Source organism: Specibacter sp. RAF43 (genome assembly GCF_052114065.1).
In the GTDB taxonomy this organism is placed as follows: Bacteria; Actinomycetota; Actinomycetes; order Actinomycetales; family Micrococcaceae; genus Specibacter.
The window spans coordinates 59,686-117,356 of sequence record NZ_JBFREA010000015.1; the positions used below are offsets into that span (position 1 = coordinate 59,686).

46 protein-coding genes and 1 pseudogene (1 of these 47 running past the window's edge) are annotated in these 57,671 nt (G+C 66.4%); 32 read left to right on the forward strand and 15 right to left on the reverse strand.

Features of this window, described 5'->3' with window-relative positions; all coding sequences use genetic code 11:
• Window positions 1-134 precede the first annotated feature (134 nt).
• Together AB4Y80_RS10070 and AB4Y80_RS10075 are read right to left on the reverse strand one after the other, a co-directional pair.
• Complete coding sequence (locus tag AB4Y80_RS10070) at window positions 135-731, reverse strand: Rv3235 family protein (protein WP_442213961.1); 597 nt, start codon at window positions 729-731, stop codon at window positions 135-137.
• Window positions 732-789: 58 nt separating this feature from the next.
• Complete coding sequence (locus AB4Y80_RS10075; protein WP_442213962.1) at window positions 790-1,557, reverse strand: LysM peptidoglycan-binding domain-containing protein; 768 nt, start codon at window positions 1,555-1,557, stop codon at window positions 790-792.
• 163 nt (window positions 1,558-1,720) lie between these two features.
• Here AB4Y80_RS10075 and AB4Y80_RS10080 point away from each other — a divergent pair, with 163 nt between their 5' ends.
• Window positions 1,721-2,281 (forward strand): hypothetical protein, encoded by a 561-nt coding sequence (locus tag AB4Y80_RS10080; protein ID WP_442213963.1) that lies wholly within the window; start codon window positions 1,721-1,723, stop codon window positions 2,279-2,281.
• A gap of 12 nt (window positions 2,282-2,293) precedes the next feature.
• On the opposite strand, the gene AB4Y80_RS10085 is transcribed toward AB4Y80_RS10080, so the two are convergent.
• Window positions 2,294-2,527 carry a helix-turn-helix domain-containing protein gene (locus AB4Y80_RS10085; RefSeq protein ID WP_442213964.1) on the reverse strand — a complete coding sequence of 78 codons (234 nt, stop codon included), beginning with the start codon at window positions 2,525-2,527 and terminating at the stop codon, window positions 2,294-2,296.
• 183 nt (window positions 2,528-2,710) lie between these two features.
• On the opposite strand from AB4Y80_RS10085, the gene AB4Y80_RS10090 reads away from it, so the two are divergent.
• From AB4Y80_RS10090 to AB4Y80_RS10105, 4 genes are all read left to right on the forward strand, one after another.
• Window positions 2,711-3,352: a hypothetical protein gene (locus tag AB4Y80_RS10090; protein WP_442213965.1), complete on the forward strand. Its 642-nt coding sequence runs from the start codon at window positions 2,711-2,713 to the stop codon at window positions 3,350-3,352.
• Window positions 3,349-4,863, forward strand: a complete 1,515-nt coding sequence (locus AB4Y80_RS10095; RefSeq protein ID WP_442213966.1) for an AAA family ATPase — start codon at window positions 3,349-3,351, stop codon at window positions 4,861-4,863. Before AB4Y80_RS10090 ends, AB4Y80_RS10095 begins: the two co-directional genes overlap by 4 nt.
• 71 nt (window positions 4,864-4,934) lie before the next feature.
• The gene (locus AB4Y80_RS10100) at window positions 4,935-9,815 is read left to right on the forward strand and encodes an NAD-glutamate dehydrogenase (RefSeq protein WP_442213967.1); all 4,881 of its coding nucleotides are present in this window, start codon (window positions 4,935-4,937) and stop codon (window positions 9,813-9,815) included.
• Between the two features lie 93 nt (window positions 9,816-9,908).
• Window positions 9,909-11,384, forward strand: a complete 1,476-nt coding sequence (locus AB4Y80_RS10105; RefSeq protein WP_442213968.1) for a sensor histidine kinase — start codon at window positions 9,909-9,911, stop codon at window positions 11,382-11,384.
• 93 nt (window positions 11,385-11,477) lie between these two features.
• Here AB4Y80_RS10105 and AB4Y80_RS10110 read toward each other — a convergent pair whose 3' ends face one another.
• Window positions 11,478-11,726 carry a WhiB family transcriptional regulator gene (locus AB4Y80_RS10110; RefSeq protein ID WP_442213969.1) on the reverse strand — a complete coding sequence of 83 codons (249 nt, stop codon included), beginning with the start codon at window positions 11,724-11,726 and terminating at the stop codon, window positions 11,478-11,480.
• A gap of 235 nt (window positions 11,727-11,961) precedes the next feature.
• On the opposite strand from AB4Y80_RS10110, the gene AB4Y80_RS10115 reads away from it, so the two are divergent.
• The gene (locus tag AB4Y80_RS10115) at window positions 11,962-12,411 is read left to right on the forward strand and encodes a hypothetical protein (protein ID WP_442213970.1); all 450 of its coding nucleotides are present in this window, start codon (window positions 11,962-11,964) and stop codon (window positions 12,409-12,411) included.
• On the opposite strand, the gene AB4Y80_RS10120 is transcribed toward AB4Y80_RS10115, so the two are convergent.
• Window positions 12,353-16,642 (reverse strand): FtsK/SpoIIIE domain-containing protein, encoded by a 4,290-nt coding sequence (locus AB4Y80_RS10120; protein ID WP_442213971.1) that lies wholly within the window; start codon window positions 16,640-16,642, stop codon window positions 12,353-12,355. The two genes, AB4Y80_RS10115 and AB4Y80_RS10120, sit on opposite strands and share 59 nt — an antisense overlap.
• Before the next feature lie 216 nt (window positions 16,643-16,858).
• On the opposite strand from AB4Y80_RS10120, the gene glf reads away from it, so the two are divergent.
• The 10 genes from glf to AB4Y80_RS10170 all read left to right on the forward strand — a co-directional run bounded on the left by glf (window position 16,859) and on the right by AB4Y80_RS10170 (window position 29,086).
• Window positions 16,859-18,082, forward strand: a complete 1,224-nt coding sequence (gene glf / locus AB4Y80_RS10125; protein ID WP_442213972.1) for a UDP-galactopyranose mutase — start codon at window positions 16,859-16,861, stop codon at window positions 18,080-18,082.
• Window positions 18,079-20,088, forward strand: a complete 2,010-nt coding sequence (locus AB4Y80_RS10130) for a glycosyltransferase (protein ID WP_442213973.1) — start codon at window positions 18,079-18,081, stop codon at window positions 20,086-20,088. Before glf ends, AB4Y80_RS10130 begins: the two co-directional genes overlap by 4 nt.
• 5 nt (window positions 20,089-20,093) lie before the next feature.
• A complete protein-coding gene (locus AB4Y80_RS10135; RefSeq protein ID WP_442213974.1) occupies window positions 20,094-20,972 on the forward strand; it encodes an ABC transporter permease in 879 nt (292 codons plus the stop codon).
• 1 nt (window position 20,973) lies between these two features.
• On the forward strand, window positions 20,974-21,702 hold the full coding sequence (locus tag AB4Y80_RS10140; protein WP_442213975.1) for an ABC transporter ATP-binding protein: 729 nt from the start codon (window positions 20,974-20,976) through the stop codon (window positions 21,700-21,702).
• Window positions 21,699-23,780: an acyltransferase family protein gene (locus tag AB4Y80_RS10145; protein ID WP_442213976.1), complete on the forward strand. Its 2,082-nt coding sequence runs from the start codon at window positions 21,699-21,701 to the stop codon at window positions 23,778-23,780. The genes AB4Y80_RS10140 and AB4Y80_RS10145 overlap by 4 nt, the downstream gene beginning before the upstream one ends.
• 121 nt (window positions 23,781-23,901) lie before the next feature.
• Complete coding sequence (locus AB4Y80_RS10150; protein ID WP_442213977.1) at window positions 23,902-25,191, forward strand: nucleotide sugar dehydrogenase; 1,290 nt, start codon at window positions 23,902-23,904, stop codon at window positions 25,189-25,191.
• Between the two features lie 46 nt (window positions 25,192-25,237).
• Entirely contained in the window at window positions 25,238-25,834 is a 597-nt protein-coding gene (locus AB4Y80_RS10155) for an acyltransferase (RefSeq protein ID WP_442213979.1), read from the forward strand.
• On the forward strand, window positions 25,831-26,922 hold the full coding sequence (locus tag AB4Y80_RS10160; protein WP_442213980.1) for a DegT/DnrJ/EryC1/StrS family aminotransferase: 1,092 nt from the start codon (window positions 25,831-25,833) through the stop codon (window positions 26,920-26,922). The genes AB4Y80_RS10155 and AB4Y80_RS10160 overlap by 4 nt, the downstream gene beginning before the upstream one ends.
• 2 nt (window positions 26,923-26,924) lie before the next feature.
• Complete coding sequence (locus tag AB4Y80_RS10165; RefSeq protein WP_442213982.1) at window positions 26,925-27,917, forward strand: Gfo/Idh/MocA family protein; 993 nt, start codon at window positions 26,925-26,927, stop codon at window positions 27,915-27,917.
• Window positions 27,917-29,086 carry a glycosyltransferase family 4 protein gene (locus tag AB4Y80_RS10170; RefSeq protein ID WP_442213984.1) on the forward strand — a complete coding sequence of 390 codons (1,170 nt, stop codon included), beginning with the start codon at window positions 27,917-27,919 and terminating at the stop codon, window positions 29,084-29,086. Before AB4Y80_RS10165 ends, AB4Y80_RS10170 begins: the two co-directional genes overlap by 1 nt.
• On the opposite strand, the gene AB4Y80_RS10175 is transcribed toward AB4Y80_RS10170, so the two are convergent.
• Both AB4Y80_RS10175 and wecB read right to left on the reverse strand, forming a co-directional pair.
• A complete protein-coding gene (locus AB4Y80_RS10175) occupies window positions 29,076-29,693 on the reverse strand; it encodes a hypothetical protein (protein ID WP_442213985.1) in 618 nt (205 codons plus the stop codon). The genes AB4Y80_RS10170 and AB4Y80_RS10175 overlap by 11 nt on opposite strands.
• A 122-nt stretch (window positions 29,694-29,815) precedes the next feature.
• A complete protein-coding gene (wecB, locus tag AB4Y80_RS10180; RefSeq protein ID WP_442213986.1) occupies window positions 29,816-30,880 on the reverse strand; it encodes a non-hydrolyzing UDP-N-acetylglucosamine 2-epimerase in 1,065 nt (354 codons plus the stop codon).
• Window positions 30,881-31,008: 128 nt separating this feature from the next.
• Here wecB and AB4Y80_RS10185 point away from each other — a divergent pair, with 128 nt between their 5' ends.
• From AB4Y80_RS10185 to AB4Y80_RS10195, 3 genes are all read left to right on the forward strand, one after another.
• Window positions 31,009-32,091: a hypothetical protein gene (locus AB4Y80_RS10185; protein ID WP_442213987.1), complete on the forward strand. Its 1,083-nt coding sequence runs from the start codon at window positions 31,009-31,011 to the stop codon at window positions 32,089-32,091.
• 39 nt (window positions 32,092-32,130) lie between these two features.
• Entirely contained in the window at window positions 32,131-33,252 is a 1,122-nt protein-coding gene (locus AB4Y80_RS10190; protein WP_442213989.1) for a glycosyltransferase, read from the forward strand.
• 160 nt (window positions 33,253-33,412) lie between these two features.
• Window positions 33,413-34,315: a glycosyltransferase gene (locus AB4Y80_RS10195; protein ID WP_442213990.1), complete on the forward strand. Its 903-nt coding sequence runs from the start codon at window positions 33,413-33,415 to the stop codon at window positions 34,313-34,315.
• Here AB4Y80_RS10195 and AB4Y80_RS10200 read toward each other — a convergent pair.
• Window positions 34,312-36,150: an ABC transporter ATP-binding protein gene (locus AB4Y80_RS10200; RefSeq protein ID WP_442213991.1), complete on the reverse strand. Its 1,839-nt coding sequence runs from the start codon at window positions 36,148-36,150 to the stop codon at window positions 34,312-34,314. The genes AB4Y80_RS10195 and AB4Y80_RS10200 overlap by 4 nt on opposite strands.
• A gap of 107 nt (window positions 36,151-36,257) precedes the next feature.
• Here AB4Y80_RS10200 and AB4Y80_RS10205 point away from each other — a divergent pair, with 107 nt between their 5' ends.
• The 8 genes from AB4Y80_RS10205 (at window position 36,258) to AB4Y80_RS10240 (ending at window position 43,649) form a co-directional block, all read left to right on the forward strand.
• On the forward strand, window positions 36,258-37,223 hold the full coding sequence (locus tag AB4Y80_RS10205) for a hypothetical protein (protein ID WP_442213993.1): 966 nt from the start codon (window positions 36,258-36,260) through the stop codon (window positions 37,221-37,223).
• Complete coding sequence (locus AB4Y80_RS10210; protein ID WP_442213994.1) at window positions 37,220-38,566, forward strand: glycosyltransferase; 1,347 nt, start codon at window positions 37,220-37,222, stop codon at window positions 38,564-38,566. The genes AB4Y80_RS10205 and AB4Y80_RS10210 overlap by 4 nt, the downstream gene beginning before the upstream one ends.
• Complete coding sequence (locus AB4Y80_RS10215; protein ID WP_442213995.1) at window positions 38,563-39,057, forward strand: hypothetical protein; 495 nt, start codon at window positions 38,563-38,565, stop codon at window positions 39,055-39,057. The genes AB4Y80_RS10210 and AB4Y80_RS10215 overlap by 4 nt, the downstream gene beginning before the upstream one ends.
• 81 nt (window positions 39,058-39,138) lie before the next feature.
• Window positions 39,139-39,777, forward strand: a complete 639-nt coding sequence (locus AB4Y80_RS10220) for a glycosyltransferase family 2 protein (RefSeq protein WP_442213996.1) — start codon at window positions 39,139-39,141, stop codon at window positions 39,775-39,777.
• Window positions 39,778-39,781: 4 nt separating this feature from the next.
• Complete coding sequence (locus AB4Y80_RS10225; RefSeq protein ID WP_442213997.1) at window positions 39,782-40,198, forward strand: DUF2304 domain-containing protein; 417 nt, start codon at window positions 39,782-39,784, stop codon at window positions 40,196-40,198.
• Window positions 40,195-41,298: an acyltransferase gene (locus tag AB4Y80_RS10230; RefSeq protein WP_442213998.1), complete on the forward strand. Its 1,104-nt coding sequence runs from the start codon at window positions 40,195-40,197 to the stop codon at window positions 41,296-41,298. Before AB4Y80_RS10225 ends, AB4Y80_RS10230 begins: the two co-directional genes overlap by 4 nt.
• Window positions 41,299-41,356: 58 nt before the next feature.
• Complete coding sequence (locus AB4Y80_RS10235) at window positions 41,357-42,487, forward strand: glycosyltransferase (protein WP_442213999.1); 1,131 nt, start codon at window positions 41,357-41,359, stop codon at window positions 42,485-42,487.
• Window positions 42,488-42,527: 40 nt separating this feature from the next.
• Window positions 42,528-43,649, forward strand: a complete 1,122-nt coding sequence (locus AB4Y80_RS10240; RefSeq protein ID WP_442214001.1) for a glycosyltransferase — start codon at window positions 42,528-42,530, stop codon at window positions 43,647-43,649.
• Between the two features lie 29 nt (window positions 43,650-43,678).
• On the opposite strand, the gene AB4Y80_RS10245 is transcribed toward AB4Y80_RS10240, so the two are convergent.
• Window positions 43,679-46,651, reverse strand: a complete 2,973-nt coding sequence (locus AB4Y80_RS10245; RefSeq protein WP_442214002.1) for a cell wall-binding repeat-containing protein — start codon at window positions 46,649-46,651, stop codon at window positions 43,679-43,681.
• Window positions 46,652-46,903: 252 nt separating this feature from the next.
• Here AB4Y80_RS10245 and galE point away from each other — a divergent pair, with 252 nt between their 5' ends.
• A complete protein-coding gene (galE, locus tag AB4Y80_RS10250; protein ID WP_442214003.1) occupies window positions 46,904-47,917 on the forward strand; it encodes a UDP-glucose 4-epimerase GalE in 1,014 nt (337 codons plus the stop codon).
• A 12-nt stretch (window positions 47,918-47,929) separates the two neighbouring features.
• Here galE and AB4Y80_RS10255 read toward each other — a convergent pair whose 3' ends face one another.
• From AB4Y80_RS10255 to AB4Y80_RS10270, 4 genes are all read right to left on the reverse strand, one after another.
• Window positions 47,930-49,897, reverse strand: coding sequence for a DUF6541 family protein (locus AB4Y80_RS10255; protein WP_442214004.1), 1,968 nt, complete (start codon window positions 49,895-49,897; stop codon window positions 47,930-47,932).
• A 94-nt stretch (window positions 49,898-49,991) separates the two neighbouring features.
• Window positions 49,992-50,255 carry a hypothetical protein gene (locus tag AB4Y80_RS10260; protein ID WP_442214005.1) on the reverse strand — a complete coding sequence of 88 codons (264 nt, stop codon included), beginning with the start codon at window positions 50,253-50,255 and terminating at the stop codon, window positions 49,992-49,994.
• Complete coding sequence (locus tag AB4Y80_RS10265; protein ID WP_442214006.1) at window positions 50,252-51,883, reverse strand: class I SAM-dependent methyltransferase; 1,632 nt, start codon at window positions 51,881-51,883, stop codon at window positions 50,252-50,254. The genes AB4Y80_RS10260 and AB4Y80_RS10265 overlap by 4 nt, the downstream gene beginning before the upstream one ends.
• Window positions 51,880-53,310 carry an SDR family NAD(P)-dependent oxidoreductase gene (locus tag AB4Y80_RS10270; RefSeq protein ID WP_442214007.1) on the reverse strand — a complete coding sequence of 477 codons (1,431 nt, stop codon included), beginning with the start codon at window positions 53,308-53,310 and terminating at the stop codon, window positions 51,880-51,882. Before AB4Y80_RS10270 ends, AB4Y80_RS10265 begins: the two co-directional genes overlap by 4 nt.
• Before the next feature lie 220 nt (window positions 53,311-53,530).
• Between AB4Y80_RS10270 and AB4Y80_RS10275 the strand changes: the two are divergent.
• From AB4Y80_RS10275 to AB4Y80_RS10290, 4 genes and pseudogenes are all read left to right on the forward strand, one after another.
• Window positions 53,531-54,517, forward strand: a pseudogene (locus tag AB4Y80_RS10275) (CpaF family protein); the annotation flags it as partial.
• Between the two features lie 78 nt (window positions 54,518-54,595).
• Complete coding sequence (locus AB4Y80_RS10280; protein ID WP_442214008.1) at window positions 54,596-54,724, forward strand: hypothetical protein; 129 nt, start codon at window positions 54,596-54,598, stop codon at window positions 54,722-54,724.
• Window positions 54,721-54,939, forward strand: coding sequence for a helix-turn-helix domain-containing protein (locus tag AB4Y80_RS10285; RefSeq protein WP_442214009.1), 219 nt, complete (start codon window positions 54,721-54,723; stop codon window positions 54,937-54,939). Before AB4Y80_RS10280 ends, AB4Y80_RS10285 begins: the two co-directional genes overlap by 4 nt.
• 438 nt (window positions 54,940-55,377) lie before the next feature.
• On the forward strand, window positions 55,378-55,617 hold the full coding sequence (locus tag AB4Y80_RS10290; RefSeq protein WP_442214011.1) for a hypothetical protein: 240 nt from the start codon (window positions 55,378-55,380) through the stop codon (window positions 55,615-55,617).
• Window positions 55,618-55,884: 267 nt separating this feature from the next.
• On the opposite strand, the gene AB4Y80_RS10295 is transcribed toward AB4Y80_RS10290, so the two are convergent.
• On the reverse strand, window positions 55,885-57,390 hold the full coding sequence (locus AB4Y80_RS10295) for a phage major capsid protein (protein WP_442214012.1): 1,506 nt from the start codon (window positions 57,388-57,390) through the stop codon (window positions 55,885-55,887).
• A gap of 263 nt (window positions 57,391-57,653) precedes the next feature.
• Window positions 57,654-57,671 carry the final stretch of a hypothetical protein gene (locus AB4Y80_RS10300; RefSeq protein ID WP_442214013.1) on the reverse strand. It continues 192 nt past the right edge of the window, so 18 of the gene's 210 nt are visible here — the last part of the coding sequence; its start codon lies off the right edge, out of view — the gene reads right to left on this strand; its stop codon occupies window positions 57,654-57,656.

Here is a 57,671-nt window from a genome sequence, read left to right on the forward strand (position 1 = left end):
CTTTTTCGACATGTATTGCGGGCCACTCTTACGCGGCGGGCCACTCTTACGCGGCGGGCCGCGGCTAGCCCTTTTTCGACATGTATTGCGGGCCACTCTTACGCGGCGGGCCACTCTTACGCGGCGGGCCGCGGCTAGCCGATTTGCAGGGCCGTGACCTTCCAGGTGCCGTGCGTCTCCTCAAGGCGCATGGCGATGGCACGGAAGCGGGCACTGTCGGCGACCACGAGCGAGGTTTCATAGACTCCCGGCGCGACCGCGCTGCCGTGGATGGAGTGCACCACGGGCTGGCGGTGCAGCGTGTGCACGTTGCCGGCGGCGTCCGCGTGGCTGAGCCGGCGCTCGGCCCGATTGCAGGCCTCGGCGTGCAGCCGGGCCCGGGTGGTCAGCGCGGAAAAACACCGCTCATCCAGCCAGCGCGCGAGCTGCTGCACCGACCGGGCCCCGCTGAGCACCTCCAGTGCGGCCAGGGCGATCCTGCGCGACATCTCCATGACCAGCGCACGTTCGCCCTTGCGTGGATCCAGCTCGTGCAGCGCTGCCGGGCCGGGGGTGGGCCGGGCGGCCGCCGGAGCGGTTTCCGGCACGCCGCGCCGCTGCGGCATCTTCACCACCGTGCCGCCGGCCTCCAGGGCGGGCTCGGGGCGAAAACCCGGCGCCGGCCGCCGCACCAGCGGCGTGGCTGGGGTGGCCTCCACGGCCACGGGACCGGAAAATGCCATGGTGCTCATGGTGGTCTCCTTCGATCTGGTTGAGAGGGCGAAAAGGGTTGCATGGGCGGCCGCGCCGCTAGCCGGGTGGTGCCTGCAGGAGCTGGCCGGGCAGGATGACGTTCGGATCCGGGCCGATGACGGCACGGTTGGTCCGGTACCAGGCCGGCCACGCCGCCGAGACCTCGACGTCGGTGGCGTACGGTCCCAGCGAGGCCGCCGCGATGGACCACAAACTGTCACCGGCATGGACCACCACGGAACCGCCGGCCGGAGACACCCCGCCGGACAGGGGCGGGCCGGCGGGGCGGCTGCGCGTGTTGGCCCGCGCCGGCCGGGCCAGCGGCCCGGGATCTACGACCGGCCGTTGAGGCGTCCACGGCGGACCGATGGTCGGGCCAGTGGACGGCGCCGGCGCCGTTGCCACCGGGCCTGCGTGCCACCGCGGATCGATGGGGGAGGTGCCGGACGGTGAACCGGCCATGGCGATGGGTGCCGTGAGCAGGTTCAGCCCCAGCACCACCACCACCAGTCGGCGCATGAACGCCGGCGACCACCCGGCCGTGGCGGCGGCCAGCGGCATCCGGCCCGCACGGAATGCCAACGCCGAGACCAACGCACAGGACAGCGCCACGGCCCACCACAGCACGACGGCGATGCCTGTCCCCGCGGCCAGGGTGCCAATGGTCTCCTCGAGCGTCAGGGGATCGCCCGGCGTGTTGCCCGCCAGACGGTGCCGCAGCAGCGAAACCCCGGCGAAGACCAGCGACCCGCCCAGAAAGAGGACGGCCGCGGCCATGCCCAGGTCCGCGCCGAGCCTCCCGCCCGCCCGTGCGTGTCCCACCATGACCACCGACCCTCTCTTGATCAGCTTTGACAACTTTGGACATCATTTGATGCTGTCAACATCATTTTGAACCCGTGAGAAAGTATTTGTCGAGGGGTATTGGAAAATTGTGGATGAGCGCCCGCGGTTGACGAACGCCGGGTGCGGCGCCTAGCGTGTGCGCATGCGATGGGAAGCACTCTTCGGGGATCTGGAGGCGCAGCTGCACGCCGCCACGCAGCAGGACCTTGAACGCGAAGTGAACGAGCTCGCGCGCATGGAGTTGGCCCAATCGACGTTCGCCGACGCCCTGCGGGGCGCCCGGGACCGGGACATCACCGCGGTCGTGGCGAACGGCGTCGTCCATCACGGCAGGGTGCGGCGGGTGGAGTCGCAATGGGCCCTGCTGCGAACCGGCAACCGGTCGGTGGTGCTGCCGCTGGCCAAGATCCTGCGGGTGCAGGGGACCGGCCCGGAACGGGTGCCGCGACCGGGCCACTCTGTCTACACCTTCGCCGCGGCGCTGCGCATTTTGGCCCGGAACCGGGCCGCGGTGGTGCTCGATTTGGATTCACCCCAGCCGTCGCGCGTTCGGGGCGTCCTGGATCAGGTGGGCGCCGACTGCGTGGTGGTGGCCCAGCTGGCCGACGGCGTGGGCCGCGGCCGGGACAATCTCCAGGGCAGCGTCCTGGTGCCGTTCACCGCCATCCTGTCCGCCACCTCGGCGGCGGACAATGAGCTCTAGCCGGAACGGTTCCTAGGCCGGAGGGCCCGAAGGCCGCGACGCGGGGTTCTCGGCGGCCAGCATGGCCCGCGCCGCCGCATGGCGTCCTTCAATGAATTCCTCAAACTTGGCCTCGTCGACGCGCCACTGGCCGCGCCCGCCGATTTGAAAGGCCGGGAGTTCACCACTGTGCACCAACCCATAGCAGGCGGCCGCGGAAATTTGGAGTTGTTCGGCCACATCGGCCAGGGTCAGGAAGCGGGGCATGCCTTCATTATCCTCCCGTTGACCCGCTTTGTTGGAGTTATCCACCGTTTGGCTGCCTCTTTTTGCGACCGGGCCGCGGGCCGCGTTTTCCACAGATTTTGGGGAAAATTGCGGCGGGGGCTTCTATCTGCCCGCGAACGGCGGTAAGACTAGGAACACTGGTGTCGGATTGGGGGCGGGTTCATGGTTTCGGACGTGGACGGGCGGGGCGCGCGCCTGGCGCAGCCCTCCTGGAAGGACCCGCGGCTGCTCGTGGGAATCCTGCTGGTCCTGGCATCCGTCGCATCGGTGGTGGCACTGGTGGGCGGGGCGGACAAGACGGTGCCCATGTACGTCGCCAGGGACACGCTGGTGGTCGGACAGCCGGTGAATGCGGGCTCCTTTGACACGGTCAGGGTGCGCCTCGGTGATGTTGACGGGAAGTATTTCAGTCCCCGGGATGCCCTCCCCGGGCATGCCGTGGCCGTGCGGATGGTGCCCAAGGGGGAACTGGTTGCCCGCTCCAGCATTGGCGCCACGGACGCCCTGGACCGCAAGCCGGCATCGGTCACCGTCGCCGAACCCCTGCCCAAGGAAGTTGTCGTGGGCTCCCGTGTGGACGTCTGGGTCGCCCTGCCGGATGAACGCAATGGCTACAAGGAACCCGAGCTCATGCTGCCCGGGGCCGAGGTTGCCGCCCTGACCTCCGCGTCGATGGCGCTGGGGGCCGGGAAGACCACGCAACTGATGGTGTTGGTCACCGACGCCCAGATGCCCAAGTTCCTCGGCGCCATCGCGAACAAGGCGAAGGTGTCCGTGGTCTGGAATCCGGGCGCGTTATCGTGAGCGCCGTGACCATTGTGGCGGTCGGGGACACTCCCGGGCGGGTCATTGACGCGTTGGCGGACATGGGCGGCGCCGTGTCCGTGGCGCGCCGCTGCCCCGAGCTGTCCGGGTTGCTGGCGGCCTGCCAAAGCGGCCTGGCCCGGGTCGCGGTCGTGGCCGACTTCGCCGAGGACCTCACCGCCACCCTCGTGGACCGGCTGGCCGCGGTCGGAGTCGGCGTGGTGGCCGTCGCCGCGGACGCGAACCAGGCGGCCCGGCTGCGGAACATCGGTGCCGTCACCGCCGCCCGCACCGCCTCCCCGGAGCTGATCTTGGAGGCGGTCCGGCAAGCGGTCAACGACCGGAAACACCCCAGCGGCGCCGGTTTCGCCTTCTCCACCGAACCCCGCGACCTTCCCGGGCCCGACGGGACGGAAGACGCCGAAACCCGCGCGGTTGGCGACGTCGCCGCCGGCGACTCTCCGCCCGGCAGGGACGAGTCCCAAGCATCCCTCGGCAACGGCTTCGACCCCTGGGCGCACGCCGCCGACCCGCACCCCGGCCCCGCACCGTCCGCCAAACGCCGGGGCAAGCGTGCGGTTCCGGGGGATGCGCGGTCCGGAATGCTGTCCAAAATCACCCGACGACACCGCGCCCGGCCCGGCCCGACCGCGGGCGCTGTCCCGGAACCACGGCTCATCGCGGTGTGGGGGCCCGTCGGCTCCCCGGGGCGGACCACCCTTGCCGTCAACCTGGCCGCCGAATACGCCCTGCTGGGCCGCCGGGTGGTGGCCATCGATGCGGACACCTACGGCGCCAGCATGGCGGCCACCCTGGGGCTGTTGGATGAATCGGCGTCGTTTGCGCAGGCATGCCGGGTGGCGGACCAGGGGATGCTTACGGTGGCCGAGTTGCGGCGGATCTGCGCGGAGGTGGTCTTTGACGGGGGCTCGTTCGCGCTCCTGACCGGCCTGACCCGCCCCGACCGGTGGCCGGAGCTGCGGGCCGCCGCCGTGGACCAGGTCCTCCAGGGGGCCCGCAGCGTGGCCGACGTCGTGGTGGTTGACTGCGGTTTTTGCCTGGAACGCGACGAGGAGCTGAGCTACGACACCGTGGCGCCGCGCCGCAACGCCGCCACCCTCAGCGCGTTGGGGCAGGCGGATGTCATCTATGCGGTCGGGACCGGCGATGCCATCGGCATCCCGCGGCTGATCCGGGCCATGGCCGAGCTGCCCGAGACATGCGCCGGCGCGGACATTGCGGTGGTGCTGAACAAGGTCAGGAAAAAAGCCGCCGGCCACGCCCCGCAGCGGGCGCTGGAGCAGGCCTGGGCGCGTTTTGGCCCCGCACAGCCGATCGCCCACCACCTGCCCTGGGACGCGGAGATCATCGACCAGGCGCTGCTGTCCGGCCGGCTGCTGCTGGAGATTGCGCCGGAGTCGGCGCTGCGCCGGGCCATCCGCGACATCTGTTGTGCACGTGACCAGCAATACTCCAAAACTCCTGTAGCAAAAGCCACAGCGGAGCGCTGAAATCCCCGATAAGCTCGTGGTTGAGGCCGCAAAGAAGCGGTCTTTTCCTTTTTGACGGAGGCGTTCCAAACATGTCGTCCAAATCACCTCATTCCGATTCCGCCGTGGCATCCCCCGAACCGGGCGTCGATGACCCGCAGTTGATCACCGACTACTATGTTCATCTTTCGGATGAAGACGCCACGGCGTACGACCCCGAGGTGCTCAGCGCCCGGGCCATGACCCACCGGGCCCTGGCCGCGGACCGGGCGCCCGGAACCATCAAGGTTGAGATCCGGGACGAGCGCGACTGCAGCGTCGTATACATCGTCACCGACGACATGCCGTTCCTGGTGGACTCCGTCACCGCCGAGCTTGTCCACCAAAACGCGGCCATCCGCCTGGTGACCCACCCCATGTTCGTGGTCTCGCGCAACCGCACCACCAACGTGCTGACCAAGATCAGCAAGGTTCCCTCGCACGCCGGAGTGGCCAGCGGGGACACCTCCACGCTGCCGAGCATCGCGCACCTGGTCGGTGACGACGATGACGCCTCACACCTGGAGTCCTGGATCGCCGTCGAAATTGACAAGGCCACCGACGCCGCCAAGGACGAACTCGTCGTCGGGCTGACCAAGATCCTGGCCAACGTGCGGGCCGCCGTCGAAGACTGGCAACCCATGCGGGAGAAGGCCCTGAGCCGGGCCGAGGTGCTCGCCACCGAACTGGCCGGAGAGTCCATCACCGACATCCGGGAGGCCGAGGACCTGCTGCACTGGATGGATGCCGGCAACTTCACGTTCCTGGGCTATCGCGAATACGACCTGGTCAAGCAGGACGGCGAAGACGTCCTGGTCAACCGTGAGGGCAGCGGCCTGGGCCTGCTGAGGGACGGCTCCAGCCACCCCCAGATCCAACACCTGACCACCACCGGGCAGCGCAAGGCCCGGGAGAAGCGGGTCCTGGTCATCACCAAGGCCAACTCCCGGTCCACCGTGCACCGCGCCGCCTACCTGGACTACATTGGCATCAAGTCCTTCGACTCCCAGGGCAACGTCAACGGCGAGCAGCGCTTCATCGGCCTCTTCGCCTCGGCCGTCTACACCGGTTCCGTGCGCAACATTCCCGTGGTGCGCGAAAAGGTCGACGCCGTGCTGCGCCACTTCGGCTTCCCGCCGGACTCCCATTCCGGCAAGGACCTCTTCGCCGTCCTGGAGACGTATCCGCGCGACGAGCTGTTCCAGATCGAGGTCGACGACCTGATCGAAACGGCCAACGGCATCCTCCGCCTGCAGGAACGACGCCGCACCCGGCTGTTCCTGCGACCGGACATCTACGGCCGCTTCATGTCGGCCCTGGTCTACATCCCGCGCGACCGCTACACCACCGCCGTGCGCCGCCGCATCGAGGAGGAGCTTACCCGGACCTTCGACGCCGTCTCGATTGACTTCGAGGCGCGGATGAGCGAATCCGCCCTGGCCCGCCTGTTCTTTCGGATCCGCCTGCCCAAGAACTTCTATGTCCCGGCCGAGCTCAAGGCCTCCGAATTGGAGCAGCGCCTCGTCATGGCCGCCCGGTCCTGGCCCGAGGGCATTGCCCAGGTGCTGCGTGATTCCAATTCCCTGGAAACCGCCGACCGCCTCGCCGCGAAGTGGTCCGAGGCCTTCCCGGCCAGCTACCGGGTCGACTTTGAGGTGGAGGACGCCCAGGAGGACATTCAACGCTTCGAGGACTTTGACGCCGAGTACAAGCGCCTGGCCGACGTCGGCGTCGGGCCCGAAAAGTGCGCCCCCGGCATGCACGTGTACCTGCCCAACGGGTCCGCGGACACGTTGGAGGAAGACGCCCGCGTCAAGCTGTACATGGCCCACCCGCAGAGTCTGAGCAAGATCCTGCCCTTCTTCCACAACCTGGGCATCGAGGTCTTGGACGAGCGCCCGTTTGAAATCGGCACCGCCGACAAGCGCGACTTTTTCCTGTACGACCTGGGGCTGAAGTACCCGGCCGGGGTGGACCCGCTGGCCACCGCCGAGCTGCTCACCGCGGCCTTTGGCGCGGCCACCACTGGGGCCAGCGAATCGGACCTGTTCGACCGGCTGGTCCTGACCGAGGGCATGGGCTGGCGCCAGATCATCGTCCTGCGCGCGTATGCCAAATACCTGCGCCAGATGGGCAACACGAACTCCTTCGGCTTCATCGCCGACACTCTCCTGCACAACGTCAACGTCACCCGGGCCCTCGTGGAACTCTTTGAGACCAGGTTTGACCCGCGCGCCGTCGACGCCACCCGCCCGGCGCGCCTGGACGAGGTCCGGGGGCGGCTTAACGAGGCCCTGGAGCGCGTGCCAACTCTCGACGCGGACCGTGTCCTGCGCACGCTGGCCAACCTGGTGGAAGCGACGCTGCGCACCAACTACTACCGCGGCCGGGACTACCTCAGCCTCAAGCTCAACCCGGCCGAAATTGCCGGCCTGCCGTTCCCGCGGCCCATGTATGAAATCTGGGTGTACTCGCCCCGGGTCGAAGGCGTGCACCTGCGCTTCGGCAAGGTGGCCCGCGGCGGCCTGCGCTGGTCGGACCGCCGCGAGGACTTCCGCACCGAGGTCCTGGGCCTGGTGAAGGCCCAGACGGTCAAGAACGCCGTCATCGTGCCCACCGGTGCCAAGGGCGGATTCTTCGCCAAGCAGCTGCCCAACCCGTCAGTGGACCGAGGCGCGTGGCTGACCGAGGGCAAGGAAAGCTACAAGATGTTCATCCGCGGCCTGCTGGATGTCACCGACAACCTGGTGGCCACCGCCGCCGGCGAGATCGTGGTGCCGCCGGAGAACGTGGTTCGCCACGACGGCGACGACACCTACCTGGTGGTGGCCGCGGATAAGGGCACCGCGTCCTTCTCCGACACGGCCAACGCCATTTCCGCCGAGTACGGCTTCTGGCTGGGCGACGCCTTCGCCTCGGGCGGCTCGGTCGGCTACGACCACAAGGCCATGGGCATCACGGCCCGCGGCGCCTGGGAGTCCGTCAAGCGCCACTTCAGCGAGTTCGACGTCGACACCCAGTCCGAGGAGTTCACGGCGGTCGGCATCGGGGACATGTCCGGTGACGTGTTCGGCAACGGACTGCTGCGGACCCGGCACGTGCACCTGGTGGCGGCCTTTGACCACCGGGACATCTTCTTGGACCCGACGCCCGACGCCGAAGCCTCCTTTGACGAGCGCCAGCGCCTCTACAACCTGCCCCGGTCCTCCTGGCAGGACTACAACAAGGACCTGATCAGCGCCGGCGGCGGCGTGTACTCGCGCACCTTGAAGTCGATCCCGATCTCGGCGCCAGTCCGGGCGGCGCTCGGGCTGCCGGACGGGACGGTCAAGCTCAGCCCGCCGGAACTGCTCCGGGCGGTATTGCTGGCCCCCACCGACCTGCTGTACAACGGCGGCATCGGCACCTACATCAAGGCCAGCAGCGAATCCAACGCCGAAGTGGGCGACAAGACCAACGACGGGATCCGCGTCGACGGCAAGGACTTGCGCGTGAAGGTCATTGGCGAAGGCGGAAACCTCGGCATGACCCAGCGCGGCCGGGTTGAGGCGGCGTTGCACGGGGTCATCCTGAACACCGACGCCATCGACAACTCGGCCGGCGTGGACTGCTCCGACCATGAGGTGAACATCAAGATCTTCGTGGACCGCATGGTGGCCGCCGGCAAGCTCGATCCCGCCGAACGCGCCGAATTCCTGATGTCCATGACCGGTGAAATCGGCCACCTGGTGCTCGAGGACAACATCGACCAGAACGTGCTGCTGCTCAACGACCGCCAGCGCGTGGTGGAGTGGAGCCCCAGCTACGAGCGGTTCATGGACTGGCTCGAAGCCAACGGTGACCTGGACCGGAAGATTGAGGCCCTGCCCGGCAATGCCGAATTGCAGGAACGGCTGCAGGGCGGCCAGGGACTGACGTCCCCGGAACTCGCCGTCCTGGCCGCCTACGCCAAGATGGAACTGGCCACGGCCCTGAGCGCCAGCAACCTGGCCGACGATCCCTGGTTCAAGGCGACGCTGCGCCGGTATTTCCCGGCCCAGGTGGGGGAACGCTTCGACGGCGACCTGGACACGCACCCGCTGCGCCGGGAAATCATCGCCACGGTGGTCGCCAACGACATGGTCAACCTGGGCGGGATCACCTTTGCGTTCCGTGCCATGGAGGAATCCTCCGCGGACGAGGTCGCCGTGGCGAAGGCGTTTGTGGCCCTGCATGAAATCTTCGACTTCGACTCCATGACGAAGGCACTGCGGCAGTTGCCGCCGTCGTTCTCCACCGAGCAATGGTGCACCGTCCAGCTGGACATGCGCCGCCTGCTGGACCGCGCGGTGCGGTGGCTGATCAACCAGGGCACCGGCCAGCGCAGCATTGCCGAGGTGATCGGCCAGTTCAAGCCGGTGGTTTCCACGCTGGGCTCGCGCATGACGGACTTCGTCCAGGGGACCGACGCCGAACGCGTGACGGCGTGGAACGAGCGGGCCAGGGCGTTTAACATGCCCGACCAGCTGGGCCGCCAGTGGGCCGAACTGTTTGAGACGTTCCCGCTGCTGGACGTCGCCAAGGTGGGTGAACACGTCCACGAACCCGTCGCGGAGGTGGCCAGCGTGTACTACGCGCTGTACGCCCGCTACGGCGTGGACGCGCTGCTCGAGCGCATTACGGCGCTGCCGCGCAACGACCGCTGGCAGGCGTTGGCGCGGGCGGCCCTGCGCGACGATCTGTATGCCACCACGGCGGACATGACGCTCAACGTCATGACGAGCACGGAGCCCGGCACGGGCACGATGGCGCGCATCGAGGCCTGGGAGTCCCAAAACCGGGAGCAGCTGGGCCGGGCCACGAAGATGTTTGCCGAGGTCAATGAGCTGGAGCGGGACGACATGGCGTCGTTGTCGGTAGCCTTGAGGCTGCTGCGTTCGATCGTTCGACGTTAAGTGATCACCGGTGCCCGCCGTTGCGTTTGGACGGCGGGCACCGGTGTCACCATCGCATTTTCTTGCCTGCCCGATTAATCTTTAGGAGCCTTGGTGGCCATCTTTGCCGACATGATCAGGGAAGGCGCTGATTTTGGGCCGGGGGATGCCGAATGGCTGCACCTGTTGGTCGGGGACTGGCAGCTGATCGCCGATCTGTCCTTTGCCGACCTGGCCCTGTGGTTCCCGCATCCCGACAAGGGGTACGTGGCGCTGGCCCATGTCCGCCCGTCCACCAGCCACACCATGTTCCACACCGACTTTGTGGGCGAGGGCATACAGCACGACCTGGAACCGCTGGTCAGCGCCGCCTGGCGCAGCCAAAACATTGAACGCTCCAACGAAACAAGCATCTGGAACGCCGACCTGGCCATGCGCGTGGAGGCCATACCGATGGTGCGAAACGGCCGCACCCTGGCCGTGATCACCACGCACATGGACCTGTCCAGTTCGCGCATGCCCTCCCGGCTGGAGCTCACGTACCGGCAGTGCGCCTACGACCTGCTCAAAATGGGCACCCTGGGCCTGTGGCCGGACTTCGCCTCGCCCACCGGCTCCCGGCGCGGTGCCCCCCGTGTCGGTGACGGGCTCCTGCGCCTGGACGTGGACGGGATCGTCCAGTACGCCAGCCCCAACGGCGTCTCGGCCTTCCGCCGGCTCGGTGACGGCGAATCCCTGGAAGGCCGGTCGCTGGCCGAGGTCACCACGGGGCTGCTCAAGGACCGGCGCATGGTGGATGAGACCCTGCCGCTGGTGGTCACCGGGCGCATGCCCTGGCGCACGGAGATCGAATCGCGCGGGGTGAGCTTGTCGCTGCGGGCCATTCCGCTGCGGGATGCCAATGAGCGCTTCGGTGCGCTGGTGCTGTGCCGGGACGTGTCCGAACTGCGCCGCCGGGAGCAGGAGCTCGTCACCAAGGATGCCACCATCCGCGAGATCCACCACCGGGTGAAGAACAATTTGCAAACCGTCGCGGCGCTGCTGCGCATGCAGTCCCGGCGCATGCACAGCGATGAAGGGAAGCAGGGGCTGGAGCAGGCGATGCGGCGGGTGTCCACCATCGCCCTGGTGCACGAGACCTTGTCCCAGGGGTTGACGCAAAGCGTGGACTTTGACGAGTTGATTGACCGGCAGTTCCGGCTCTCGGCCGAGGTGGCCTCACCGTCGCAGCGGGTCCGGACGGAGAAGGAGGGCGCCTTTGGCGAGCTGCCCAGCGACTTTGCCACGCCCCTGGCCCTGGTGATCAACGAACTGGTGACCAACGCCGTCGAACACGGCCTGCAGGACCGCGGCGGGACCGTATGGCTGACCGCCGACCGGCACAAGAACAGTGCCGGCGATGATGCGTTGACCGTGACCATCGCCGACGACGGGGTGGGGCTGCCCGCGGGAACCATCGCGGAGGGGCTGGGGCTGCAAATTGTCCGCACTCTCGTCACGAGCGAGCTGGGCGGCACCATTGAATGGACGCCGCGTGCGGGCGGGGGCACCGTGGTGAAACTGGAAATGTCCCTTATTCGCCGCCACTAATGGAAACTGACCCGCAATAGATGTCGAAAAATTCGCGAAATTCGCTCTTTTCCGACATCTATTGCGGGTCAGTTTTTTGTGGGGGTGGGGCGTCTAGCTGGCGCGGCGGGCCCGGGCGGCGCGGCGCTTCATGGCGCGGCGCTCATCCTCGCTCAGTCCGCCCCACACCCCGGCGTCCTGGCCGGACTCGATGGCCCACTTCAAACAGGTGTCGATCACCTGGCACCGCCGGCACACGCTTTTTGCTTCCTCGATCTGCAGCAAGGCCGGTCCCGTGTTTCCCACCGGGAAAAACAATTCCGGGTCCTTGTCGAGGCAGGCTGCGCGACTACGCCAGTCCATGCTGATCACTCACTCCTTATTAAACTGGGAGGCTATTTGTGAAAAATTTCACGTTTGGCCACATAAGAAAAGGGCCTCCACCGGCCCCTTTAGGTCATTGAGTTAAGCGTGTCATGTTAACTCTGTGTAAACAAGGGGGTGCAGGCGATAATTTGCTGCCCAGCCGTGAGCGATGCGTCACAATCAATCCCGCACCCTTTGGCCGTTTCCTGACTATCTCCGGTAGGGTGCACTTGTGTCAAGACCCCCCGAGAACCCGGCCACGGTGCCGGAACCCAACAGCCCCCTGCCCGCCCGCCCCGTCGGAGTCACCGTGATTGCCGCGGTGGTGGGACTCGAGGCCCTGGCCGTGCTCGCCGCCGCCATCTACTCCGTTGCCGGGCTGGCCGCCCACGAGGTGAGATCCATCGGCAGCGCACTGTTTTTGGCCGTGCTGCTGCTCGGGCTGGCGGCCGGGCTGGGTGCCGTCGCCGTCAACGCCTACAAGGGAATGCGATGGACGCGCTCCGCGGCGTTTGTGTGGCAGTTGTTGATGGTGGCGGTGGCGGTGCCGGCCTTGGTGAGCGGGGCCGTGCCGGCCGGACTGGCGCTTTTGCTGCCGCCCGTGCTGGCCGTTTACTACCTGTTCACCCCGAAAGTGGTGGCGTTTTCCCAGCGGACCGGCGGCGAGCACCCGGTCCTGTAAGGGCTGGAAACTGAAACCAGTCGCGGTGGCCCCGATCGATCAGGACGCCGCGGCCAATCGGTTCCGAGCCGGTGGTGTCCAGGCGGACGCCAAACATTTCACCGTCGGCCGGCCTGCGCGGCAGGAGCACGATGGCTTGATCGGCGGTCCGCACTCCCCAGCCGGCAGGCAGGCGGGCCAGCGACGGCAGATGGTTGGGCAGCGAGCCAATCACCACCGCACCACCGGCCAAGGCGGCCGATAACGTGGCCACATCCGCCGCGGACATGGCGGCCACATCGTCCATCCACAACACGGGTACGCCTGCCCCGGGATTCTGTAGGGGCGGGGCGGCGCCCGGTGCCGGGAGCATGGACTCGTTGAGGGTCCGCACCGCCGCGATGAAGGTCGAGCGCCCGGAGTGCGGGCCGCCCACGACCGGCAGGAATGTACCCGCCGGCACGGAGACCGTCACGGGGTCCGCGCCGTCCCCGCCGATCCCCACGATGATCCGTACCGGCCCGCCAATCCGCGTGAGCACGGATTCGCCCGGCGGCCCGTACCCCAGGCCGGCCGGGTCGAACGACGGGCCGGCTGCAGCGCTCCGGGCCAGGGTCAGCGCCCGGGCCAGGGACAATTCCTCCGGGATCCCGGTCACGACCAAGGGATGGCGCACCCCGGCCCCGGGCGAGGCGGCCAGGGGCGGTGCCGACGGGGCGGCCGGTGCCGCCGGTGCCGTGCCAAGCTGGACGACGTGCGCGTCGTCGGCCTGCCCCTGGGACGCTGCCGCGTTAATGGGGCCCAGGACCGCCCCCCGGCCCGGTCCGGCCTCCACTTTCGGTAACCGCGGCCACAGGAGCCGGAATTCCGGGCTGGCGCTATGGGGCAGGAAGACCCGGTTGGACAGTGCTGTCATGAAGGGCGCGGTCAGCAGCTCGCGCTCGCCGCTGATGACCACCACAATCCTGGTGCCGCCATGCCGGATGAGTTCGGTGACCGCATCCTCGGCCCAGGGCCAGGGACTGGACCGAAACGCCGCCACCCAGCGGCCCCAGTCGGTGATGCAAACGACCGCCGAGGCCCCAAGCGTCGGGGACAGATCCGAAAGCCGCTGGAGCAACCGGGCCGCGGTGCGTAGCTCCAGCGGGGTGACGTGAGCGCCCACCCATGGACCGCCGGAGAATCCCGCCAGCGAGCCGTCACCATCGAGCACATAGAGGTGATGCACCACGGCCTCCGGCACCGGCTGCACGGCGAGGGCGTTTACGGCGGTCAGCTGGGCCATCACCAATGCGACGGCAGCCGAAGAGCCGCCGGAGCGCGACCCGATAAAGGCCAGGTGCGAATGGGCGGACGGGGACCAGCACAGGGGCTTGAGAAGCTGCAGCTCCGGTACATCCACCAGGCCCAGGACAATTGCAGCAGTGTCCGCGCCATCGGACCGCGCTGATTGGGCGGCGGCCAGGACCCCGCAGTCCAGTGACGGCGGAAGACCGGGGGCCACGACGGCCCGGGCCGGCTCCGGCACGAGGCCTGTGGGTGTGGGAGTCGCCCATGCGGACGTCAGCAGTGCCGCCACGGCCTCAGCCCCGCCGGCCGGCTCGGCAGCCGCCGGGCGGCCGGGGCGCGGACCGGCGCCGCAGGGATCCGCGTCCCGGACCAGGGCCTCCAGAGCCGGGACGGCGAGCACGCGCAGTGTTTGAGGCTCCGCCGGCAGCCCCAAAGTGGCGCACTGAAACTCCGTGGGCACGGTGCCGGCCCGGCTGATGAATGCCCGCCCGGGGGTGCCCACATCGATGCCGGCGGCCGCCGGGGAGCCGATGACGTCCCGGGAGTCCGCGGCGGACTGCACGCGCAGGCAGATGGAACTGGTCACGTTCGCCCGGATGTCCGCGTTGACGGCTCCTTGTGGCCGCTGGGTGGCCAGAACCAGGTGAATGCCCAGGGACCGGCCCACGGCGGCAATCCGCATCAGTTCCGCCATGGCCTCCGGGTACTGGTCCACCAGGATGCGGAACTCGTCAACCACCACCAGGAGGTGGGCCATGGCCGTGCGGGCGTCGGTTGCGGGAACGGATGCCCGGTAGGCGCCGGCGTCGGCCGCCGCGACAGTGCCGAGCAGGGCTTCCCGGCGACGGATCTCGGCCCGCAGGGACGCCAGGGTCCGGTCCATGTCGTGGCCGGCGAGGTCCGTCACCAGGGACGAGGTGTGGGGAAATTTCCCCAACGCACCCAGGCCGGCGCCGCCCTTGAAGTCGATGAACACAAATTGCAGGCAGGCGGGGGAGTGGGTTGCCGCCAGGCTGCCCACCAGGGTACGCAGCAGTTCGGACTTGCCGGAGCCCGTGGTGCCGGCCACCAGCAGGTGCGGTCCGTCGCGGGAGAAGTCGAAAAGCTCCTCCCCGGCGGCCGACTGCCCGATGCGCACGGGCCCCAGGCAGTGGCCGGCCGTGGAGCGCCACATGTCCCGCACCGCTGCCGAGGAGGCCAGCGACCGCGCGGGAACCAGGCTGAGTTCCAGCGACCCGGTCGCGGTCGCACCGCCCCGACCACGGGCTCGGGCGTACCGGTCGAACAGGACCGCCGGAACGCCGTCGGGGATAAATTCCTGCCCCTCCAGACTTCCGAGGGTGACATTGCCGTCGGGGCGCAGGGCCAGCCGGGGCCCGGCGCAGCTGCCGGAACCGGTGCCGAAGAGGATGTGCCGCAGGCCCGGGCACGCCGCGACCACGGGGTCCGGCGGCAGGCCAAGACACAACAGGACGCAGCGCGGCGCAGGGGGAGGCGGCCCGCCGTCGCCGGACAGCGCGGCGGGCAGCCCCGGAATGGCGCCGTTATATGCCGGTGTGAACGCCCGGACGCCCGACACGGCGGCGGCCGCCGATGCGGCCAGCACGGTGGACGGCAGGAATCGTGCCGACAAGGGCAGCTTGCCGGGTGGTCCCAGGAGGACGGCCGGAATGCCCGCGGCATCCAATTGCATCAAGATGAAGTTCAGCAGCGAGCGAAGCGGCGCGTCCGGACCGGTGACGGCCAGTCCGGCGGCCGTGATGGGCACCGCAATCGGCGATGCCGCCAGGAGCGGCGGCACGAAGCGGGGGTCGTCCGGCGCGACCCGGACTGAGGCGGGATGCCGGCCCGTGCCCACGCGCAGGACCATTTCCCGCCCGGACGCTTCCGGCGGCACGACCACCGCCGCCCCCGCGGGCGGTGGAGCCGCGGGAAAATCGCGGGAGGCCGCACCCGCCGCCCATCGGTGGCTGTGCGCCAACCGCAACAGCACATCCGCACCCGGGAACGCCGCCAGTCGTCGCGCTGCGTCCAGGCGCGCCGCGGCCGCGATGACGGCCTTCGCGTCGGCCCGCCGGCCGGTGCCGCCAAGCAACGGCACGAGGACGGTGACGGCGCCCATGGCCGCCAACGCCACAAACATCCACGAACCCGTCAGCACCGCAAAGAGGACGCCGGCCGCCAGCGGAAGGAGGCCGGCGGCGGCCGCGAGCCATCGACCGTGCGCCGGCGCAGCCGCCCGCCGCACCGAGATCGGTTCCAGGACCGCCGGATCCAACAGCCGCGCCCAGTCTTGCTCCGGGTCGCCGGGCCGCTCGGGCGAATTCAGGATGACGGCAAAGCCGGTCATCCCGGCGCGCACCACGTCGCCGATGTGAATCTTCGCACTGCCGCGCACCGGCGTCCCGGTTTCGTCCGGTGTTTCTGCCCAGTTACGGTGCAGGAGGAAACCGCTGGAACCGGCCGCCGTGGCCAAGGTCATGTCGTGGTCGCCGACCGTCAGCGTGCCGTGATGGCGGGACAGGGCGGGATCGGTGATGCGGATCTCACCGCTCCCGCGCCCGAGGCGGTAGACGCCCCGATGCAGCGGGAAGACCTCCCCGGAACCCGGACCGGAGAGAACCGTCAGCAGGGCCAGGGCGGGCGGGCCGGCGGCCCCGGCGATCGCCGCCCCGGACCCGCCCGGCCCGTGCACGACGACGACGGCCCCGTCGACAAGGGGTCGCCGGCCCGCATGCAACTCCGCCAGGGGACGGCCGGCGACCGTGAATGCCGCGCCCGGCCAGCGGTCTCCCAGGGCGCGCCGAAGGGCAAATCCCGTGGTTTCCTGCCCGCCGAATCCGACGGGCTCCCCGTCGGCGGCCGGCCCGGCGGCCGACTCCACGGCCAGCTCGACGGACAGTTCCACGGGCTGCATGACCACCGCACCCGGGGCGGCCACCACCGTGATTTCCAGCCGCATCGCACACCCACTTTCTTCCCGCCTTCCCCGAGCGTAGGCGGGTCGCACGCGAACGGAAGGGCCGGCGTCGACCCTTGTGAACAGGCCCCCGGGGAGGGGACCGTGTGGAGGACACAAAGGCGCGAAAACGCCGAAAACGTGGTTTGGCTCATAGCCGGTGCAGGCAATCCTTGGATAACGGTCAGGTAACCTAGGACAGTAGACGAAGGCATTGCGGTGCCCGTAAACCGCTACAGTAGGAATACAGGAGAGTTTGTGAACGCTGACCTAGTCGTCGTCGGTTCGGGTTTCTTTGGCCTGACCATTGCAGAACGGGCCGCCACCGAGCTGGGCTTGAAGGTGGCCGTCCTGGACCGCCGCCATCACATCGGCGGCAACGCATACAGCGAGAACGAAGCCCAGACCGGCATCGAGGTCCACCGCTACGGCGCGCACCTCTTCCACACCTCCAACGAACGCGTGTGGGAGTACGTGAACCGGTTTACCCGGTTCACCAACTACCAGCACAAGGTGTACACATCTCACAAGGGCGAGGTCTACCAGATGCCCATCAACCTGGGCACCATCAACCAGTTCTTCCGCGCCTCCATGGGACCGGGCGAGGCCCGCGCGCTCATCCAAGAGCAGGCCGGGGAACTGGCCGGCACCGATCCGGCGAACTTGAACGACAAGGGCATCTCGCTCATTGGCCGGCCGCTGTACGAGGCGTTCATCAAGCACTACACCGGCAAGCAGTGGCAGACGGACCCCAAGAACCTGCCGGCGTCGATCATCTCCCGCCTGCCCGTGCGCTACACCTACGACAACCGCTACTTCAACGACGCCCATGAGGGCCTGCCCGTTGACGGCTACACCGCCTGGATTGAGCGGATGGCGGACCACCCGAACATCGACGTCGTGCTGAACACGGACTTTTTCGACGACGGCGAGTTCGGCCGCGCGTCCGTGCTCGGCCAGGTGCCGGTCATCTACACCGGCCCGGTGGACCGCTACTTTGACTATGCGGAGGGTGATCTGTCCTGGCGTACGATCGACCTTGAGGAAGAGGTCCTGCCCATCGAGGACTTCCAGGGCTGTGCCGTCATGAACTATCCGGATGAAGAGCAGAAGTACACGCGCATCCACGAGTTCCGCCACTTCCACCCGGAGCGCGACTACACGAAGGACGCCACGGTGATCATGCGTGAGTTCTCGCGCTTTGCCGAAAAGGGCGACGAACCGTACTACCCGGTGAACACCGCCGAGGACCGCGCCAAGCTGCTGGCCTACCGCGACCTGGCCAACGGCGAGTCGGACGTGCTGTTTGGCGGACGCCTGGGCACCTACAAGTACCTGGACATGCACATGGCCATCGGGTCCGCGTTGAGCATGTTCGAGAACAAGATCAAACCGCACTTTACGGGCGGGGCAAAGCTGCAAAGCGGAGGAGTTGACGCGTGAGCGTGGCGACAAAGACTAAACGGCCGACGGCGGCACAGGACGCCCGCAACTGGCGCACCCTCCAGCGGGTGATCCTGCCCAGCCAGAGCCAGATGGACACCGTCCCGCTCTACCTGGACACCGGCAGCGCCACCGGCGTCCAACTGCCCACCACCGGCACCCCGGGGCGGGAGAAGAAAAAGGTCCGCACCGTCAGCGCCCCCAGCAAGGAGGTCCATGTCGAGGACTTCCTATCCCGTTTTTCGACGTCGGTGCGCTCCGGCGAGCGGGTCTCCTTCGGCACCTACTTCAACGCCTTCCCGGCCAGCTACTGGCGCCGGTGGACCACGGTCGATAACATTCGCCTGTCCGTGAGGACCGCCGGCATCGGCTCGGTCATCGTCTACAAGTCCAACTCCCGCGGCTCGCTGCAGCGCGTTGACTCGGTCCACGTGGACGGCGACGTCACCAGCACTTTTGACCTGAGCCTGCAGCCGTTTGGCGACGGCGGCTGGTACTGGTTTGACCTGGTGGCCGGCTCCAAGCCGCTGGTGCTGGAGGCCGCCGAATGGCAGAGCGAGGGCGAGGCCCGGACGCCGGGCTCGGTGACCCTGGAAATCACCACCTTGAACAAGACCGACTTTTGCATCAACAACCTGCGCCTGCTCTCGGAGAACCCCGAGGCGCTGGCCCAGGTCAGGGAGCTGATCCTGGTTGACCAGGGCACGCAGAAGGTCGCCGACGCCGAGGGCTTTGACGAGGTGGCGGCCGCGCTGGCCGGCAAGCTGCGCATCATCAACCAGGACAACCTGGGCGGCTCGGGCGGATTTTCCCGCGGCATGTACGAGGCCGTCCAAAACGGCAGCGACTATGCGCTGCTCATGGACGACGACATCGTGGTGGAGCCCGAGAGCATCATCCGGCTGCTGACGTTTTCCGATCTGTGCAAGACGCCCACCATTGTCGGCGGCCACATGTTCGACCTGTACAACCGCACCGTCCTGCACACCTTTGGCGAGATCGTCAACCCGTACCGCTTCCAGCCGGACCTGCCCAGCGCGGACATGACCCTCGGCCACGACTTCCTTGGCTCCAACCTGCGCCAAACCGATTGGCTCCACCGCCGCTGCGACGTGGACTACAACGGCTGGTGGATGTGCATGATCCCGACCCGGGTGATCCGCGCGGTGGGCCTGGCGCTGCCCATCTTCATCAAATGGGACGACGCCGAATACGGACTCCGGGCCCGCCAGCACGGCTTCCCGACCGTCTCCCTGCCCGGCGCCGCCGTGTGGCACGTGTCCTGGGTCGACAAGGACGACCTCGTCGGCTGGCAGGCCTACTTCCACGCCCGCAACCGCTTCATCGCCGCCCTGCTGCACAGCCCGTACGAGTACGGCGGCAAGGTGGTGCGCGAGTCCCACTACTACGACATCAAGCACCTTGTGTCCATGCAGTACGCCACCGCGCGCGGTCGCAACATGGCCCTGAAGGACCTGCTGGCCGGGCCGGGGCAGCTGCACAGCCTGCTGCCCGGCAAGCTGCCGGAAATTCGGGCCATGATGAACGGCTACTCGGATTCGACGTTCGAGTCCGACCCGGACTCCTACCCGGCGCCGAAGATGGACAAGCCGCCCAAGCACGGCCACGGCGTCCGCCCGCCGTCCCCGCTGACCCTGATTCCGTGGGCCGCCAGGACCGTCGCCCGCCAGCTGACCCAGCCGGTCTCGGCCTCCAGCCTGGAACGCCCGCAGGCGAATATTGCCCACATCGACAACCGGTGGTGGCGGATGTCCCAGTACGATTCCGCCGTCGTCTCCAACGCCGAGGGCACCGGTGCGTCCTGGTACAAGCGCGACCCCAAGCAGCTGCGTGAAATGCTGGCCGAGAGCGCCCGCCTGCACGCCCAGCTGCTGCGCGACTGGCCCAAGCTCAGCAAGCAGTACAAGGCCGCCTTGGCCGAGATCACCTCCATTGGATCGTGGGAGACGACGTTCGCTGCCCACAGCGAAAAAAGCGAGAACTGACCTCCATGAGCCAATCGAATGACGAGCTCGTCCGGCCGGGGGTCGGAGGGGGGCTCGCGGACGTGGTGCGCGCCCGGTTCCTGCTCAAATTGCTGGTTCGCAAGGAACTGAAGGTGCGCTACCGCGGCTCCGTGCTGGGGCTGCTGTGGTCGTATGTGAAACCCGGCGTACAGTTCGTCGTGTTCTACGTGGCCCTGGGCGTGTTCCTCGGCCTGGAACAAAGCCCCACCAACAAGGGCGGCCTGCCCAACTACGCCATCTACCTGTTCTCCGGCATCATCCTCATCAACTTCTTCTCCGAGGCCCTGGGCAACGCCTCCCGGTCCATCGTGAGCAACGGCGGGCTGATCAAGAAGATCTACCTGCCCCGGCAGCTGTTCCCGGTCGCCTCCGTCTGGGTGTCGGCCGTGCACTTCTTTCCGCAACTGGTCATCCTGGTGACGGCCTGCCTGTTCACCGGCTGGCGCCCATCCCTGATCCAGCTGCTGGCCGCCGCCGCCGGCTTCGTCATCGTGGCACTGCTGGCCACCGGCCTGGGCCTGCTCTTTGGCGCCGCCAATGTCTACTTCCGGGATTCGGAAAACTTCGTGGACATGCTGTTGATGATCGCCACGTGGGCGTCCCCCGTCATGTACTCCTGGACCATGGTCGCCCACAAGCTGGGAGAGGGCTGGTATGCGATCTACCAGGTCAACCCGATCACCATCGCCGTGGAAACCTTCCACTTTGCCTTTTGGCTTCCGACGACGGACGGCGGCGCCGAGATCCCGCCCCACCTGTTGTCCCTGTGGATTCCGGTGGGCCTGCTGGTCTCCGCCGGCATCCTGCTCTGGGGGCAGATGACCTTCCGACGGCTCGAGGGCCGTTTTGCCCAGGAGCTCTAAAATGACCACCGCAATCGAAGTCACGGGCATCAGCAAGCAGTTCGTGCTGCGCCACACCCGGTCGCTGAAGGAAGCGTTTGTGTGGCTCATCAAGGGCCGCAAGGGTGACCTGGCCGAAAAGTTCCACGCCCTCAAAGACGTGGACCTGGTCGTCAAAAAGGGCGAGACGGTGGCGCTGCTGGGCCTGAACGGGTCCGGAAAGTCGACGCTGCTCAAGCACATTTCCGGGGTAATGATCCCGGACACGGGCACGGTGCGCACCCGCGGCCGCGTCGCCGGGCTGATCGAGGTCGGGGCCGGCTTCCATCACGACCTCTCCGGCCGGGACAACGTCTACCTCAACGGCGCCATCCTGGGCATGACCGAGGAGCAGATCAACGACCGCTTTGACTCGATCGTGGACTTTGCCGAAATCGGCCAGTTCATCGACACCGAGGTGAAGTTCTACTCCTCCGGCATGTACCTGCGCCTGGCGTTCTCCGTCGCGGTACACACCAACCCGGAGGTTTTCCTGGTCGATGAAATCCTGGCGGTGGGCGATGAGCCATTCCAAAAGAAGTGCATCGCCAAGATCCAGGAGCTCGCCGCGGACGGGCGCACCCTGGTGGTCGTCAGCCACGACCTGGACCTGGTCTCGCGCATCTGCGACCGCGGCGTCGTCCTGGAGCACGGCAACATCACCTTCGACGGGTCCATTCGCGACGCCGTGGCGAAACTGCGCGGCGAGTGAGCGGCCCGGCCCCCGGCCACACGCTTCGCTACGACATTCAGGGGCTGCGCACCCTGGCGGTGGGGCTGGTGGTCCTCTACCACCTCTTTCCGAGCCGGCTGACCGGCGGGTTTGTCGGCGTCGATATCTTCTTCGTCATTTCCGGATTCCTGATCGTTGGCTCGCTGGTTCGCGGGGTGGAGCGCACCGGTGACATCAGGCTCCTGGCCTTCTATGCACGCCGCATTCGGCGCCTGCTGCCCGCCGGAACCGCCGTGCTCCTGGCCACCGTGGCGGCGGCCGTGCTCCTCTTGCCGCAAAGCCGGTGGCAGGAGGTGGGCCGGGACGTGGTGGCCTCGGCCCTGCAGGTGCAAAACTGGAACCAGGCCCTGGGTTCGGCCAGCTACGAATCCGCCGGCGCCCTTGTCTCGCCCCTGCAGCACTACTGGTCCCTGGCCGTCGAGGAGCAGTTTTACCTCATCATCCCGCTGCTGCTGCTCGCGGCCGTCGCCTGCGGACGGCGGCTGCACCAAAGCGCCGGGACCGCCGGACTGTGGTTTCTCGTGGCAATGTCCGCCGCATCGCTCGTGCACTCGGCCATCCTCTCGAGCCAGAACCACGACCTCGCCTATTTCGCCACCACCACCAGAATGTGGGAGCTGGGCCTGGGCGGGATTGCCGCGCTCGTGCTGCCGCGGCTGCGCATGCCCGGATCAGTCCGCGCGGCCGGCGGCTGGCTGGGCTTCGCCATGGTCATGGCCAGTGCCCTGGCCTTTCAGACGGCCATGGCATTTCCCGGCTTCATCGCGCTCCTGCCGGTGCTGGGGACCGTCCTGATCATCGCCGCAGGCCAGCCGGGGCAGCCCGGCGCCAGCCGCCCCACCCCGGACCGCTGGGGGATCTCGCACCAATTGAGCCGGCGCCCCGTCACCTATCTGGGCGACATCTCCTACTCGCTGTACTTGTGGCACTGGCCCGTGATCGTCTTTTACATCCTGCTGCGAGGCCATGAGCCGGGGATCATCGGCGGCGCCGGAATCATCGCCCTCAGCCTGGCGCTGGCCTCCCTGTCCTACCACCACATTGAACAGCGGTTCCGCTTTGGCACGCCCGTCCGGCACCACAACGGCCTGCGCTACCGGCCCGTGGTGCGCAACCGTTCCGCCTACGGCCTGGCCGGGGCCCTGGTGGCGTTGAGCTGCCTGGCGGCCGCCGGGCCGTGGGCCGTGGTCCAGGCCAAGACCAACCAGTTCGCGACGGTGGTCACGACGGACTATCCCGGCGCCCTGGCCTTTGACCGGAAGGCACCGGCCGCCGTGTCGGCCGGCCTGCCGATCCGTCCCGATCCGGCCGTCGCCACCAAAGACGTCCCGCTGACCACCAAAGACGGTTGCGCCGTCTACGACCCGCGCACGACCCCCGAGACGAAGTGCTGGTACGGGGACCCGGCCGCCACCAGGACCATGGTCCTGGTCGGTGACTCGCACGCCGCCCAGTACATCGACCCGCTGGCCGCCATCGGGACCCGCACCGGCTGGAAGGTTAAGGCCATGGTCCGCAACGGCTGTCCGTTCTCCACCGCGCCGCCCGCCAGCGCCACCACGACGTACACCAACTGCTCGAGCCAGAACGCCGTCACGTTGGCGAAGATCATCGCCTCGCGGCCGCAAGAGGTATTTGTGGCCGGCATGACTCCCGACGGCTATGGCAAATCGCTGAAATGGGGGTGGCCGGACACCGCGGCCCTGGTGGACGGCTATGTTCACATGTTCAAGTCCCTGCGCGACGCCGGCATCACCGTGAGCGTCATTGAAGACATCCCGTACCCGCAGGTGTCGGTCCCCGATTGCGTGGCAACGCACGGACCGTCGTCGCACCTGTGCGTGGTGAGCGAAAGGTCCCCAACCCCCGATCCCCTGCGGCAGGCGGCCGGTCGTGTCCCCGGAGTCCACGCCATCAACCTCAACGGCTACCTGTGCCGGGACGGCGCCTGCCCGCCGGTGGTCGGCAACGTCCTGGTTTTCCGTGACAATCACCTCACCGCCACTTTCGCCAGGACGCTCGAACGCCCGCTGGAGGCGGCGATGAGCCTGCGCTAAATGTGTCCCGGACCATGATGTGCAGGGGCCCGGGACCAAAGACCGATATTCTGGTTTCAAGGATTCCGGCAGACGCGCCGTGCTGCCGGCAACCAAGCTCGAAAGAAAAGGCTACTAAAACGTGAAGATTGCAGTCATTGCACTCGGTAAGATCGGCCTGCCCCTGGCTGTCCAATTCGCCTCCATGGGTCACGACGTCGTCGGGGTGGATGTCAACCAGGCCGTCGTAGACCTGGTCAATGCCGGCACCGAGCCCTTCCCCGGCGAGGCGCACCTGCAGGAGAAGCTTTCCGAGCTGGTCCCGGCCGGCAAGCTGCGTGCGACGACGGACTACGGCCAGGCGGTCCCCGGCGCCGACGCCGTGGTCCTGGTGGTGCCGTTGTTTGTCGACTCGGACGCCTTGCCGGACTTTGGCTGGATGGACGCCGCCACGGCCGAGCTCGGCAAGCATCTGACGGCTGGGACGCTGGTCTCCTACGAGACCACCCTTCCCGTGGGAACCACCCGCACGCGGTGGAAGCCGGCGCTGGAGGCCGCCTCCGGGCTGGTCGAGGGCAGGGATTTCCACCTAGTCTTCTCACCCGAGCGCGTGCTGACCGGCCGGGTCTTTGCGGACCTGCGCAAATACCCGAAGCTTGTCGGCGGGCTCTCCGAGGCCGGCGCGGCCAAGGCCGTGGAATTCTATGAATCCGTCCTGGACTTTGACCCGCGGCCCGATCTCAACCGCCCCAACGGCGTGTGGGACCTGGGCTCCGCGGAAGCCTCCGAGCTGGCCAAACTGGCCGAGACCACGTACCGGGACGTCAACATCGGCCTGGCCAACCAGTTCGCGAAGTTCGCGGCCAAGACCGGCATCGATATTTACCAGGTCATTGCGGCGTCCAACTCGCAGCCGTTCAGCCACATCCACCAGCCCGGCATCGCCGTCGGCGGCCATTGCATCCCCGTCTACCCGCGCCTATACCTGTGGAACGACCCCGACGCGACCGTGGTGCGCGCCGCCCGCGCCGCCAACGCCGACATGCCCGACTACACCATCGGGCTCCTGGAAGGCGCCTATGGCCCCCTGGCCGGGGCGCGCGTCGTCGTCCTCGGCGCCGCCTACCGCGGCGGCGTTAAGGAAACGGCGTTCTCCGGCGTGTTCGACGCCGTCGATGCCATCGCCACCCGCGGCGGCACCGCCCTCGTGCACGACCCCCTGTATACCGACGCCGAACTGAACAAGCTCGGCTTTGACGCCTACCATCTGGGCGAACCCGTGGACGCGGCGGTGGTGCAGGCCGACCACGCCGAGTACCGCACCCTGGGCCCGGCCGATCTGCCCGGCGTGAAGGCGTTCATCGACGGCCGGCGGATCAGCTCCGCCGAGCAGTGGAACGGCGTCACCTACCGCGTCATTGGCAAGGCCTAGCGGCCCCCGCACCCAGCCCGACTCGAACCCGATCAGGAGAACCAGCATGAGCAGTATTGCCCCCAGCGCCGATGTTTCCGAACAAGCCGTCCTCGGCGACGGCACCAAGATCTGGCACCTCGCCCAGGTGCGTGAAAACGCCGTCCTCGGCGAGAATTGCATCGTGGGCCGCGGCGCCTACGTTGGCACCGGCGTGAGGATTGGCGACAACACCAAGCTCCAGAATTACGCGCTGGTCTACGAGCCGGCCGTCCTGGGCAAGGGCGTCTTCATCGGCCCGGCCGTGGTGCTGACCAACGACACCTACCCCCGCTCCGTCAGCCCGGACGGCACGCTCAAGAGCGCCCACGACTGGACGCCGGTCGGGGTCACCATCGAGGATGGCGCCTCCGTGGGCGCCCGGGCCGTGTGCATCGCGCCGCTGACCATTGGCCGGTGGGCGACCATCGCCGCCGGCGCCGTGGTGACAAAGGATGTGCCCGCCTTCGCCTTGATGGCCGGCGTGCCCGCCCGCCGCCTGGGCTGGGTCGGCAAGGCCGGGGTCCCGCTGGTACAGGACGGCGGTTTTTGGGTGTGCCCGCAGACCGGTGCTAAATATGTTGAAGACGGAATTTCCCTGAAAGAGGCAGAGGACCACGCATGAGCCACGATTTCATTCCCGCAGCCCGACCGATCATCGGTGAGGAGGAACGCGCAGCGGTCGACGCCGTACTCGCCTCAGGCATGTTGGCCCAGGGCAAGCAGGTGGCCGAATTTGAGACGGAGTTCTCCCACGTGCTCCTGGACGGCCGCGCCAGCGTCGCCGTGAACTCCGGCACCTCCGGCCTCCACCTGGGCCTGCTGGCCTCCGGCGTCGGCCCCGGCGACGAGGTCATCGTCCCGTCCTTCACCTTCGCCGCCACCGGCAACTCCGTGGCCCTCACCGGCGCCACCCCGGTCTTTGCCGACATCGAGCTGGACCACTACACGCTCGACGTCGCCCACGTGGAATCCCTGATCACCGACAAGACCAAGGGCATCATGCCCGTGCACCTCTACGGCCACCCCTTCGCGGCGGAAGCGTTCGCGGCGCTGGCCAAGAAGCACGGCATCGACCTGTACGAGGACGCCGCCCAGGCCCACGGCGCCGCACTGAACGGCAAGCGGGTGGGCACCTTTGGCAAGTTCGCCATGTTCAGCCTGTACCCCACCAAGAACATGACCTCCGGGGAAGGCGGCATGGTTTCGACGTCCGACGCCGGCGTCGAGCACAAGCTGCGCCTGCTGCGCAACCAGGGCATGGAGACCCAGTACCAGAATGAGCTGGTGGGCTTCAACAACCGCATGACAGACCTGCACGCCGCCATTGGCCGGGTCCAGCTGACGAAGGTGCTGGGCTGGACGAAGCAGCGCCAGGAGAACGCCGCGTTCCTGACCGCCAACCTCGAAGGCGTGGGCACGCCGAAGGTCGCCGAGGGCGCCGAGCACGTCTACCACCAGTACACCGTGCGCGTCCCGGAAGGCCGCGACGAACTGCACGCCGCCCTGCGCTCGGAATACAACATCGGCTCCGGTGTGTACTATCCGGTGCCCAACCACCGGCTGCCGTCCTTCAACAGCCCCGCGGAGCTGCCCAACACGGAGATCGCCGCCAGGGAAGTGCTCTCCCTGCCGGTTCACCCGTCCCTGACCCGGGACGACCTGGAACGGATTGTCACCGCCGTGAACAAGCTGGTCAAGGCGGGTGCCTAATCGTGGCTAACCTGCGCGTAGGACTCATCGGCCTGGGCATGATGGGCCGCCACCACGCCCGCGTCATCCGCGAGGTGGAGGGCGTGGACCTGGTCGCCGTGGCCGACGCCTACGGCGACCCCCACGGCGTGGCCAGGGAACTGCCCGTGCTGGGCAGCGTCGAGGAGCTCATCGCGGCCGGCATCGACATGGCCGTGGCCGCCGTGCCCACCGGCATGCACGAGGAAGTCGGCCTGGCCCTGGCCGCGGCCGGCATCCACACCCTGGTGGAAAAGCCGATCGCCGCCAGCGCCCCGGCCGGCCAGCGCCTCGTGGAGGCCTTCGCGGCCCGGGGCCTGGTGGGCGCCGTCGGGCACATCGAGCGCTTCAACCCGGCGCTGCAGTCGCTGCGCAAGCGGATTGCCGACGGCGAACTGGGCGAGGTCTACCAGATCGCCACCCGCCGCCAGGGGCCCTTCCCGGCCCGGATCGCCGACGTCGGCGTCGTCAAGGACCTCGGCACGCACGACATCGACCTGACCGCCTGGCTGGCCCAGAGCCGGTTTGAGTCGATCTTCGCCCAAACCACCACCCGCAGCGGCCGCCCGCACGAGGACATGGTGGCCGCGACCGGCAAATTGGCCAACGGGGTCATCACCAACCACCTGGTCAACTGGCTCTCCCCGATGAAGGAACGGCTGACCATCGTCACCGGCGAAAAGGGCGCGTTCGTGGCGGACACCGTCACCGCCGACCTCACCTTTTATGAAAACGGCACCGTGGCCACCGAATGGGACTCCATGGCGGCGTTCCGCGGCGTCTCCGAGGGCAACATGACCCGGCTGGCCATCGCCAAGCCCGAGCCGCTGCGCACCGAGCATGAGGCCTTCCGGGACGCCGTGCTGGGGCTGCGCAACGACGTCGTGACCATGGTCGAGGGCCAGGACACGCTGGTCGTGGCCGAGGCCGTGCTGGAATCCTCCCGCACGGGACAGTCGGTCAGGATTCCGTCTTAGTGGGATTGCCGGGACCGCTGAAGGTCGTCGTCGCCACCCGGTTGTACACGCCGGAAGTGGGGGCGGCGGCCTTCCGCTTGAAGGCCCTCGTCGACGGGCTCGTGGCCCGCGGCGCGGACGTGGAGGTCATCACCACCACCGCGCCCAAGGGATCGCGGCCCTTCAAGCCCACCTACCGGCTCAGCCGCTGGCCGGTGCTGCGCGACGCCGGCGGCAACGTCCGCGGGTACGTCCAGTACCTCAGCTTTGACATCCCCGCCTTCTTCCGCCTGCTCGCGGCCCGGGCCGACGTCGTCGTCTCCGAACCGCCGCCGACCACCGGAGTCGTCGTGGCGCTCTCCTCGCTGCTGCGCGGCCGCCCGTTCGTCTACTACGCCGCCGACGTCTGGACGGAGGCGCTGTCCGCCATGGACGTCCCCGACGTCGTCAAGCGTGTCCTGGGGGCCGTGGAGGGCTTTGTGCTGCGCCGGGCGGCGACGGTGATTGCGGTCTCGGAGCCGGTGGCCCTGCAGGTGGCCAGGTTCGGCGTGCCGGCCGATCGCATCCGGGTGGTGGGGAACGGCGTGGACACCGGCGTTTTCACGCCGAACGGCCCGTCGATGGCGGGGGAGCGGCCGTACTTTGTATACACCGGGACCATGAGCGAGTGGCAGGGGGCGGGCATCTTCATCCAGGCCCTGCCGCTGGTCCGTGCGGCATTCCCGGAGGTGGAGCTTCGCTTCTTTGGCCAGGGCACCGACGAGGCCCACCTGCGCGCGCTGGCGGCGTCCGCGGCGCCCGGGGCCGTGCACTTTGGCGGCGTGGTGGCCCCGGCGGAGGCGGCGGCCTGGATCCGCGGCGCGGCCGGGGCCCTGGTGAGCATCAAGCCCGAGCAGGGCTACGACTTTGCCAAGCCCACCAAGATCTATGCCGCGGCCGGTTGCGGGACCCCGGTGATCTTTGCCGGCCAGGGCGACGGCGCCGCGATCGTTGCGCAGGGCGGGCTGGGGACCGCGACCCCCTACGACGCCGGCAGCGTTGCCGCCGCCATGGTTGCCGTCCTCACGGACGCTACCGTTGGCGGGAGCCAATCGCGGGAATCCCGCGTCCAATGGGTGCTGGACAACGCGTCCTTGCCGGCGTCGGGAAGGGTTGCCGCCGACGCCGTCCTGGGGCTCGCTACCCGCTAGCCTCCTCGGGATGGGGCACGGCGCCAATGTTGATTTGAAGCCCTTTCGGTCCGTACGTCGCGGCGAGGTAGTCGGCCTGCTCCGGTGTGCCGTCGTAAACATCCACCCGAACATTGGCATCAACGGTGATCGCCGTCACGCCGATCCGGATCCCCCTTTTGGCCAGCGCGTCACGGTCGTGGTCGATTCGGGCCTGCTGTTTCAGGGCGTCGGCCTCTGTTCGCCAGACGGGAACCACCAGGATGTCGTAGCCCAAATCATGAGCAGGCCGGGAGTAGGTTTCCGTGGCGGCCGTGTCCGGCAAGTGGCCGGCAACGTAGGCGAAGGCCCGCTTGTTCGCGAAATCCACTCTCATGGCATTGACGGTGAACCCGCCGGCTGCCAAGGCGGATTGAAAGTTTTCCGCAGCCTGTACCAAGGTGGCATGCCAACCTCCGCCGGCGTCCTCCAACGGCACGCCGAGTGCCTGCCGGAATTCTTCGGCGGTTTGATCACGGGTGCCGGACTTCGCCTGTTGGGCGAAGTTGCCCGGTGGCGTTGGCGTGGATTGGCCCGATGCCGCCGAGAGCGGTGTCGCGCAGATACCCGCGACCGCCAGGGCTGCCACACCTGCCAGCGACCATCGCCGACGGTGTGCCTGCGCCGAACCTGGATGGCCTCCCATGGTGCCGAGTTTACTCCGGCAGGCGCAGAAAGGCCCGGGCAGGTGCCCGGGCCCTCTTCGAGCAGCTACTTGCCGAACGCCGCCAGCAGCGCGTCCACCGTCCGCTGGGCCGCGTGGCCGTCACCGTACGGCGTGGCATCCGTTGCGGCCGGTGCCGGGCGCTGCACGGCGTCCGCGAGCAGCGACAGGTCGGCATTGACCAGTACGTTCCAGCCGAGCTCCACCGTTTCCACCCACTCGGTCTCCGGGCGGATGGTGGTGCACGGGACGCGCAGCAGAAACGCCTCCTTCTGCAGGCCGCCGGAATCGGTCACGACGCCGGCGCTGTTCGCGACGGCGTTGACCAGCTGCGGGTAGGCCAGCGGCTCGCTGAGGACGATCGAGCCGGCGGAGAGGTCGATGGCGTGCGCCTGCGCCAGCGCCGTCAACCGCGGGTGCGCCAAGAGCAGCACCGGCTTGGCGAGCGCGGCCAGCGACTGCACAATGGCGCCGAGACGCTTGGGGTCGTCGGTGTTGTCCGGGCGGTGGATGGTGCACACATAGTAGTTGCCGGCGGTGACGCCCTCCGGCAGGGGCTGGCCCTGGGCGGCAAGCTCGTCGCGCACCCGGTAGAGCACATCGGTCATGACGTCGCCTACGAGCACGGCGCGATCCGCCAGGCCCTCGGTGGCCAGGTGGTTCATGCCGACCTGGGTGGGGGAGAGCAGGAGGTCGGAGGCGTGGTCTGTCAGGACCCGGTTGTGCTCCTCGGGCATGCGGCGGTTGAAGGAGCGCAGCCCGGCTTCCAGGTGCGCCACCGGGATGTGGATCTTGACGGCCGCCAGGGCGGCCGCGAGGGTGGAATTGGTGTCGCCGTAGACCAGGACCACGTCGGGGTGTGCCTGCTCGAACACGGTTTCGAGCCCGGCCAGCATGGCGCCGGTTTGCTGGCCGTGCTTGCCCGAGCCGACGCCCAGGTTGTAATCCGGTGCCGGGATGCCCAGGTCCTGGAAGAAGACGTCGGACATGAGTTCGTCGTAGTGCTGTCCGGTGTGGACGATGACGTGCTCGGCCCGGCCCTTCAAGGCCTTCGCGATCGGGGCAAGCTTTACAAACTGTGGGCGTGCGCCCACGACACTGAGAATTCGCATTGTTCAAGCTTAACCGGCGTTCGGGGATCCTCCGGCGGTCACTGCGGTTTTCACCACGCCCCGGCCTCGGACCCGGACCTCCGGTTCCGCGATAGCCTTACTGGGTGGAGAGAGTAGAACCCGACCCCGTGCTGGTGGATGTGGTCATTGCCGTGCACACACCGGACCGGCCTGTCGAACGTGCCATTGCCTCGCTCTTGGACTCCGGCCTGTCGAGTGAACCTGATGCACCCAATCGCCTGCGGATCACCGTCGTTTGCCACAACACCCCGATGGGGCCTGTGCGGGCTCGCGTCGCCCCGAGGGACCGGCAAATGGTTCGATTTGTCGAGTACTCTGACGGAATCAAGAGTCCGGCCGGACCGTTTAACCATGGCATCGCCCTCGCCACGGGCACGTGGGTTTCCATCATGGGCAGCGACGACTCGCTGGAATCCGGCGCCCTTGCCTCCTGGGTCCACACCGCTGACAGGGATGCCACCGATGTCCTGATAGCTCCCATGGCACATGCGGGCGGCAAATCCATTCACACACCCGTCGTGCGCAGGAACCGGGTCGCCGGCCTCGATCCAATTGCTGATCGGCTGACCTATAGAACCGCTCCCTTGGGACTTATGCGCCTGGAACTTGTGCGTCGCCTGGGCCTCTCCTTTCCGAACCGCTACGCAACAGGTGAGGATCAGCTCTTTTCCGCACAGCTGTGGTTTTCCGGCGCGCGGATCAGCTACGGCCGCGGACTTCCGCGATACCTGGTCCATGACGACGCCGTTGCCCGCGTCACCGCTACGCCCCGGACGATAGCCGAGGATCTGGCGTTTGCCACGGATCTGGTGCGATCGAGCTGGTTTTCCAGCCTTGGTACACAACAACGGCAATCGATTGTCACCAAACTGCTCCGGGTGCATGTGTTTGGGCATGTGGCCTTGCGAGCAGGGTCCGGAACATGGAATGCGGACGATGCTGCAGCCATGGCAGAGGTTGTCCGACTACTTTTGTTTGCCGCGCCATCGGCGGCACGGCCGTTGTCCCTGGCCGACAGGGCGCTGCTGGATGCCGTCGTCCGCAGCGAGGCGAAGAACACGGTCATGAAGTCCTTGACCTTGGCACGGAGGAGGTTCGGCCATCCGCGGACGTGGGTGCCGCGGAATTTGTCGTGCTTGCTGCACCCGGAAGCGCCTCTGCGGTTCATGACGGCATCGGCGCTCGTCTAGGGTGAAATTGACAGTGCATCGTTATCACTGAAGGAACATATGAAGATCCTGGTCATCGCCACGTGGTACCCGCACGAGGAAAACCCTGCCGAGGCCCCGTTTAACGCCGAACATGTGGAGGCAATCCGGGCCCGGGGCCACGATGTGAGGGTGGTCCATGTCCGGCTGGGACGTGCCTTGCCCATGCCGCAAGACACCAATGGTGTGTGGGAGGGCGTGCCCGTCCGGCGGGTTTCGGCTGACCCAAAACGTCCGGGATCGATCGTGGCGTGCGTGTGCCTGATCACACGGGAGATGGCCTGGGCGGATGCCATCCATACCATGGCGTTTTCGTCGATATTGCTGGCATTGCCCTCGTGGTCCGCAAGGACCGCCGTGGGCCGCGGACGCCCGTGGGTTCACACGGAACACTGGAACGGCGTCGTCAATCCGTCCAGCGTCTCGCCGCTGTGGCAAAAACTGTCAGGGCTGCGGATCGTTCTTCGCGCTCCGCATGTTGTCACGGGAGTGACGGGACAACTGGCTGCGGAAATGCAGCGATTTGCCCGATCGGGCGCGGCCATGGTGGTGCCCTGTGTCGTCAAGGGTCGCGCCCCGGTCTCGCCTGCACGATTTGGCCGGGAGTTGCGCCTCGTCGCCGTCGGCGCACTGATCGAACGCAAACGGCCCCTGGCCACGATCGAGACCGTCGCCTGGCTTCGCGATCATGGAACCGACGCCCACTTGACATGGGTGGGGGACGGACCCCAGCGTGGGGAATGCGAAGCGCTGGTGGGAAGATTGGGTCTTCAGGGCCGCGTGACGTTCACGGGATCAGTCCCCCCGGCCAAGGTAGCGTTGCATCTCTCTAATTCCGATTTGTTTTTCCTTCCCACGGCACAGGAGAACTTCTTCACGTCCGCAGCGGAAGCCCTGGCTGCGGGCCGGGCGGTGGTGGCGACTCGGGTGGGTGGTTTCAGCGACTATGCCGATGAAAGCAACAGCAGACTTGTCGATGCCGTCAGCCCGGAGTCATTGGGCCGTGCCGTGCAGAGCGCGGCAAGCGTCTTCCGCAATGTTCCGGCCATCGATATCGCCCGTCCGATCAGGGCCCGGTTTTCGCCGGAGGCCGTTGGTGAGCTCCTGGACGGCGCCTATGCCGCGGCACTCGCGCGCGCCTAGGCGACCCCACCCAACAACGACCCCACCCAACAATGCGAACTCGTCGAAGGAGCTAAGTCGTATGGAAAGAGAGCCCAGGGTCCTTCAGTTCAACGATTGTGCCTACGTTGCCCGGTCAATGGTTCACGCGGCCGCACGGGTGGGATTGGACTGGGACTACATGCCCCCTGAACAAGTGCGGCCGTTGAGCGCACCGCCCAGAAATCCGCTCTTGGCGAAGGCACGATTCCTCCCATTCGTGGTCCGCAGGCTGGCGAAACTCCAAGCCGCGGACGTGGTCCACGTCCACTACGGGACCAGCGTGCGCCTCATCAAGGAAAAGGGAATGCCTGCAAGGCCATATGTCCTGACCCTGCATGGCACGGACATTCGAAAACAGTGGAAGGAGCCGGGCTTTCACGACGAAATCCAACGGGCCATTGACGAGGCCGCCCACGTTTTTTATGCGAATGCGGACAACGTTGGTGACGCGTGCGCTGCCCGCTCCGATGCTGAATTCCTGCCGTCGCTGATCGATATTTCCCGGCTTCCGGCGTGGCGGCCGGATCCCCTGCCGCGGGTCATGTTCATCTCGAGGTGGGACGACGACAAGGGCGTTGGCCGCCAACTCGGTTTGGCGCGGGAGCTGGCCAGGGCACTGTCGGGAAAAGCCGAGCTGGTGGGGCTGGACTGGGGCCCGGGGGCGCCTGAGGCACAATCCGCGGGTGTGCGCCTCTTGGCGAAAATGCCGCAACATCTCTATCACGAGCAATTGAGCAGGTCCGCCGTCGGCATTGGGCAGGCTTCCGATTATTTCTCCACCAGCGAGTTTGAGGCGCTGTGCATGGGGCTGCCCGTGGCGGCCCTGGGCACGCGGCTGCCGCGACCGGATGACGGATCCGTCCCGCCCGTCCTGGAAGGTGGTGTTTCCGCCGTCGTGGAGCAAGTGGTGGCGGCACTCGATGACCCGGCCGCGACGGCCAGGCGGCTGGGCGGTGCCACGTGGGCTATTCCGCGGTATGACGCCGCCGGCTACATCCCGCGGCTCGCCGAACTGTACCGTCGAACGGCAATTGCACGTTAGCGATCGGCGCTGGCGGCAAGCCCGGCCTGGTTGCCCGGAGTGGACGGCGTGTGCAATCCGGCCAAGGCTGCTTGTTGGGCAAAATCCGAGTTGGCGGCGACGACCTCATCGAAGGTGCCCTGAGTGACGATCGTGCCGTCCTTCATGAAGGCGACCTGGTCGTTGTTGCGGATGGTGGAGAGGCGATGAGCCACGGAAATGACGGTCATTTCACCGTGGAGGGATTGAATGGCGCCGGCAACGGCGGCTTCCGTGGCCGTGTCCAACGCACTCGTGGCCTCATCCAAGACCAGGATCAGGGGATCGGAATAAAGTGCCCGCGCTATGCCGAGGCGTTGGCGTTGGCCGCCGGACAGTGCCAGGCCGCGTTCACCAACGCGGCCGCGTATCCCGCCTTTGCGGGCCTCAACGGAGTCGAGCAGCTGGGCGCGGGCCAAGGCGGTCCTGACCCGGTCCTCGTCAACATCTTCCCCCCAAGACAAGGCGACATTTTGGGCCACCGTGCCGTCGAAGATGGCCACATCCTGGGGGACGTAGCCTACCCGCTTTCGCCAATCCGCCAAGACATCCTCCAGGGGGACCCCATCCAAGGTCATCGTCCCGGATGACGGCGTCAGCAGGCCCAGGAAAATGTCGATCAACGTGGACTTCCCGGCGCCGGATTGACCGACAATTCCGATTGATGAACCGATGGGAAGAGTGAGGTTGATTTTTTGCACCGCCGGGGCCATGGATCCGGGATAGGTGAATTCGACGTCCGAAAGTTGGAGAATTTTTGGCTGGCCCGTGATGGGTGTCTTGCCCAGCTGTTCGGCATTTTCCCGGTAGACCGCGGCGTCGCGGATGTCGCCGATGACGGTTTCCGTATAGGCCAGCGTGGATTGAACCGTTGTCAGCGAGGATTGGATGGATGTTAGGGCCGGGACCATTTTGAACCCTGCGAGGCCAAAGATCGCGACGGAGGACAGGGCCCCATTGATGCCACCCACCAGGAATCCCACGGTGCCAATCAGTAGGAAGCCGCCGATCAAGGCCATGTCGATCACGAACTTCGGCACGGTGCCCATGAATCGAATGTTCGACCGGGAACGGGCGGTTCGTTCGCGACTGATCATGACAATATCGCCGACTTCTGCTGCCTTGTCCCGCAGGGTGATTTCCTTGAGGGCGGCGAGCATTTCGGTGACGAGCTTGGCCATCCGGCTGCTGGCATCGCGGTTGATGCGGCCTGCTTCGTAGGATTTCTTGGTCAACCACAGGTAGAGGAACGCGGCGATGAGTCCCAAGTACACGACGGTCACCAGGGCCGTCTGCCACGAGGCGCCAATGAGGACAATCAGCACTGTGACGAATGTTAACCCCTGAGCCGGCAATGAGACGGCGGGAAAGAGGACCCCGGAGACTGTGTTGGCGATGCCTACATCGATCATCCTGACCAATTCGGACGTGGACCGTTTCATGCGCTCGGTCCAAGGCGCACGGATGTAGCTCTGGAAGAGGGCCGTGCCGATTTCCAGCTCGTATTCGGCGAATTTCCGGGTGGACACCCACTGGAGCCAAATGTTGAGGAAGGACTTCACGATCATCATTGCCGCTGAGGCCACAAGGATGACCACACCCAAGCCCTGGGAGAAATGGCCCAAAACCGGCAACGACATCTCGGAGCCGTTTTGGGCCTGCAGGATTTGGTTCAGGACCAGGGCAAATACGCCCAAGGCCGCCGAGTCGAGGAGCGCCAGCGCGGCAGACAGCACGGCGAAGAGCGCGAGAAAGCGTCTGGCATTGGACGGCAGCAGTGGCAACAACTGCTGCAAGGTACGTCGCAGGTGATTCAAGAAGGACTCCAGAACGGCGAAAGGGGGACCTGTTGCATTCTACGGGGTACTGGATTTGGTTCCCTAACAGCACCGGGCGGCAGGGCCTCAATGAGATGATGAATCACATGAGTGAGCATTTTCGCGTGACCCAGCTCTTTGACTGCGCCGATGTTGGCAAGGCCCTGGTGGCGGCCGGCCGGAACCAGGGCGAACCATGGAAACAAATTCAGGGACCGTGGGCACGCGGCGGCACCAAGGCGGCCTACTACCGCTTTCGGCTGGAGCAGGCGGCGGCCTTTCCCCGCACCCAGCTGTGGCACGTCAACATGGGCGGCCGAGGCAAATGGGCTCGGGGTGCGTTCCAGCGCCCGTACGCACTGACACTTCACGGAACGGACATTCGCCAAAGCTATTGGCAGGATGCCAGCCATGCCGTGATCAAGGCCGACATCGACCTCGCCGGGCACGTTTGGTATACAACTCCGGATCTCCGGGAAAAAGCCGAGAAGGCCCGGCCCGATGCGGAATACCTCCCCGTCCCCCTGAATGCCGCGGAACTTCCACAGTGGAGTCCGGCCGCCAAGCCGCGAGTCTTCTTTCCGTCCCGGTGGGACGCGTCCAAGGGAGGAGACGCGTGGGTTCAGACAGCGGCCGATGTCGTGGCCGCGCTGGCCGGCAAGGACGTCGACATTGTCGGCCTTGACTGGGGGGACCGTGCCGCCGAGGTCGCCGCGATGGGAGTGACGCTCCTGCCGCAAATGCCCAAGGCCAAGTTCCTGGCCGAACTTGCAACGGCCCACGTTGCCGTAGGCCAAGTTGCCGGGATTCTGGCAACCAGTGAGCTTCAGGCCATCGGAATCGGCGTTCCGACCATCTTTGCCGACCAGGTAGCCGGTTACCCGGCGGACCTCGCCACGGTTAGCGTCCAACGTGGCGACGTTGGACAGGCCGTCAGGGAGGCCTTGGCCGATCCTCGTGCACTGTCCCGGACGTTGGGCGGTGCGGACTATGTGCGCCGCACCCACGATGCGTCGGTGCTCGCACCGCGGCTCAATGGGGGCTACGCAAAGATCCTGGCCGGAGCCAAATGACCCGCCCGCACCTGCTCTACATTGCCTTCTCCTTCCCGCCGAGTACGGCGTCCTCCGTTTACCGGTGTACTGCCGTGGCCAACGCCTTCATCGCCGCGGGGTGGGAGGTCACGGTGGTGACGCTGTCGGAGGAAATCTGGGCGGAAATCTCCGGTACGGATTTTGGCCTGGTTGACTCGATCGATCCACGGGTCAGGGTCGTTCACGTCGATGACGGTGGAGCCGAAGAACCCAACCGGCGGGACCTTAGGCGCTATTCGCGCTTGAGGATCGAGGCCCCCTACCTGTGGAAGGAGCTGTTTCGGCGGCGCCACCGGGCGGATTTCCCCGAGGATTTTCATGAATTGTGGTTTGCCCCAGCCAGCCAGGCCGCGCGCGCCATCCATGCTGAGCGCCCGGCCGACCTTGTCATGGCCTCGGCCAGCCCCTACATATCCTTCAAGGTGGCCGCACAATTCGGCGATGTCCCCTACATATTGGATTATCGCGACGCGTGGGCGTTCAATACGTTTACCGGTGCGGAAAACTACGCCCCCGACTCCAAGCACGGGCGGCTGGAAAATGACTACCTCAACAAGGCACTTCAGGTGTGGTTTGTGAACGAACCCATCCGGACTGAATATGCCAGCCGGTACCCGGATGCCGCCAACGTCATGCGGGTCGTGCCAAATGGCTTTGACCCGCAGCCGGGCCATCGCAAATCAGCGGCACATGCCACGAATGCGCCCCGTTTTGGGTATCTGGGCACCCTGCAATACACTGCCGTTCCGCTCGATGAGTTCCTTGGCGGATGGGATTTGGCCTTTGGTGGACACGATGCGCCCCCGGCCCGCGCCGTATTTCGCGGCAAGCTCAGCCCCTCCGGATTGGTGCCGGCCGACGTCCTGGACATTTTCAACTCCGGCGTCCATCACGGGCTGAGCTACGAAGGTCCAATTTCCAAGCGCGACGTGTCGAACTTTTACGGCACCATGGATGCGCTGCTCTTGTTGCTGCCCCCGGGCAAATACGTCACCGGAGGCAAGACTGCAGAGTATCTCGCGACCGGACTGCCCATCATCTCCATCCATGACCCCGACAGTGCGGCAACCCAGCTGCTCAGGGACTACCCGTTGTGGTTCCCAGCTACGGAACTGACAGTCAAAAGCATTGCCCAAGCACTGCTCGACTGCGCCAAAGCCTTGGCGGAACCAGACGTGCGCAGATGGGACGCGGCGTGGACGTACGGGCAGCAGTTCGCGCGCAGCAACATTTTGAACCCCGCCATTGCACAACTTCAGGCCTTGACGGGGTCCGGCGGGTCCGTGCCGGATTCAGCCCCAGCCGAACGGAACGATTCATGAATTCACCCGACAGCCTCAAAATCGGAATCGTGGTGGGTCGGACCGGACATGCCAAAACGGCGCTGGAGGACCTGTGGGGCCAGGCCAAAATATTTGCGGAAAGGCACGGGCGGAACATTTCGGGGTTCGCCGTATACCTGGACGACGTCGGCGAAGCGGTTCCGGTGACGGGCGGCGGCTTGGTGGTGGTCCCGGTCAAGGTTCGTTCCGGCGGTTGGCGTGCCGCGTCCGCGAACGCCTTGGCTGGAAGGACCGGTCCCTTCGGCGTTCTTGGCAGGCTGTTGCGGGAGAACCTGTACTCCCGCCGCGTCTGTGCCGCCGTGGTGAAAAATGCAACGGTTCGGCGCGCATTGTGCGATTGCTCCGTCATTGTCTCCGCCGACCCCTCGGCGGACCGGACTCTCTGGAAGTTGCGCAACCGCACCACCGCCAAGCTCGTGCACGGACCGTTTGCGCAGTTGCACGCCCTCAGGGGACTGGTCCGGGAATAGCAGTCACCGGCTGGAGGATTCTCTGGCCAACAGGGGCTATGGGATACTTGTGCGGTGAGTCGAACTTGGATTGTAATCCCCATGTATAACGAGGCGCCGGTCGTCGGCACCGTTATCACGGGGCTGCGGAAGGTCTTCCCGTACGTCGTCTGCGTTGACGACGGCAGCACCGACGGCTCCCAGGACGTGGCACGCGCCGCCGGGGCGGTGGTTGTCCAGCATCCCGTAAATCTGGGGCAGGGGGCGTCACTGCAGACGGGAATTGAATATGCGCTCAATGACCCCGAGCTTGACTGCATCGTCACTTTCGACGCCGACGGCCAGCACCGGGTGGTCGACGCCTCGGCCATGGCCGAGAGGATCACGTCGGGGGAAGCCGAGGTTGTCCTGGGATCGCGGTTCCTGGACGGCCGCACCAAGTTGTCCCCCGCCAAGCGCCTGGTGTTGCGCACGGCCGCGGTTCAATCACGCATGGCCACCGGCATGGCCTTGACCGACGCCCACAACGGACTCCGTGCCTTCAGTCCCAAGGTGGCCCGTGGCCTCCACCTGACCCAAAACCGGATGGCCCACGCCTCGGAACTGGTCCACCAGCTTGCCGAGATGAAGCCGCGGTGGGTCGAACAGCCCGTGGAAATCATCTACACCGATTACTCCAAGGCAAAGGGCCAGTCCCTGCTGAATTCCATCAATATCCTCGCGGACCTTTTGTTTAGGTGACATCGTGCAAATAGTTGTCCAGATAGCCCTTGTCCTGGCGGTCGTCACCGTCTCCCTCGCCTTGATGCGGGGCGGCTCCAATGCCCGTCACCTGGCGATCAGGCGCATCATGTTGGTGCTCTTCGCCTGCGTGGCCGGATTGTCGATCTTTTTCCCCGGCCTACTCACACAAATTGCCCGTTTTTTCGGCATCGGCCGCGGCACGGATCTGGTGCTTTACGGGCTGATCGTGAGCTTTCTGGTGTACATGGCCACCACCTACCAGCGATTCCGCCACATGGAAACCACGCTGACCAAGCTCTCGCGCCGGATCGCCATCGACGAAGTCAACCGGACCCAGTCTCCGGCAGCCGTGGCCGACCTTATTGCCCGGGGGACAACAAGCGCCGGACCTGAACTGAGCGGCCCCGTCGGCAGATGAGTGAAGCGGCTGGACCCCGAGCGGCCGTGGGGAACGGGCCGGTGACCGCGGTGCGTCCGCGCAACTACGGCTTGGACATTCTGCGCATTGTAAGTATTTGCGGTGTCGTGGCCATTCACGTCTTTGGGCTTCGCGTGGGAGCCGAACCAAGAGCGGGACGGGGCTGGTGGGCCGCCGTGGCGATCGACATTGGCTTCATTTGGGTGGTTCCGGTGTTTGTGATGATTTCCGGGGCGCTCCTGCTTGGTTCCCGGCAGGTGGTGCAGGCGCCGGCGGCTTTTTACCGCAAGCGGGCCGTTCGGCTCGTGCCGGCACTCATCTTTTGGAATCTGGTGTACCTGGTCGGCGTGCGGATTTGGATGCGCCAGGAAAAACTGTCCACAGGGCGGGTATTGGAATTGCTTTATGACAGTTCCGTCTTTACCCAGTTGTATTTCCTGTGGCTGATTCTGGGCCTGTATGCCGTCGCACCCCTTGTTGCCGCATTTGTGGCGTCCCGGGACGACCGCCGCGCCCTGGCGACCGCCGGCATTATTCTCGGCGCGACCGTCATGGCGTACATGATCCCTGGACTCTTGGGGCATTTTGGCGTATCCAGACCCATCAAACTAAACATGTTCACCTACTGGGTGCCGTATGTGGGGTACTTCGCCGCCGGCTATGCACTGCGGAAGGTCAGAATGAAGGGGTTGCCTCTTGCTGCCGCGGGTCTCGCGACGGCGACCCTGATGGCTTTCACCGTCTGGCACTTCGGGCACCGCGGTGTCTTGCCCGTGGCGGATATGTTGGTCTCGGTTTCATACCTGGGCGCGGGCGTTGCGCTGACCGCGCTCGGTGTCTTTGTGGTGGGGCTGTCGGTGTGCGAATACGTGAGCATTCCGGGACGGGTCGGCACCGCCATAGTGGCATTGTCCAGCGCCTCGTTTGGCGTGTTCCTTGTCCACTTGGTGATCTTTGAGGCCATCCGGCTTAATGTGCCCGCTGTGCTTGGGGCGAACTCTGTCCGGGCCATTGCGGTGGCCTACCTTCTGACGCTTGCGGGAAGCTTTGGCATTTCGCTCCTTGCTGCCAAGGTCCCCTTGCTGAGGCGGGTCTTTTGACCGTGGCACGGGCCACCGCCGGTCAGGGGTTCGTGCGCAATCGGGAATAATGAAGCGTATGACTGATCTTCCCTCCTTGCTGATCCTCACCTTTTCCCCTATCCGTTCGGACCCTCGGGTGTTGAAACAGGTGGAATTGTTCAAGGGCAGGTACCGGGTGAGCACCTGTGCCTATGGTGCGGCGCCGGACGGTGTGGATGAGCACTTTGCGCTGCCCGAGGATTCACGCGCGTGGCCGTCGGACAAGGTGGGGCTCGTCAGCCGGCAGTATGGCAAAGTCTACGATGGGCTTCCCGCGGTACGGGCGGCCCGCGCCATTCTGCCCAAGGGCAGGTTTGACATCATCTTGGCCAATGACCTCAACACGCTGCCGCTGGCCCTGGACCTGGAACCCATCTTGGGAGTTCATTCCGACCTGCACGAATTTGCGCCGAGGGAAAAGGAAGACAACCTCAAATGGCGCCTTTTCATCGCCCCGTTCATGCGGTGGTTGTGCTCGCGCTACCTATCCATGGCGGCGTCCGTCACAACCGTGTCGCAAGGCATAGCGGATGAGTACTTGAAGGACTACGGAACAAAAACCGGGGTAGTCACCAACGCCGCCCCTTATGCCGAGGGCACCGTCAGGCCGGTGGGCGAGAAGGTTCGCCTCATCCACAGCGCCGCCGGCCAGCGCTATCGCAAACTTGAGAACTTCATTGAAGCCATGAAGGACGCACCGGACTGGCTGACCCTTGACATGATTGTCATGCCCAATGAGCCCGACTACGTCCTCGAGCTCAAGGCCCAGGCTGCGGCCGTGCCGTCCATTACGTTTCGGGATCCGGTCCCATACAGGGAATTGGTGGCAACGCTGAGCGAGTACGACGTCTCAGTGGTTTTCCTGCCGCCGACCAACTTCAACCTCAAGAACGCCTTGCCGAATAAGTTCTTCGAGGCCGTCCAGGCCCGCATCGGCCTGATTATTGGTCCGTCTCCGGCCATGGTGGATCTGGTGGACCAGTACGGCCTTGGCGCGATCACCGACGATTTCTCCCCTGAATCGCTGCGACGGACCCTTTACGCCCTGACGCCGGAACAGATCGCATCCTGGAAGCAATCCGCCGATCGTGCGGCGCGTCCGCTTTCCGCCGAGGCACAGGTAAGGGTCTGGGCGCAGTCCATCGATCGGATTGCCGGATTGGCGTAGCAGCGACCGGTCCGGCACGATTACGAGAAGGCCACACGTTATGAGTTCCACCATTGCCAGCCCGGACGTCGATGTCATCATTGCCGTTCACCAGCTGAACCGTCCGATCAGGCGGGCTGTGTCGTCCGTGCTCGCTGCCGCTGCCCCGGGCCAGGCCAGGGCCATCGTGATTGCCCACGGGTTGGATGCGGATGACGTCCGCTCCCTCTTGCAGGGACTCCCGCAGGAGAGGGTCCAGGTCGTTGAGCACGTTGACGGGGTGCGCTCCGCGGCGGGTCCGTTCAACGCCGGGCTGCGACGCGCTGACGCCGAGTTTGTCGCGGTCATGGGCTCCGATGACATGCTGGAACCCGGAGCATTGAGCGGATGGGTGAATCTGGCCAGGCAACGGCGGGCCGACGTTGTGCTGGCCCCCTTGAAGCTGCAAAGTGGGCCGATCGTCAGGACTCCACGCCTGAGGCCGTTGCGTCGCCATCGCCTTGATCCCATTCGAGATCGACTTGCGTACCGCACCGCGCCCCTGGGCCTGCTGCGCCTGTCCACGATCCGGGGCCGGGGGCTTGCCTTCATGGAAGGCATGCCTACCGGGGAGGACGTTTCGTTTTCGCTGAACCTTTGGTTCGGCGGCAGCCATATTGTGATGGGTCCCGCCAATGGGCACTACGTCATTGGTGAAGATGCCGTTGAACGGGTAACCCATGCCAAGTTCGCACTAGATGACGAGTTCTCCCCCTTCCTGGAGTTGCTTGGGGAGCCGTGGTTGCAGGCCCTGCCAGTTGGCGAGCGGACGGCAATTGCCGTCAAAATCGCCCGCATTCACGTTTTGACGGCAATGACGGTGCGAGGCGCACATTGGGAGTGGGGCGGCACTGACGGGCTCGCACTGCAACAAATCTTGGGACGCCTCCAGGACGTGGCACCAGGGTTCGAGGCCGCATTTTCTCGGGCCGACCGTCGTTTGCTAGGTGCAGCCCTCGTCGCGACTGAGGGTGGGCTCGGCGACGCCCTGGAGGAATTCCTGCATGCGAGCTACCGGGACAGGCTGCTAACCGAGAACGTTGCAGATAATTTCTTGGTGGAAAGCAATCTGCGCTACTACCTGGAATTGAAGGTGGGTGCACTGCTGCGTCGCTGGATGCCAAAACTGGCGGCTGAGATCTAAGCCGCGGACAAGTGACAGGGGTTGCAACGCTACCGGGTGTATGCCAACAAGTCCGTCATCAGTTGGTTGCCAACCACACCGGAACCGCCCAGAACGACGATCCTGCGGGGGTTAAGCCGCGTGAGTTCGGCCCGGATGGACGGTGGGATACCGACTCCGGTAACCAAGAGAACCGGGGCATCTACGGCTCCAGCGGCGGCAGCCCCGGCCAGGGCGTCCGGGAAGCCGAGTCCACTGGCTATGTACGCAACGTCGGCACCGGCGCTGTTGCTTGCTTTGGAAATGGCCGCCGACGTTGAATACCTGTCGGCACCGGAGATACGGGTGACCGAGGGAGCGTACTTCGTTAGCTCTGTGGCCACCTTGCTGGTGACGACCCCGGTACCGCCGAGGATGACGATTTTCTTTGGTTTGAGCCGGGTGAGTTCCGTCCGGACGGCGGTTGGGAGGCCATTGGAGGCGGTCAGCAGGACCGGGCCGCTGAGTGAGCCGGCGGCGGCAGCGCCTGAAAGGGCGTCGGGGAATGTCAGGCCGCTGGCAATGTAGGCGACGCCCACCCCGGCGTCGTTGCTGGCCTTGGACACTGCTGCCGACGTGGCGTACCTGTCTGTTCCCGAGATACGCGTGACCGTGGAGCTGAATGCCTTCAGGTCCGTGGCGACCTTGCCGGTGACGACGCCGGTGCCGCCGAGGATGACAATCTTGTGGGGCTTGAGCCGGGTGAGCTCGGCCCGGACGGTCGCCGGGACCCCGTTGCTTGCCGTCAGAAGAACCGGTCCCTTGGCAGCACCGGCCGCCGCAGCGCCCGAAAGAGCATCCGGGAATGTGAGTGCGCTGGCGATGTAGGCGACCGCCACGCCGGGGGCAAATGTCGCCCTGGAGGTTGCCGCCGAGGTTTCATACCGATCCTGGCCGTCGATCCTGGACGTGGGGGCGTACGGCACGACGGACGCACTCCATGGAGAGGCCGACGATGCCCCTCCCGCGTTCTTGGCCGTAGCACTAAATGCGTATGCCATGCCGTTGGTCAGGCCGCCGACGGAGCACGAACCAGACGCCGCGGCGATGGTGCAGGTCGATCCATTGCGAGAGTTATGAATTGTAATCGAGGTGGCAACCGGCCCCGAGGGATTCCTTGCGACCGTAACCGTCGCCCGGCCGTCCCCGGCAAGGGCCGACGGAGCTGCAGGCTTCAGGGGGGGCTGGGGTATGTTGACGCTTTCGGCACCGGCAATCAAATAGGGACTCCAGCCGGATCCGATGGATTGGGCCGCGGAAAAGGTCCCGTTGCCCGGGACGTCCTGGTAGCTAAGCGCGCCGGTGGTGGAGCGACGCAGAAGGCCCACCGCGCCGGGACGCGAGAAATCGCTGAGCACGGTGATGCTGGTGAAAGCATGCCAGCCCGTTCCAATGACCTTGCGCGGCTCGCCATAGAAGGCGCCGCCGCCGTTGGAACGGTACAGGCGCACAGCTCCGGAGGAATCTTGCGCCAGTATGTCCTGCCGCCCGTCGCCGTCGAAGTCGAGCATCGTCAGGTTAAGTGATCCCCAGCCTTGGCCGATCTGCTTTGGCGCCCCGAGGCCCGCGCCCGAGGGATTGGACCAAAGGGTGAGGACTCCGTTGGTGTCGCGGGCCAGGATCTGTGGGTACTTGCTGGAATTGAGCCAGTATCCGATCGTGAGCTGATATCCGGCCCATCCCGAGGAAGCCAGCGTCAGGGGGGAGGCGAAGCCGCCGCCGGACAGGCCCTTGTAGACGGACAATGCCCCGGTCGTCCGTTGCGCCACGAGGTCCAGGATGCCGTCGGCGTTCCAGTCGATGACGTTGACGGAGCGCATGCCGCTCCAGCCCTGGCCGATCTGCCGGCGGGTGCCAAATCCACCGACACCGTTGGCGGGGTAGTTCCACAAAATACCTGCCCCGTCTGCGGCCACCAGGTCGGCGGGGGACTGGATGGACGGGCGGGGGATTGACACGGTGGCCGTGGCGGCGAACTTTTGCAAGTTTGCCAGGGTCCCGTTCCAGGTGTTGGAATCACCGGCAAATGGCCCGGTGGAGCTGTACTGCCAGAAGCTTTGGAAGGTCCAGCTCTTGGGCAGGGCGCCCAGCACAGATGCATACGCCGCGATGTGCAGCGGCTGGTCGCCGAACACGGCCGAGTTCCCCGTGCACCGCTGCCACCAGTCGGTGGTGGTGTAGATCATGGGGAGCCGGCCGGTGAGCGCCAGGACCCGGTTGGAAAAGGCCTTGATCCAGGCCACCATGGCGCCGGGGCTCTGGTTGTAGCAGGTGTTGCCGAGGCTCGAATACGGGTTGTACTCAATGTCCAGCAGCGGCGGGAGCATCGAGGCGTTTGGGCGCCATCCGCCCCCGTTCGCCACAAAGAAATCAGCCTGCGCCACGGCCGAGGATTGGCCGGGGAGGGCAAAGTGGTATGCGCCGTGGAGTGTGATCCCGGCCTTCGCCGCACCCTGCCACTGGGACACGCGCGAGCGGTCGATAAAGTTATTGCCCTCGGTGGCCTTGGCATACACAAAGCGTGCACCCAGGGACCACTGCTGTCCCCAGTTGACGTTGCTGACCGAGTGCGCGGGTGCGTCGGCCTGATGTCCGCTGACATCCAAGCCCAGGACTCCGGCCGGGGCGGACATGGGCGCGAAGGAGCGCATCTTGGTCGACTCCTGCACCAGTTCAGACATCGGCGCGGCAGCTTGCGGGCTGTACCCCAAAGCCTGTTTGGCCGCGCCCTGGCCCATGTAGGCGCCGGCGCCCGTTTGCAGGCCTGATGCTGCCGCGGGCGACGGCTCGGGCGCGGGTGTCGCCTGCGGCGTGCTGGTGGCTTCCGCCGTCGACGTCGGGCTGGGTGCGGCCGTGGGCGTTGGGCTGGGTTCGGCGGTAGGCGTTGCGGTGGGCGTTGCCGCGGTGTCGGCGTGGGCCGGCAGGACGCCCAGGGAGAGTGTCAGGGAAAGTGTGAGCAATCCGGCCCCCGCGATTTTGGCCACGTCACGGGCGTACCGGGGTGCGTCATGGTGGGTAAACCTGGGCCGAGTCGTAAACATGGGGAGGAACTCCGGAAGAGGTAGCGTGGCGGATGTGGCGCGCATGGGCAGTTGTCGCTGTGCAGGTACAGAAGGCGGAGACCAGGGCCTGTACGCTGTCAGCCTACTACCCGTGTGACAAAAGTGACCACTGTGGCTTAAGTCAACACGCCGGGCCGTTCGGCGCCCCCGAACGGGCGCTATAGGCTGGAAAGCATGAAAGTTTTGGTCACCGGCGGCGCCGGCTACATAGGATCCCACACGGTGCTTTGCCTGCTCGAGGCCGGGCACAGCGTCGTCGTATTGGATAACCTGGCGAACTCCTCGGCCGAATCACTGAACCGCGTGGCGGAACTCACCGGCAAGCGCCCCGGCTTTATCGAGCTGGACCTGTTGGATGCCGCAGGGGTGGACAAATTGTTCGCGGAGGCCGGTTTTGACGCCGTCATCCACTTTGCCGGGCTGAAGGCCGTGGGCGAGTCGGTGGCCCAGCCGCTGATGTACTACCAAAACAACGTCGGCGGCACGCTGAACCTGCTCGCGGCCATGGTCCGGCACGGCGTCCGCACGCTGGTCTTCAGCTCCTCCGCGACCGTCTACGGGGCCAGTGAGGAGGTCCCGCTGACCGAGAAGATGCCGTTGGACGCCACCAACCCGTACGGGCGCACCAAGGAACAGATCGAGGACATCCTGACCGATCTTGGCGCGTCCGACCCCGCCTGGCGGGTTGCCCTGCTGCGCTACTTCAATCCCGTGGGCGCCCACGAATCCGGCCGGATCGGGGAGGACCCCCGCGGCATCCCCAACAACCTGCTGCCGTTCGTGGCTCAGGTGGCCGTGGGCCGCCGGGAGAAGGTCATGGTGTTTGGCAACGACTACCCGACGCCGGACGGCACCGGGGTGCGCGACTACATCCACGTCATGGACCTGGCCGCCGGACACCTGGCGGCCCTGGACTACCTGCCCGGCCACCAGGGCGTGTATCGCTGGAACCTGGGCACCGGCCGGGGCTCCTCGGTGCTGGAGGTCATCCAGGCCTTCGGCGATGCCGCCGGCAAGGCCGTGCCGTTTGAATTCGCACCCCGGCGCCCGGGCGACGCCGCGGTCAGCTACGCGGACCCGTCGGCCGCGCTGGCGGATCTTGGCTGGTCCGCCCACCGCAACCTGGCCCAGATGTGCCAGGACCACTGGCGCTGGCAGCGCGAGAACCCGCAGGGCTACGGCGCGTAGCCAACCGTCTCGCTAGGGGCAGGCATCGATCCGGTACAGCTTGGCCGGTCCCTCCCGGTCCAGCAATGTCAGTCCGGGCGTGGCGGCCAGCGCTTGCGAACTCGGAAACTCCATGTTCATCTTGTTGATCTGCCGGGCGCCGAAGTCGAGCAGGTAGTAGGAGTCGAGGCGTTTGACGGCGGCACACACGGCGGCGTCGCTGCCGAGCTCCGTCAGATGGTGGGTGAGGATCCTGTCGTCCGGGCTGGGGGTTGAGCCGGCCGCGGGGAGGATGACCTTGCGATCCGCCAGGGCATAGACCAGCGCCGCCCCGGTCAGGGGGTTGACGATGACGGTGGCGTTCGCGGGGATTTTCCGATCGGCACGCAAAATCAGGGCCCGCTCGTCGGTGGAGAGCAGGTTCGCCGTCGGCGATGCCGCGTACTGGAGCTGCGCCCGCGCCACCATGGCGGCCACGGAGCTGTCCTGTCCCGCCGTCGCGATCGCCAGGCACGCCAGGGTTCCCGCGGTGGCCACGGCGATCCACTGCCGGTTCCGCCCCGGGGACACCTGCGGGAGCCTGGCCACGATCACGTCAAAAAGCCAGACGGTGCCGTAGACCGCCAGCGGCAGGGCGACGACGGGGAGCATGGCGGCGAGCCGGAAGCTGTCGTTGTAGAACACGCCGGTGAAAAAGGACCGTTGCGGGCCCTGCCCGAATCCGGTCGCGGCGATGAAGAGGAATACGCTCACGGCAAAGGCGCCCAGGAGCCATAGGTGCCTGCGGGTTTGGACCACGGCGTAGGTGCCCAGGACCGTCAGCCCGAGGATCACCAGCGAGGTGGGCAGGCCCTGGGGGGCGTTGGCGATTGCCTGGCCGAGGGCCTGGGCAACGGTTTGGGTGGGCGGCCAGAAGGAGGCCTTCTCGGTGGGACGGACCCGGGTCCATACCAGGTCCAGGAGCAGCAGGTAGCCGACGAAGGCGAGCACCGAGGTAATGAACGGCGGCCAGGCCACGGTGCCGGCAAGGCGGGCCTTGGTTTGCCGGTAGAGCCAAAAGGCGGCCAGTGGCAGCGCAAACGCGCCCAGCACAATGACCACGCTCGGGTGGCTCAACGCCAGACCGGGGGCGGCCAACACCAGCAGGACGAGCCCGAGGATGGTGCCCGGATGGCTTCGGGTCGAGAGCGCGAGGACGTCGGCAACGAGGGCAATGAAGGCCGGCAGGAGCGTGACGGCCAGGAAATTGGGGTAGAGGACGCCGAAATCCATCAGGAGGTAGGGGAAGGCCGCAAATGCTCCGGCCAGCGCCCCCGTCATGAGGAAAACGGCCGGCCGGGCCCCAAGTGCGCGCGTGGCCAGGTACATGGCGGAGACCGTCCAGACCAGTGCCCCCAGCACGATGTTCACGCAGTTGACGCCGACGGGGATGGGCACATCCGCCGTCTGGACGACGAGGGCCACCACGTCATGCCAAACGCCGGGATAGAACGACCGGGTGCCGCCGCCCTCCAGATTGCCCAGGAACAAGGAGGAGCCGTTGCCGGTATCCAGGATGAACCTGACGGCATTGAGGTGAAACACATTGTCATAGGTTTGCGACAGGTTCTCCGGGCGCATGAATATCTGGGCGAATCGGGCGCCGATGAGGCCCGCGCCGAGCACCACTCCGGCAACGAGTCCGGCGGCCACGGCCGGTCGAGGCCGCACCCAAAGCGGGCCGCGCGGGGCGGGCGAACGCCGGATGATGAGCAGGTAGCGCAGGCCCCAGGCCACCGCCGACCCCAGAATTGTCACAAGCGCCACCACCGGCAGCGACCAGCGCACATGGATCAGCTGCGCCGCCATGGCCCCGACCCCCACGAGGGAAATCGAGAGCGGTGCGGCCAGGCCCAGCCAGGCAATGCCGCGCACGCCCAGACACCGGGCCAGGACGGCGCCGGGGACGAATATGATGAGCGCGGCCGCAAGCAGCGCCGGAACCGTTTGCAACCAAGTCATGAAATTCTTGAAGTCTCCTGTGGCGCGCGCGCCGAATCAATGGCATCTTTCGTGCTGTCGTAAATCAGGCTCGATTCTAACCCAAGCGGCCTTGCTACTTGGTGAGCTGGCCGAACGCCACGTCCATGACCTCGGCGGCCCGCAGGTTCAAACGGCGCGATTCGTCCAGGTCGCGGTTCAACGTCTCCACCAGGCCGCGGAGGTCGCCCAGCTCGCGCTCCAGCCGTTCCACGCGGTGGCGCAGCGCCTCGGTCTCCTCGGGCTGGCGGGAAAAGGCCTTGAGGTGGTGCGCGGCGGACGGACTGATCCGGCCCACAATCTTCAGCAGGGCCACTTTGAGGATCTCAAATGCGCTCATGAGGGGGAAACCTTTCCAATGACGTAACTAAGGGATGCCCCGACTGCGCCGGGCTCCGTGATGAAATTGCGCTCCACTACTTCCAGCCCGTAGAAGGAGAGCCTGTTGGTGAACTCCCACGGGTCAAAGATCTTTTCCCCCGCCGGTTCAAACTTGTCCCTGACCGTCCGGCCCACGTGGGGGTTGCGCATCTGCAGGTAGGCCCGGCCGCCCCGGCCCAGCAGGTGCGAGATGGCCAGCAGGGCCGTGTCCCGGCCCAGGAAGTGCAGGTTGTCAAAGAGATTCCGCGCCACGACCGTAATCGGGGCGTCGGGGCCGGCCAGCGCGGCGGCCCGCTTCACGAGTCCGGCCATCTGCCGGACGGAATTGACGTTCGCCACCGCAAAGTCGGCGGCCGCGCCGGGCCGGGCGCCGGCGCCGTCCTGCACGGCACCGTCCTGCACGGCGCGGGCGCGGGCGATGGCGGGGCGGCTGTAGTCACTGGCCAGGACCCGGTGGCCGGCGGCGGCCAGGGCCAGCGCGTCCTGGCCGAGCCCGCAGCCCAGCTCCACCACGGTGGAACCCGGCGCCAGGTGATCGGCCAGCCAGCCGCCCAGGGCGGACGGTGGGAGCCGGACGTCGGCGCCGATCAGCCCGCGGTGGAAGTCCTCCCAGTCTTCACGGAAGGGGTCGTAGTGGTTGAGCCACCAGTAGAACCGCCGGCCTGCGGCCTCCGGGGTGACGAACGTGAACGCCGGGTCCGGGATGCGCCAGTCGGGGCCGTAGATGGCCGTGAGCAGCTGGTCCGTGTTGGCCGGCGCGGGAAGCTCCAGGCCGCCGGCGGAGACGGTGCCAAGCGGAAAAATGGTCACCTCGGCGGCCTTTTCCCGGGCGTGGAAGGTCCCGTAGAACCAGCCTTCCGTGACGAAGTAACTGAAGATGTCGACGTAGTGGCCGTCGGTGTATTCGGTGCCGCCGAACATGACCTGCAGATGGCCGCTGGAGTGGCGCACCGTCTCAAATCCCTCGGCGGCGAGCACCCGCTCCATCTCATACGATTCCAGGACAACGTCGGTGGGGTTGGTGTGCCGGCTCAGGTAGGCGAGGTCGGCGTCGTCGTCATGGGCCACGAGCTGGCCGTCGCGCACCAGCCCCAGCAGCGTTCCGCCGGTGACGAAGGGTTCGAGCCCCATGGTGTCCTGAAGCACCGCAACGAGCCGGGCCGCGGAGCCGAGCACGTCGGCCATGAACGTTTCGGTGTCAGCCTCAAATGACTTGGCCAGCCGCCCCCACTTGTTGACCACCAGGTCCCGGCCCGTGAGCGGGTCGCGCAGCCGCAGGGCCTCGGTGCTCGCGCCAAAGCGCACCGTCGCCTCCGCCGTGGACGACGCCGGCTGGCCGGCTTGGGCGCGGATTTCCAGTTTCGCCGTGGTCACCCCGGTCAGGTGCGGGGCCAGAGCCGGCGGCCACGAAACCAGGAGCGTGTTGGTCTCCCGGACCCAGTGGCCGTCGTCGACGCGAAAGGTCCAGATCCGCCGCCCGTCAAAGGACACATAGGCGAGGCTGCCGACGGGGGAGCCCGGGCCGTCGCCGGCGACGGGCAGGCAGGCGCGCAGCACGGTGGCGGTGGCGTCGAGGGACGGGATCAAGGCAGCGCTCCATCAAAGGTGGGAAGGGGGTCATTTTCGGGCAGGCGCAGGTCAAAGACGTGGCCGGAATCGGTGGACGCCAGGACCTGGGCACTGGCGTGGGCGACAAATTCGCTGTTGAGCAAGGTGGCGGGATCCTCGACGCCGAACGCCTCCGTCCGCATGGGCGTGGACGTGCGGGCGGGGTTGATGCAGTTGACCCGGATCCGCTCCGGCGCCCATTCGTCGCTCAGCGCCTGGGTGAGGTTCACGATCGCGGCCTTCGTGGCCGAGTAGATGCTGTAGTTGGCCCGGCCGCGGGTGTAGGAGCTGGACGTGTACAACAGCAGCGAGCCGTGTGAGTCGCGCAGGTAGGCGTGGCTTTCCTGGGCGACGACGGCGGCGCCGGTGAGGTTGGTGCCGATCGAGGCGGCCAGGTCGGCGTCGGACATCTCCACCAGCGCCCCGGTGTGCAGGACCCCGGCGGACAGCACCACGTGGTCGATCCGGCCGCTGGACGCGTGGGCCTGCGCCAGTGCGCGGCGGACGTCCTCGCGGGCCTGGATGTCTGTGCCCGTGGTGCCTCGGCTGAAGCCGTGGACGGTGGCACCGGCGGCGGTGAGGCTGTTGGCCAGGTCCAATCCGATGCCGGAGGCGGCACCAAAAATCACCACCGTCTGGCCGGCCAGCCCGGCCAGGGACTGCCCGACGCCGTGGGCGGAAAATTCCCGCAGCTGGAACAGCTTGTCCGCCAGGTGGATGTCCACCGGCTGGGTGATCTTGATGTTGGCGTCGCTGCCCTCCACCACCACGATCGGCACCTCCGGCAGGTAGTTCAGCACCACGGAGCAGTCGTCGGTGGCCTCAAAGGCCGGGTCGGTGGCGGCCCGTTCGTAGGCCCGGGCGAGCACGCCGCGCCGAAAGGCCTGCGGCGTCTGCCCGCGGCGCAGGGTACTGCGCCGCGGCACGCCCGTGATGCAGTTCTGGGCGTTGACCTCGATGATGGTGTCCGCCGAGGCGATCGCCGTGTCCACCGCGTCGTAGCTGTCCAGGGCATCGAGGCAGTCCTGGATGATGCGCTGGTCCACCAGGGGCCGGACGGCGTCGTGAAAAAGGACCTTGGCGTCGTCGCGCTCGATGGCCGCCAGCGCCAGCCGGGTGGTGTCGTTGCGGGTGGCGCCGCCGGGCAGGATGGCCGCCAACTTCCGGAAGCCGGCCGGCGCCAGCAGGCGCCGGGCCGCCTCCAGATGGTGGGGCTCCATCATGACGATGATCGAGTCAATGCCGGGTGCCGCATCAAAGACGGCCATGGTGTGTTCCAGGGACGTGCGCCCCGCCACGGGAACCAGCTGCTTGGGCGTCGAGAGCCCCACCCGGGTGCCGACGCCGCCGGCCAGGATGACGGCCACGACGCCCCCCGGAGGGGCCGGTGAACTGGGCAAGTTCATGGATGCGGTACCACTTTCGACGCTGGCCAACCCCGCCGTTGGAGTGGGCGCGGACACATAGCAATATGTTAGCTGGTAATTAGCTGGGAGTTTGGCAAACAGTTGGGGCGGGCCCCGGTTGTCCACAGTTACCCCGTGGGCACTGGCGCGCTGGCGGGCGGCGGGGTTACGCTCCACAAGAGATAGGCACGGCAAATCCGCAATGAAGCGGTGGGGATGAATGGATGCGCTCACACTAGTTGAAGAGGAAGTTCGCGAACTCATACGGCGCAGGGGGCTCGACCCCCTGCGCCAGGGCAGCGAGGTCCGCACGCTGGTGGAGGCGGCCGTCAACGACTACGGCGAGCGCTCGCTGATTGGTGCGGTGCCTCCGCTGGCCCACGCCGGTGAGGCGAAGCAGCACGTGTTCGACGCCGTTGCCGGCTTCGGCGCGCTCCAACCGTTCCTGGACGACCCCGCCATCGAGGAAATCTGGCTCAACGCCCCGGACCAGGTGTTTGTGGCCCGCAACGGCCAATCCGAGCTGACCGCCTTGGCCTTCACCAACCAGCAGGTGCGGGACCTGGTGGAGCGGATGCTCAAGAGCTCCGGGCGCCGGCTGGATCTGAGCAGCCCGTTCGTGGACGCCGCACTGCCGGACGGCTCCCGGCTGCATGTGGTCATCCCGGACATCACCCGCGAACATTGGGCCGTGAATATCCGCAAGTTCACCGCCCGGGCCAGCCGGCTGGACCACCTGGTGGAACTGGGCTCGCTCACGCCCCAGGCCGCCCGCTTCCTGGGCGCGGCCGTGAGCAGCGGGCTGAACATCCTGGTTTCCGGCGCCACCCAGGCCGGCAAGACCACCCTGCTGAACTGCCTGGCCGCCGGCATTGGCTCGCGGGAGCGGGTGGTCACGGTGGAGGAGATCTTTGAGCTCAAGCTGCCGCTGCGGGACGTGGTGGGGCTCCAATGCCGCCAGCCCAACCTCGAAGGCGCCGGGGAGATCCCGCTGCGCCGGCTGGTCAAGGAGGCGCTGCGCATGCGCCCGGACCGACTGATCGTCGGCGAGGTGCGCGAGGCCGAAAGCCTGGACATGCTCATCGCCCTCAACAGCGGCTTGCCCGGGATGGCGTCGGTGCATGCCAACAGCGCGCACGACGCCGTCGTGAAGATCTGCACGCTGCCGCTGCTGGCCGGGGAGAACATCACGGCCGTCGTTACTGTCTAATCACAGCATAAATTGAATGCCCCGGCACTGCGCAAACAGTCCGGGGCGTGGCTACCAGTGATTAGGACCGGCAACATGAATCAGCATACAGCCCGCGCCGTGCAAAGCACCGTGCAATTCATCTTCTACACGCTCGTTGCAGCGTGCATGTTCGTGGGGCCCGCCCTGCTTGCGTCTGCTATCTTCCCGAGCGTGGCAGCATGAGCGCCGCGCCGGTGTCCTACTACGACATGACGCTAGCCAAGATCCGGGAACGCATATTGAATGCGGACGTTTCCCGCAAGGCCATTGCCGCCGGCGTCGGGATCTCCCAAGCCATGCTGCGCCGCAAGCTCTCCGGTGAAACCGCCCTCACCGTCTCAGAGATAGACGCCCTTGCTCGTGTGCTGGGCTGCCGCATGTCGGAGATCGTCGCCTAACCGTCCCGAGTCGCCCTGGGGTCGGTTCGACCGACCCCATAGGCGGCGGTCGGGATCTGAACTAGCCCTCATTTCAAATGAGAGCTAGGTCGGTTCTAGGCTTCCGCCTACGTGTTCCAGCCCTTCGACGTACTCAACCGGGCGCGGTCATACTCCCCTTCAAGCCTGAACCGCCAGGCTGCCGTCACTAACTGCAGTGGTGCCGGCTGCGCTACAGCCTGCCCCGGATACCGCGGCGGGCTACGGGCGTGGAATGCAGCAGACAGGGAGCGGGGGCGGCGGGAAATCGACGGGACGAGGGACTATAACAAGTCAGCCCTTTAGGTCCTCATCATCTTTGAACCCTGCCCACCTCCCAAATGTCACACGCTCACGATAGATTCACCGGCATCCACTGGGGACGCCACACAACAACCCACAATAGAACAGGTCTCAACCATGAACATCACCACAAAATCCACAATGACAGCTGACCACGAATGTGAGTACATCTTGCAGCGGATCAATGAGCTTGTGGAATCGTCACCAATGAGCCGAAAGGAAATTGCCAACATCGGTGGCATGTCTGTAGCCAGGATGCGGCGCAAGCTTCGAGGCGAAACTGTGCTGATGACGCCTGACCTTTTCATGTTCGCCAGGGTCTTCCAAATCAAACCGTCGGCCCTGATGGCCCACTGACCTCGCATTTCAAATGCGACCTGTCCCGGTAACGTACACCAACGTTGCCGGGGCTTTCTTATGTCCTCAATCCTGCTGTAGGATCTCGCGTGCGCGACCCCCCTCAAAAGTTGCGGGGAGGGGGAGTTCACTACCCGGCGAACCCTCCCGGCGGCCTTCATGCTAGAGATTTGTGACCCCCACCCAGTCCGGGTGGTTGCCGGCGCCCGGGCCTGCCGTCCCGTCGTTGTGTGACGGGACGGCTGGCCTTCGCTTGTCCGGTCGGGCTTACAGTCCGGTGAGGACGTTTAGCGCGGTAGGACGGGATACGCCGAGCATCAGACGCTCGCTGGTGCGGATCTTGACCTTGCCGTTGGTGAAGTCGGCATCCGAGGAGTTGGACATTGCCAGGGTGATGCCCTCGCGGATGAATGCCTGGGTGGCGAGCTCGAGGTTTCCGAGGATCGCAACGCCGGGCGTGATCTGCGTGGTTTGCAGGACCGGGATTCCCCACACATCCGAAACGGTGGACTGCCCGGGATCTCCGAGGATGTAGTTCCCGAGCGTGTTCTTTGTGCGCCGGATCTCGGACCAGGTGGACGGGTGGATGATCAGGACGTCCGGCTCGCAAAAGTGCGGGCCGTTGCGCAGGTCGGTAATTCCCTGTTCGATGACGTCCAGCGCAACATCACTGGCGCCCTTGGTGCGGGAGAGCGTGCCGGGGACGTTGAGCAAGCCCAAGAGGTTGTCCCCGGTGCCGTCGCCGTTGAGGAGCTGCCAGTTTTCCGTGTCGGTGACCTGGCGCTGGAGTTCAACGTCGATGTACTGGCCGAATGTCGCGAAGTCTGCCAGCAGCTCGTCCACCACGGTTGTGAAGACGCCGATCTTCTTGGCCGACAGGATCGTTGCAACGGTGGTCAGAGACATCTCGGGGTACTGCCCGCCCGCGTTGATGGTCGCGGCCCCGGCGGTGCGGTCAATGGTCGGGACTGTGGCGTTGGTGCCGATCGATCCCTTGTCCGTGTACGTGACTGTCGCGCCGCCGGTGATCACTGCCACGAGGACGCTTTCAGCACCTGCCGTGGTGCCACGGTAGAGGCGATAGCCGTTGGCGCCGGTGATGCTGGTCCAGTTGATCGGCTGTTGCTGGTTGGCCGTCAGGGTTGCGGTCAGTTCGTTGGATCCAACCGTTTCGCCCGCGGTATTGGTGGCGGTCAGCTTCCAGTAGTAGGTTCCTGCGTTGAAGCTGCCACCGGATGCGGCGGTACCCAGGGCAATGACGGGGGTTGCAAGTGCCACGGTGTTGGCCGTATGCGTGATGAACTCTACCGATGGGGCCTCGGTCCCCGTGGACGGGATGTGGTCCAGCAGACGGGTGGGCTCAAACCTCCGGTCTACCAGGCCCATGTAGCGCGCCGGCAGCTGCCCGCGGGTGGCGTCCGAAAATGCGGCGTCCTTGAGTTCGACGCGGAGGTTCTGCCCAGACTTGGCGGCGTGATAGAAACTCTGCTTCATTTCCTCGCTGAGGGCCAGCGACGGGGTAGCCTGGCCCTTCATGGCCCGGCCTGAGGCAACGGCCGTGGCGTAGGGGTTGTTCATACTTTCCCCGCCCACCATGAGCGGGGCGGCCTGCTGGTGCAATTCAAGGGTTGCCCGGTGCTGCTTCAGTTCGGCGGTGAGGCCGTCGAGCTGGGCCTTCTTGACCTCATTGGTCAGCGACTTGTTGTTGATGATTGCTTGGGACTTGGCGCCGAGTTCGGCGATGGCGCGGCGGGCTGTGATGACGTCAGACATTTGATGCTCGGGATTCTGCGGACCCTGAGTGAAATGTGGATATGCCGGGACGCGGTGCGTCTACCGGCGACTTTTCGCGCTATGTTGGCCGTCGCCATGCTGCGCGGTGAAGCTTTTACTGCGAGCCTGCAGGGGTGTCCTTGTCGGTGCCGTCTCTGGGGGCTTTCGCGCCGTGAGCCTGGGGACCGCCAATCAGCCGTGTCTGACTACTAGAAGAATTCTACCGCACATACCTCCATTTGGAAGTATGTGCGGTAGAACGTCTACTCGCAGTAGTTCGG

What these genes read in the sequence shown, in the direction of transcription:
- AB4Y80_RS10255 (WP_442214004.1), bottom strand. Translation starts at nt 49,897, where the DNA reads ATGACTTGGTTGCAAACGGTTCCGGCGCTGCTTGCGGCCGCGCTCATC.
- galE (WP_442214003.1), top strand. Translation starts at nt 46,904, where the DNA reads ATGAAAGTTTTGGTCACCGGCGGCGCCGGCTACATAGGATCCCACACG.
- AB4Y80_RS10295 (WP_442214012.1), bottom strand. Translation starts at nt 57,390, where the DNA reads ATGTCTGACGTCATCACAGCCCGCCGCGCCATCGCCGAACTCGGCGCC.
- AB4Y80_RS10210 (WP_442213994.1), top strand. Translation starts at nt 37,220, where the DNA reads ATGACCCGCCCGCACCTGCTCTACATTGCCTTCTCCTTCCCGCCGAGT.
- AB4Y80_RS10120 (WP_442213971.1), bottom strand. Translation starts at nt 16,642, where the DNA reads ATGCGGCTGGAAATCACGGTGGTGGCCGCCCCGGGTGCGGTGGTCATG.
- AB4Y80_RS10190 (WP_442213989.1), top strand. Translation starts at nt 32,131, where the DNA reads ATGAAGATCCTGGTCATCGCCACGTGGTACCCGCACGAGGAAAACCCT.
- AB4Y80_RS10195 (WP_442213990.1), top strand. Translation starts at nt 33,413, where the DNA reads ATGCCCCCTGAACAAGTGCGGCCGTTGAGCGCACCGCCCAGAAATCCG.
- AB4Y80_RS10135 (WP_442213974.1), top strand. Translation starts at nt 20,094, where the DNA reads ATGAGCCAATCGAATGACGAGCTCGTCCGGCCGGGGGTCGGAGGGGGG.
- AB4Y80_RS10100 (WP_442213967.1), top strand. Translation starts at nt 4,935, where the DNA reads ATGTCGTCCAAATCACCTCATTCCGATTCCGCCGTGGCATCCCCCGAA.
- AB4Y80_RS10220 (WP_442213996.1), top strand. Translation starts at nt 39,139, where the DNA reads ATGTATAACGAGGCGCCGGTCGTCGGCACCGTTATCACGGGGCTGCGG.
- AB4Y80_RS10085 (WP_442213964.1), bottom strand. Translation starts at nt 2,527, where the DNA reads ATGCCCCGCTTCCTGACCCTGGCCGATGTGGCCGAACAACTCCAAATT.
- AB4Y80_RS10290 (WP_442214011.1), top strand. Translation starts at nt 55,378, where the DNA reads ATGAACATCACCACAAAATCCACAATGACAGCTGACCACGAATGTGAG.
- AB4Y80_RS10205 (WP_442213993.1), top strand. Translation starts at nt 36,258, where the DNA reads ATGAGTGAGCATTTTCGCGTGACCCAGCTCTTTGACTGCGCCGATGTT.
- AB4Y80_RS10235 (WP_442213999.1), top strand. Translation starts at nt 41,357, where the DNA reads ATGACTGATCTTCCCTCCTTGCTGATCCTCACCTTTTCCCCTATCCGT.
- AB4Y80_RS10215 (WP_442213995.1), top strand. Translation starts at nt 38,563, where the DNA reads ATGAATTCACCCGACAGCCTCAAAATCGGAATCGTGGTGGGTCGGACC.
- AB4Y80_RS10070 (WP_442213961.1), bottom strand. Translation starts at nt 731, where the DNA reads ATGAGCACCATGGCATTTTCCGGTCCCGTGGCCGTGGAGGCCACCCCA.
- AB4Y80_RS10280 (WP_442214008.1), top strand. Translation starts at nt 54,596, where the DNA reads ATGAATCAGCATACAGCCCGCGCCGTGCAAAGCACCGTGCAATTCATC.
- AB4Y80_RS10240 (WP_442214001.1), top strand. Translation starts at nt 42,528, where the DNA reads ATGAGTTCCACCATTGCCAGCCCGGACGTCGATGTCATCATTGCCGTT.
- AB4Y80_RS10140 (WP_442213975.1), top strand. Translation starts at nt 20,974, where the DNA reads ATGACCACCGCAATCGAAGTCACGGGCATCAGCAAGCAGTTCGTGCTG.
- AB4Y80_RS10110 (WP_442213969.1), bottom strand. Translation starts at nt 11,726, where the DNA reads ATGGACTGGCGTAGTCGCGCAGCCTGCCTCGACAAGGACCCGGAATTG.
- AB4Y80_RS10080 (WP_442213963.1), top strand. Translation starts at nt 1,721, where the DNA reads ATGCGATGGGAAGCACTCTTCGGGGATCTGGAGGCGCAGCTGCACGCC.
- AB4Y80_RS10230 (WP_442213998.1), top strand. Translation starts at nt 40,195, where the DNA reads ATGAGTGAAGCGGCTGGACCCCGAGCGGCCGTGGGGAACGGGCCGGTG.
- AB4Y80_RS10160 (WP_442213980.1), top strand. Translation starts at nt 25,831, where the DNA reads ATGAGCCACGATTTCATTCCCGCAGCCCGACCGATCATCGGTGAGGAG.
- wecB (WP_442213986.1), bottom strand. Translation starts at nt 30,880, where the DNA reads ATGCGAATTCTCAGTGTCGTGGGCGCACGCCCACAGTTTGTAAAGCTT.
- AB4Y80_RS10075 (WP_442213962.1), bottom strand. Translation starts at nt 1,557, where the DNA reads ATGGTGGGACACGCACGGGCGGGCGGGAGGCTCGGCGCGGACCTGGGC.
- AB4Y80_RS10270 (WP_442214007.1), bottom strand. Translation starts at nt 53,310, where the DNA reads ATGAACTTGCCCAGTTCACCGGCCCCTCCGGGGGGCGTCGTGGCCGTC.
- AB4Y80_RS10285 (WP_442214009.1), top strand. Translation starts at nt 54,721, where the DNA reads ATGAGCGCCGCGCCGGTGTCCTACTACGACATGACGCTAGCCAAGATC.
- AB4Y80_RS10155 (WP_442213979.1), top strand. Translation starts at nt 25,238, where the DNA reads ATGAGCAGTATTGCCCCCAGCGCCGATGTTTCCGAACAAGCCGTCCTC.
- AB4Y80_RS10260 (WP_442214005.1), bottom strand. Translation starts at nt 50,255, where the DNA reads ATGAGCGCATTTGAGATCCTCAAAGTGGCCCTGCTGAAGATTGTGGGC.
- AB4Y80_RS10090 (WP_442213965.1), top strand. Translation starts at nt 2,711, where the DNA reads ATGGTTTCGGACGTGGACGGGCGGGGCGCGCGCCTGGCGCAGCCCTCC.